Source organism: Ruegeria sp. CDSA033, assembly GCF_059612305.1.
This window is the reverse complement of record NZ_JBXWQI010000002.1, coordinates 278781-335598: the sequence shown is the minus strand read 5'-3', so window position 1 is coordinate 335598 and position 56818 is coordinate 278781. Positions and strand designations below refer to the sequence as shown.

At 56.0% G+C, this 56818-nt stretch carries 55 protein-coding genes (2 of these 55 only partly in view); 39 read left to right on the top strand and 16 right to left on the bottom strand.

Annotation, left to right across the window (positions count from 1 at the left end):
- The 3 genes from dnaE to AC2FLA_RS04950 all read left to right on the top strand — a co-directional run.
- Positions 1–629: the end of a DNA polymerase III subunit alpha gene (gene dnaE, locus AC2FLA_RS04960; protein WP_496720932.1), read on the top strand. The gene continues 2872 nt to the left of window position 1, outside the view; the window shows 629 of its 3501 coding nt (coding positions 2873–3501); the start codon falls outside the window, past its left edge; it ends in the stop codon at positions 627–629.
- Positions 630–714: 85 nt separating this feature from the next.
- The gene (locus AC2FLA_RS04955) at positions 715–933 is read left to right on the top strand and encodes a YMGG-like glycine zipper-containing protein (protein WP_058275719.1); all 219 of its coding nucleotides are present in this window, start codon (positions 715–717) and stop codon (positions 931–933) included.
- A gap of 5 nt (positions 934–938) precedes the next feature.
- Positions 939–1307, top strand: coding sequence for a hypothetical protein (locus tag AC2FLA_RS04950; protein ID WP_496720930.1), 369 nt, complete (start codon positions 939–941; stop codon positions 1305–1307).
- Between the two features lie 4 nt (positions 1308–1311).
- Here the strand turns inward: AC2FLA_RS04950 and AC2FLA_RS04945 are convergent, their stop codons facing one another.
- Positions 1312–1506 carry a SlyX family protein gene (locus AC2FLA_RS04945; protein WP_108859244.1) on the bottom strand — a complete coding sequence of 65 codons (195 nt, stop codon included), beginning with the start codon at positions 1504–1506 and terminating at the stop codon, positions 1312–1314.
- 131 nt (positions 1507–1637) lie between these two features.
- Between AC2FLA_RS04945 and hisS the strand changes: the two genes are divergently transcribed.
- The 3 genes from hisS to hisG are packed head-to-tail and all read left to right on the top strand — an operon-like array spanning position 1638 to position 4903.
- Positions 1638–3125, top strand: coding sequence for a histidine--tRNA ligase (gene hisS, locus AC2FLA_RS04940; RefSeq protein ID WP_109312444.1), 1488 nt, complete (start codon positions 1638–1640; stop codon positions 3123–3125).
- A gap of 3 nt (positions 3126–3128) precedes the next feature.
- Positions 3129–4217, top strand: a complete 1089-nt coding sequence (locus tag AC2FLA_RS04935; RefSeq protein ID WP_496720927.1) for an ATP phosphoribosyltransferase regulatory subunit — start codon at positions 3129–3131, stop codon at positions 4215–4217.
- The gene (hisG, locus tag AC2FLA_RS04930; protein WP_496720926.1) at positions 4214–4903 is read left to right on the top strand and encodes an ATP phosphoribosyltransferase; all 690 of its coding nucleotides are present in this window, start codon (positions 4214–4216) and stop codon (positions 4901–4903) included. Before AC2FLA_RS04935 ends, hisG begins: the two co-directional genes overlap by 4 nt.
- Here the strand turns inward: hisG and AC2FLA_RS04925 are convergent, their stop codons facing one another.
- Positions 4904–5335 carry a DUF1489 family protein gene (locus AC2FLA_RS04925; protein ID WP_496720924.1) on the bottom strand — a complete coding sequence of 144 codons (432 nt, stop codon included), beginning with the start codon at positions 5333–5335 and terminating at the stop codon, positions 4904–4906.
- 128 nt (positions 5336–5463) lie between these two features.
- On the opposite strand from AC2FLA_RS04925, the gene AC2FLA_RS04920 reads away from it, so the two are divergent.
- Positions 5464–7746 carry an adenosylcobalamin-dependent ribonucleoside-diphosphate reductase gene (locus AC2FLA_RS04920; protein ID WP_496720922.1) on the top strand — a complete coding sequence of 761 codons (2283 nt, stop codon included), beginning with the start codon at positions 5464–5466 and terminating at the stop codon, positions 7744–7746.
- Between the two features lie 325 nt (positions 7747–8071).
- Here the strand turns inward: AC2FLA_RS04920 and AC2FLA_RS04915 are convergent, their stop codons facing one another.
- The 3 genes from AC2FLA_RS04915 to AC2FLA_RS04905 are packed head-to-tail and all read right to left on the bottom strand — an operon-like array spanning position 8072 to position 9863.
- Complete coding sequence (locus tag AC2FLA_RS04915) at positions 8072–8881, bottom strand: ImmA/IrrE family metallo-endopeptidase (RefSeq protein ID WP_496720920.1); 810 nt, start codon at positions 8879–8881, stop codon at positions 8072–8074.
- Positions 8878–9297 (bottom strand): hypothetical protein, encoded by a 420-nt coding sequence (locus AC2FLA_RS04910; RefSeq protein ID WP_496720919.1) that lies wholly within the window; start codon positions 9295–9297, stop codon positions 8878–8880. Before AC2FLA_RS04910 ends, AC2FLA_RS04915 begins: the two co-directional genes overlap by 4 nt.
- Entirely contained in the window at positions 9294–9863 is a 570-nt protein-coding gene (locus AC2FLA_RS04905; RefSeq protein WP_496720918.1) for a hypothetical protein, read from the bottom strand. The genes AC2FLA_RS04910 and AC2FLA_RS04905 overlap by 4 nt, the downstream gene beginning before the upstream one ends.
- 46 nt (positions 9864–9909) lie before the next feature.
- Here AC2FLA_RS04905 and AC2FLA_RS04900 point away from each other — a divergent pair, with 46 nt between their 5' ends.
- From AC2FLA_RS04900 to AC2FLA_RS04885, 4 genes are all read left to right on the top strand, one after another.
- Positions 9910–10947, top strand: a complete 1038-nt coding sequence (locus AC2FLA_RS04900; RefSeq protein ID WP_496720916.1) for a multiubiquitin domain-containing protein — start codon at positions 9910–9912, stop codon at positions 10945–10947.
- Entirely contained in the window at positions 10947–12338 is a 1392-nt protein-coding gene (locus tag AC2FLA_RS04895; protein ID WP_496720914.1) for a HesA/MoeB/ThiF family protein, read from the top strand. The genes AC2FLA_RS04900 and AC2FLA_RS04895 overlap by 1 nt, the downstream gene beginning before the upstream one ends.
- 1 nt (position 12339) lies before the next feature.
- Positions 12340–12714 (top strand): ubiquitination-like system serine protease family protein, encoded by a 375-nt coding sequence (locus AC2FLA_RS04890; RefSeq protein ID WP_496720912.1) that lies wholly within the window; start codon positions 12340–12342, stop codon positions 12712–12714.
- 532 nt (positions 12715–13246) lie between these two features.
- The gene (locus tag AC2FLA_RS04885) at positions 13247–14773 is read left to right on the top strand and encodes an anti-phage dCTP deaminase (protein WP_496720910.1); all 1527 of its coding nucleotides are present in this window, start codon (positions 13247–13249) and stop codon (positions 14771–14773) included.
- Positions 14774–14984: 211 nt separating this feature from the next.
- Here AC2FLA_RS04885 and AC2FLA_RS04880 read toward each other — a convergent pair whose 3' ends face one another.
- Both AC2FLA_RS04880 and AC2FLA_RS04875 read right to left on the bottom strand, forming a co-directional pair.
- Positions 14985–15728 (bottom strand): hypothetical protein, encoded by a 744-nt coding sequence (locus AC2FLA_RS04880; RefSeq protein ID WP_496720908.1) that lies wholly within the window; start codon positions 15726–15728, stop codon positions 14985–14987.
- A 270-nt stretch (positions 15729–15998) separates the two neighbouring features.
- On the bottom strand, positions 15999–16994 hold the full coding sequence (locus AC2FLA_RS04875; protein ID WP_496720906.1) for an HNH endonuclease signature motif containing protein: 996 nt from the start codon (positions 16992–16994) through the stop codon (positions 15999–16001).
- 351 nt (positions 16995–17345) lie between these two features.
- Here AC2FLA_RS04875 and AC2FLA_RS04870 point away from each other — a divergent pair, with 351 nt between their 5' ends.
- Positions 17346–17615, top strand: a complete 270-nt coding sequence (locus AC2FLA_RS04870; protein WP_496720904.1) for a glutaredoxin family protein — start codon at positions 17346–17348, stop codon at positions 17613–17615.
- Between the two features lie 45 nt (positions 17616–17660).
- Here AC2FLA_RS04870 and AC2FLA_RS04865 read toward each other — a convergent pair whose 3' ends face one another.
- Complete coding sequence (locus AC2FLA_RS04865; protein ID WP_496720902.1) at positions 17661–17963, bottom strand: hypothetical protein; 303 nt, start codon at positions 17961–17963, stop codon at positions 17661–17663.
- A 35-nt stretch (positions 17964–17998) separates the two neighbouring features.
- Positions 17999–18394 (bottom strand): hypothetical protein, encoded by a 396-nt coding sequence (locus AC2FLA_RS04860; RefSeq protein ID WP_496720900.1) that lies wholly within the window; start codon positions 18392–18394, stop codon positions 17999–18001.
- Between the two features lie 86 nt (positions 18395–18480).
- Here AC2FLA_RS04860 and AC2FLA_RS04855 point away from each other — a divergent pair, with 86 nt between their 5' ends.
- The 7 genes from AC2FLA_RS04855 (at position 18481) to AC2FLA_RS04825 (ending at position 25804) form a co-directional block, all read left to right on the top strand.
- Positions 18481–18702: a helix-turn-helix transcriptional regulator gene (locus tag AC2FLA_RS04855; protein ID WP_496720898.1), complete on the top strand. Its 222-nt coding sequence runs from the start codon at positions 18481–18483 to the stop codon at positions 18700–18702.
- Positions 18703–19118: 416 nt separating this feature from the next.
- Positions 19119–19346, top strand: a complete 228-nt coding sequence (locus AC2FLA_RS04850) for a hypothetical protein (RefSeq protein ID WP_496720896.1) — start codon at positions 19119–19121, stop codon at positions 19344–19346.
- 235 nt (positions 19347–19581) lie between these two features.
- Positions 19582–20259, top strand: a complete 678-nt coding sequence (locus AC2FLA_RS04845) for a hypothetical protein (RefSeq protein ID WP_496720895.1) — start codon at positions 19582–19584, stop codon at positions 20257–20259.
- Positions 20256–22409, top strand: a complete 2154-nt coding sequence (locus AC2FLA_RS04840) for a TnsB C-terminal domain-containing protein (protein WP_496720893.1) — start codon at positions 20256–20258, stop codon at positions 22407–22409. Before AC2FLA_RS04845 ends, AC2FLA_RS04840 begins: the two co-directional genes overlap by 4 nt.
- On the top strand, positions 22406–23383 hold the full coding sequence (locus AC2FLA_RS04835) for a TniB family NTP-binding protein (RefSeq protein ID WP_496720891.1): 978 nt from the start codon (positions 22406–22408) through the stop codon (positions 23381–23383). Before AC2FLA_RS04840 ends, AC2FLA_RS04835 begins: the two co-directional genes overlap by 4 nt.
- On the top strand, positions 23383–25248 hold the full coding sequence (locus tag AC2FLA_RS04830; RefSeq protein WP_074738228.1) for a TniQ family protein: 1866 nt from the start codon (positions 23383–23385) through the stop codon (positions 25246–25248). The genes AC2FLA_RS04835 and AC2FLA_RS04830 overlap by 1 nt, the downstream gene beginning before the upstream one ends.
- Before the next feature lie 10 nt (positions 25249–25258).
- Entirely contained in the window at positions 25259–25804 is a 546-nt protein-coding gene (locus AC2FLA_RS04825; RefSeq protein WP_074738230.1) for an RNA 2'-phosphotransferase, read from the top strand.
- A 219-nt stretch (positions 25805–26023) separates the two neighbouring features.
- Here AC2FLA_RS04825 and AC2FLA_RS04820 read toward each other — a convergent pair whose 3' ends face one another.
- The gene (locus AC2FLA_RS04820) at positions 26024–26251 is read right to left on the bottom strand and encodes a type II toxin-antitoxin system Phd/YefM family antitoxin (protein ID WP_074738232.1); all 228 of its coding nucleotides are present in this window, start codon (positions 26249–26251) and stop codon (positions 26024–26026) included.
- A gap of 439 nt (positions 26252–26690) precedes the next feature.
- Here AC2FLA_RS04820 and AC2FLA_RS04815 point away from each other — a divergent pair, with 439 nt between their 5' ends.
- The 3 genes from AC2FLA_RS04815 to AC2FLA_RS04805 all read left to right on the top strand — a co-directional run bounded on the left by AC2FLA_RS04815 (position 26691) and on the right by AC2FLA_RS04805 (position 29829).
- Positions 26691–27662, top strand: a complete 972-nt coding sequence (locus AC2FLA_RS04815) for an ABC transporter substrate-binding protein (RefSeq protein WP_074738234.1) — start codon at positions 26691–26693, stop codon at positions 27660–27662.
- A 67-nt stretch (positions 27663–27729) separates the two neighbouring features.
- The gene (locus tag AC2FLA_RS04810) at positions 27730–28758 is read left to right on the top strand and encodes an ABC transporter permease (protein WP_074738236.1); all 1029 of its coding nucleotides are present in this window, start codon (positions 27730–27732) and stop codon (positions 28756–28758) included.
- A gap of 12 nt (positions 28759–28770) precedes the next feature.
- Complete coding sequence (locus tag AC2FLA_RS04805; RefSeq protein WP_074738238.1) at positions 28771–29829, top strand: quaternary amine ABC transporter ATP-binding protein; 1059 nt, start codon at positions 28771–28773, stop codon at positions 29827–29829.
- Between the two features lie 33 nt (positions 29830–29862).
- On the opposite strand, the gene AC2FLA_RS04800 is transcribed toward AC2FLA_RS04805, so the two are convergent.
- Positions 29863–30786, bottom strand: a complete 924-nt coding sequence (locus AC2FLA_RS04800; protein ID WP_496720889.1) for a LysR substrate-binding domain-containing protein — start codon at positions 30784–30786, stop codon at positions 29863–29865.
- A 237-nt stretch (positions 30787–31023) separates the two neighbouring features.
- On the opposite strand from AC2FLA_RS04800, the gene AC2FLA_RS04795 reads away from it, so the two are divergent.
- From AC2FLA_RS04795 to rpsD, 9 genes are all read left to right on the top strand, one after another.
- Positions 31024–32628 carry a fatty acid--CoA ligase gene (locus AC2FLA_RS04795; protein ID WP_074738308.1) on the top strand — a complete coding sequence of 535 codons (1605 nt, stop codon included), beginning with the start codon at positions 31024–31026 and terminating at the stop codon, positions 32626–32628.
- Complete coding sequence (locus AC2FLA_RS04790) at positions 32625–33311, top strand: dimethylsulfonioproprionate lyase family protein (protein ID WP_074738242.1); 687 nt, start codon at positions 32625–32627, stop codon at positions 33309–33311. The genes AC2FLA_RS04795 and AC2FLA_RS04790 overlap by 4 nt, the downstream gene beginning before the upstream one ends.
- Positions 33312–33322: 11 nt before the next feature.
- Positions 33323–35443: a 3-hydroxyacyl-CoA dehydrogenase NAD-binding domain-containing protein gene (locus tag AC2FLA_RS04785; protein ID WP_496720886.1), complete on the top strand. Its 2121-nt coding sequence runs from the start codon at positions 33323–33325 to the stop codon at positions 35441–35443.
- The gene (locus AC2FLA_RS04780; protein WP_496720884.1) at positions 35440–36624 is read left to right on the top strand and encodes an acetyl-CoA C-acyltransferase; all 1185 of its coding nucleotides are present in this window, start codon (positions 35440–35442) and stop codon (positions 36622–36624) included. Before AC2FLA_RS04785 ends, AC2FLA_RS04780 begins: the two co-directional genes overlap by 4 nt.
- A gap of 129 nt (positions 36625–36753) precedes the next feature.
- The gene (locus AC2FLA_RS04775) at positions 36754–37773 is read left to right on the top strand and encodes an AraC family transcriptional regulator (protein WP_496703840.1); all 1020 of its coding nucleotides are present in this window, start codon (positions 36754–36756) and stop codon (positions 37771–37773) included.
- 194 nt (positions 37774–37967) lie between these two features.
- A complete protein-coding gene (locus AC2FLA_RS04770; RefSeq protein WP_496703839.1) occupies positions 37968–39146 on the top strand; it encodes an acyl-CoA dehydrogenase family protein in 1179 nt (392 codons plus the stop codon).
- A gap of 616 nt (positions 39147–39762) precedes the next feature.
- Positions 39763–40458 (top strand): hypothetical protein, encoded by a 696-nt coding sequence (locus tag AC2FLA_RS04765; RefSeq protein WP_496720882.1) that lies wholly within the window; start codon positions 39763–39765, stop codon positions 40456–40458.
- A 415-nt stretch (positions 40459–40873) separates the two neighbouring features.
- Complete coding sequence (locus AC2FLA_RS04760; protein WP_496720881.1) at positions 40874–41374, top strand: hypothetical protein; 501 nt, start codon at positions 40874–40876, stop codon at positions 41372–41374.
- A 200-nt stretch (positions 41375–41574) separates the two neighbouring features.
- Positions 41575–42195: a 30S ribosomal protein S4 gene (gene rpsD / locus AC2FLA_RS04755; RefSeq protein ID WP_282151804.1), complete on the top strand. Its 621-nt coding sequence runs from the start codon at positions 41575–41577 to the stop codon at positions 42193–42195.
- 278 nt (positions 42196–42473) lie between these two features.
- On the opposite strand, the gene AC2FLA_RS04750 is transcribed toward rpsD, so the two are convergent.
- Positions 42474–42935 (bottom strand): Lrp/AsnC family transcriptional regulator, encoded by a 462-nt coding sequence (locus tag AC2FLA_RS04750; RefSeq protein ID WP_108859492.1) that lies wholly within the window; start codon positions 42933–42935, stop codon positions 42474–42476.
- Between the two features lie 103 nt (positions 42936–43038).
- On the opposite strand from AC2FLA_RS04750, the gene AC2FLA_RS04745 reads away from it, so the two are divergent.
- The 4 genes from AC2FLA_RS04745 (at position 43039) to AC2FLA_RS04730 (ending at position 47354) form a co-directional block, all read left to right on the top strand.
- On the top strand, positions 43039–44454 hold the full coding sequence (locus tag AC2FLA_RS04745; protein WP_496720878.1) for an aminotransferase class V-fold PLP-dependent enzyme: 1416 nt from the start codon (positions 43039–43041) through the stop codon (positions 44452–44454).
- Positions 44455–44518: 64 nt separating this feature from the next.
- Positions 44519–45604: a histidinol-phosphate transaminase gene (gene hisC / locus AC2FLA_RS04740; protein ID WP_496720876.1), complete on the top strand. Its 1086-nt coding sequence runs from the start codon at positions 44519–44521 to the stop codon at positions 45602–45604.
- The gene (locus AC2FLA_RS04735) at positions 45601–46521 is read left to right on the top strand and encodes a prephenate/arogenate dehydrogenase family protein (protein ID WP_496720874.1); all 921 of its coding nucleotides are present in this window, start codon (positions 45601–45603) and stop codon (positions 46519–46521) included. The genes hisC and AC2FLA_RS04735 overlap by 4 nt, the downstream gene beginning before the upstream one ends.
- 191 nt (positions 46522–46712) lie before the next feature.
- On the top strand, positions 46713–47354 hold the full coding sequence (locus AC2FLA_RS04730; RefSeq protein WP_496720872.1) for an extensin-like domain-containing protein: 642 nt from the start codon (positions 46713–46715) through the stop codon (positions 47352–47354).
- Here AC2FLA_RS04730 and AC2FLA_RS04725 read toward each other — a convergent pair.
- Entirely contained in the window at positions 47351–48352 is a 1002-nt protein-coding gene (locus AC2FLA_RS04725; RefSeq protein ID WP_496720870.1) for a DUF2125 domain-containing protein, read from the bottom strand. The two genes, AC2FLA_RS04730 and AC2FLA_RS04725, sit on opposite strands and share 4 nt — an antisense overlap.
- 67 nt (positions 48353–48419) lie before the next feature.
- On the opposite strand from AC2FLA_RS04725, the gene AC2FLA_RS04720 reads away from it, so the two are divergent.
- From AC2FLA_RS04720 to AC2FLA_RS04710, 3 genes are all read left to right on the top strand, one after another.
- Positions 48420–48950: a gamma-glutamylcyclotransferase gene (locus AC2FLA_RS04720; RefSeq protein ID WP_496720868.1), complete on the top strand. Its 531-nt coding sequence runs from the start codon at positions 48420–48422 to the stop codon at positions 48948–48950.
- A gap of 68 nt (positions 48951–49018) precedes the next feature.
- Complete coding sequence (locus tag AC2FLA_RS04715) at positions 49019–50197, top strand: biopolymer transporter ExbB (RefSeq protein WP_496720866.1); 1179 nt, start codon at positions 49019–49021, stop codon at positions 50195–50197.
- 3 nt (positions 50198–50200) lie between these two features.
- Positions 50201–51901: a peptidoglycan -binding protein gene (locus tag AC2FLA_RS04710; protein ID WP_496720864.1), complete on the top strand. Its 1701-nt coding sequence runs from the start codon at positions 50201–50203 to the stop codon at positions 51899–51901.
- Between the two features lie 25 nt (positions 51902–51926).
- On the opposite strand, the gene AC2FLA_RS04705 is transcribed toward AC2FLA_RS04710, so the two are convergent.
- The 3 genes from AC2FLA_RS04705 to gloB form a co-directional block, all read right to left on the bottom strand.
- A complete protein-coding gene (locus tag AC2FLA_RS04705) occupies positions 51927–52814 on the bottom strand; it encodes a YHYH protein (RefSeq protein WP_496720862.1) in 888 nt (295 codons plus the stop codon).
- A 138-nt stretch (positions 52815–52952) separates the two neighbouring features.
- Positions 52953–55277 carry an ATP-dependent Clp protease ATP-binding subunit ClpA gene (clpA, locus tag AC2FLA_RS04700; protein ID WP_282151795.1) on the bottom strand — a complete coding sequence of 775 codons (2325 nt, stop codon included), beginning with the start codon at positions 55275–55277 and terminating at the stop codon, positions 52953–52955.
- 172 nt (positions 55278–55449) lie between these two features.
- Entirely contained in the window at positions 55450–56217 is a 768-nt protein-coding gene (gene gloB / locus AC2FLA_RS04695) for a hydroxyacylglutathione hydrolase (RefSeq protein WP_496720859.1), read from the bottom strand.
- A 61-nt stretch (positions 56218–56278) separates the two neighbouring features.
- Between gloB and AC2FLA_RS04690 the strand changes: the two genes are divergently transcribed.
- Positions 56279–56818, top strand: partial view of a class I SAM-dependent methyltransferase gene (locus AC2FLA_RS04690; RefSeq protein WP_109313357.1) — the 5' portion only. 195 nt of this gene lie beyond the right edge of the window; 540 of the gene's 735 nt are visible here — the first part of the coding sequence; its start codon is at positions 56279–56281; its stop codon lies beyond the right edge, outside the window.

The window sequence follows — 56818 nt, the reverse complement described above, 5'->3', positions numbered from 1 at the left end:
GCGAAGAATTCAAAGCCATCGGTTTTTACCTGTCGGGCCATCCGTTGGACGACTATATGCCCGCGCTGAAGCGAAAGCAGGTTCTCACGCTGGATGAGGTGACCGAAAAAGCACGCTCTGGCCCCTTTATCGCCAAAATGGCTGGTGTTGTTGCCGGACGGCAAGAGCGTAAATCCGCGCGTGGAAACCGGTTCGCCTTTGCGCAATTGTCTGATCCGACGGGCGCGTACGAGGTCACTCTGTTTTCAGAAACGCTCGAAAAGTCACGCGAGTATCTGGAAACCGGAGCGCAGGTGGTGCTGACCGCGGAAGCGACGATGGAAGCTGACCAGCTCAAGCTGCTGGGGCGCTCGGTCGGCCCTGCGGATTCCGTGGTGGCAGAAGCCGGGGCGACGGGGCTGCGTATCTTTGTTGACGAAGCGCAAGCGGTGCCAACCGTGGCAAAAGTTCTTGAGGATGCCGCAACTGCCACCAAAGGCGCGGCGCGCGGTCCGATCCAATTGCTGTTGCTCGACCCAAGTCTGCCGGGTGATGTCGAAATGGATCTGGGCGTTGAGTTTCCGATCAACCCGCAGATCAAAGGCGCGATAAAATCGCTGGAAGGTATTTTGTCCGTCGAAGAGATCTGACCTCTCTTTGTTGCCAGACAGTTAGCACCCCGCTAGGCTAACCTGACAGAGATGTCTTTGGGTCATGCCGCAGGAGGGTGTTGATATGACAATTGCAGGTCTCAATTTCAGAAGAGTTTTATTCGGGGCGGCGGCATCGCTGGCCTTGGTTGCAGCCTCGGTCGCTTCGGCGGACGACAAGAAGAAAAAGAAGACCCTTGAGGGCGCGCTGATCGGCGCAGGTGTTGGTGCGATTGTCGGTGACGGAAAAGGCGCAGCGATCGGCGGTGTGGCCGGAGCTATTATTGGACATAACTGGAAGTGATGGTGATGCGTTTTTTCAAACTCAAAATGTCAGTTTGTGCCGCAATCCTGGCGGCTCCGTGTGTGGCTGCGGCCGATGAGGCGGCTGAGCAGATGGTTCAGGATGCATTGCCTGTCATGCACTATACTTGCGCCTCGATTGCAGAAGAAGCGGATGGCGACGAAGCCTTTGTTGTGACTGTTGTTGGAAAGATGACTGCCTTATCTCTCCACAATCGCCAGATCAATATCGAAGATCATGCAGCCACGGATGAGGAAAAAGCCCAACTGCGTGAGGCCTTCATAGCCGCGCTGTCAGAAGGATGCGCCGCGGATAAGGATGCCCTTTTGGGTGGCGTGGTCGACAACGCGGTGAAAACGTCGCTGGGGCTCTAAGTCATCAATAGTGCGGCGGGCGTTCGTCGCCCAAAACGATCCCGCCCGAGCCTTCCTGCGACCGTTCGCCTTCGCGGCGCATCAGCATTTCGACACGGCGTGTCAAACGATCAATCTCGTCCTGTTGGCGGGTGACGACCGAGTTGAGGTCTTCGACCGTACGGGCAAGATGGGCGATCTGCTCTTCCAGATGCTGCATGGGGGACTCCTGTGTCTTAGGCCGGTCATAGCGACCCGGACAGCGCATGGCCAGCGAAAGCGCGCCTTGCCCCGATGCAGGCCATGGGATAGACCGCGCGCGGAACAAGGCAACTCCCAAGGACGTCCCACATGGCCAAGCCCAAGAAACAGCCCCGCCCCAAGGCCGTAACGCCAAAAGGGTTCCGCGACTATTTCGGCCAGGAAGTCACGCAGCGAACCGAGATGCTGCGGGCAATTGCGGACGTCTATCATCGCTACGGGTTTGACGCACTGGAAAGCAGCGCGGTTGAAACCGTCGAGGCGTTGGGCAAATTCCTGCCCGACGTAGACCGCCCGAACGAAGGCGTCTTTGCGTGGCAGGAAGTCGACGAGAATGACAAGGGCGACTGGATGGCCCTGCGCTATGACCTGACCGCGCCTTTGGCCCGGGTTTACGCGCAGCACCGCAACGATTTGCCGACGCCTTATCGTCGTTATGCGATGGGACCAGTCTGGCGGAATGAAAAGCCGGGGCCGGGGCGCTATCGCCAGTTTTATCAATGCGATGCGGATACGGTGGGCACGGCCTCGATGGCCGCTGACGCCGAGATTTGCGCGATGCTGTCGGACACGCTTGAGACCGTCGGCATTCCGCGCGGCGATTATCTTGTGCGGGTCAACAACCGCAAAGTTCTGAACGGCGTGCTTGAGGCGATGGGGCTTGGCGAAGACGTCGCTGCTCGCGACAACGTTCTTCGCACCATCGACAAGTTCGACAAAGTCGGCGAGCAGGGCGTGCGAGAGCTGCTGACCAAAGGCCGTCTGGACGCCTCTGGCGCGTTTATCGACGGTGTTGGTCTTAGCGAGGATCAGGCTGAGCCGGTGATCGCGTTTCTGACCTCCAAGGCCGCCGAAACCGCCGGAACGCTGGCCAACCTGCGCGCCGCTGTAGGCGACAGCAAGATCGGCGCGGATGGGATCGCCGAGTTGGAACAAATCGGAACCCTGTTGGATGCGGGCGGGTACGGCGCGGACCGGATCGAGATTGACCCTTCGGTCGTGCGCGGTCTGGGTTACTATACCGGGCCGGTTTATGAGGCCGAGCTGACCTTTGAGATTTTCGATGAGAAAGGCCGCAAGCGGCAATTCGGATCGGTTTCGGGTGGTGGTCGCTATGACGATCTGGTCAAACGCTTCACCGGGCAGGAAGTTCCGGCGACCGGCGTCTCCATCGGTGTCGACCGTCTGCTCGCTGCCCTGCGCGAAAAAGGCAGGATAGCCGCGCAGGCTACGGGTCCTGTAGTCGTGACCGTTATGGATCGCGACCGGATGGCCGATTATCAGGCGATGGTGGCAGAACTGCGCAACGCAGGTATCCGGGCAGAGGTTTATCTGGGTAATCCCAAGAACTTCGGCAATCAGCTGAAATATGCGGATAAACGGAACTCTCCGATTGCAGTGATCGAGGGCGGTGACGAAAAGGCCAATGGGATCGTGCAGATCAAGGACCTGATCCTTGGCGCGAAGATTGCCGAAAGCGCCACGCTCGAGGAATGGAAAGAACGCCCCAGCCAGTTCGAAGTGTCACGTGGTGATCTGGTCGCCAAAGTGCGCGAAATTCTGGACAGTCAGGACTGACCGATGCCCAATCGTTCCCAGATACAGGCCCGCGCCGCGATGATGCGTGTCCGGTTTGAAGCCGCCGGGGCACAGGTTGTGGATACGCCCCTGCTGCAACCGGCTGAAACGTTGCTGGACCTTTATGGCGAAGACATCCGCGCGCGTGCTTACGTGACTTCGGATGCGTTGCGAGGTGAGCAGATGCTGCGCCCCGATTTCACCCTTCCGGTCGTGCAGATGCACATGACCGAAGGGGCTGAACCCGCACGCTATACCTATTCTGGTGAAGTTTTTCGTCGGCAAGAGCATGACCCGGATCGGTCCAACGAGTACATTCAGGTCGGTTATGAAGTTTTTGACCGCAATGATCCCGCCGGGGCCGATGCCGAGGTGTTTTCTCTGTTTGCCCTGCAATTGCGGGGGCTGCCCCTGCGCGCGGCAACCGGTGACATCGGCATCCTGACGGCGGCTGTTCAGGGGCTGCGCACCACGGATCGGCGCAAGGCCGCGCTGATGCGCCACCTGTGGCGTCCACGTCGGTTCCGCGTCCTGCTCGATCGGTTCGCCGGGCGAAAGCCCGAGCCGGAACACCGCACAATGCTTTTGGAGGCCGCAGACCCGATGGGGTTTGACGTTCCTATGATCGGCAAACGCCGCGCTGCCGAGATCGAGGCACGCATCGACGCGCTGCGTGAAAATCGCGACACGCCACCGATTTCTGACAACGAGCTTGCAGGCCTGGAATCTCTGCTGACCGTTCGGGAAACCATGCCCTTTGCTTTGGAGCAGTTGCGGGATGTGGCCGTTGACCTGCCTCAGATCACCCCGGCGCTGGACAGGCTTGAGGCAAGAATTGCCGCCCTGCAGGCGCGTGGTGTTGACGTGAGTCGGTTGGATTTCGAGGCTGCCTATGGGCGTACGTCGATGGAGTATTACGACGGGTTTGTCTTTGGGTTTTATGCCGAAGGTCGCCCCGATTTGCCTCCGATTGCCACCGGCGGGCGTTACGATGCGCTGACGCGACAACTGGGCAACGGGGCCGAGATACCGGCTGTGGGCGGTGTGTTGCGCCCGGACTTGATGCTGGAAATCGAGGAGGCCGCGCAATGAGCCTGAAACTGGGCGTGCCCTCGAAGGGCCGATTGATGGAGAAGACCTTCTCGTGGTTCGAAAAGCGCGGCATCACCCTGTCGCGCAGCGGATCAGACCGGGAATATGCCGGTAAGGTTGAAGGGATCGACGGGGTCTCGCTGATCCTGCTGTCCGCCGGGGAAATCCCCCGCGAACTGGCAGCGGGGCGCATTCATCTGGGCGTTACCGGAACCGATCTGGTACATGAGAAGCTGCCACGCTGGGAGCAACAGATTGAAGAGATCTCGCCGCTTGGTTTCGGCAAAGCAGATCTGATCATTGCGACCCCAGCCTGTTGGGTCGATGTCGAAACCCTGGACGATCTCGATGCTGCCGCGGCAGCGTTTCGCAAAACCCACGGGCACCGGTTGCGGATTGCGACCAAATACCACCGATTGGTGCGCGAGTTTCTGACGGACGCTGGGGTTGCTGATTACACTCTGGTCGACAGCCAGGGCGCAACCGAAGGCACCGTGATGAACGAAACCGCCGAGGCGATTGCTGATATCACCTCGACAGGTGAGACATTGCGCGCAAACCACCTAAAAATCCTGTCGGACGGCCTGATCCTGCAATCACAGGCCACGCTGTGGCGTAGCCGGGTTGCCAGCTATGGTGTGGGTGAAAAAGAGGTTCTTTCCGAATTGCTTGACCGGCTGAGCTGATTACAGCACGCCGATGTCCGACAACGCGCGATTCAGATCGTCGGGCAGGGAATCATCCTCGGCCCGTCCTTTGGGAAGATCGGCAGGCGTATCTTCGGATTTAAGGTATCGCCACCCTTGGAACGGGCGTTTCAGAGCGTTCTGTGTGCGGTGCACCTCAGGGTCCAGCACGATGGCGCAGCGGCGTATACCGTCCTCGCCGCGCACTTCGTCCAGCCGCAGGATCTTCTGGCGGCACTGTACGACACCCTTGATCACCCAATAGATTGATCCGCCGTTCAGAATCTCGGCCTCGCGCTTGGGCCACATGCGGGTGACGTGGCGCGGCAAGCCGTCTTCATAAAGCGGTTTGCGGCTATCCTGCCATTCCATCAGCGTGTCGACGCTTTCCGATCCGACGGAGAGTTTTATGAGGTTTATGTACTTATCCACAGCTTTCCCACAGAGTCGTCCCAAGACCGTCTATACATTGTAGCTCAAGAAAGCCTGTCATCAAGGTGTTGTGGTTAAGGTGTGATCTGGGATAATCTGGATACCTCTTTCAGAACAGGGAATCACCAATGAGCCGCTTTGCCGCCCCCATCGCCGAGCAGATCTGGGACATGAAATATCGTTTCAAACAGGCCGATGGCACTCCCATTGACCAAACGGTTGAGGACAGCTGGCGGCGTATAGCTCGCGATCTTGCGCAGGTCGAAAAAGACCCGGCGCATTGGGAGCAGAAGTTCTTCGAAGCGCTGGAAGATTTCAAATACCTGCCTGCTGGCCGTATCACCGCTGGCGCAGGCACTGCGCGACGTGTGACGCTGTTTAACTGCTTTGTCATGGGCACGGTGCCGGACAGCATGGGCGGTATCTTCGATATGCTGAAAGAGGCCGCGCTGACCATGCAGCAGGGTGGGGGGATCGGATACGATTTCTCGACCATCCGTCCTCGTGGCGCGGATGTGCATGGTGTAGCAGCTGATGCCTCGGGTCCGCTGAGCTTCATGGATGTATGGGATGCCATGTGTCGGACGATCATGTCCGCCGGCTCGCGCCGTGGCGCGATGATGGCGACCATGCGCTGTGATCACCCGGATATCGAACAGTTCATCACGGCCAAGTCCGACCCTGCACGCCTGCGCATGTTCAACATGTCTGTGCTTGTCACCGATCCCTTTATGGAAGCTGTCAAAGCCGATGGCCCGTGGGAGCTGGTGTTCGATGACAAGGTCTACCACACCGTTCAGGCGCGTGATCTGTGGAACAAGATCATGCAGGCCACCTATGACTATGCCGAACCGGGTGTGATTTTCATCGACCGGATCAACAAAGCCAACAACCTCAGCTATGCCGAAACCATCGCGGCGACAAACCCGTGTGGCGAGCAGCCGTTGCCGCCTTATGGCGCGTGCCTGCTGGGTTCGATCAATCTGGCCCGTCTTGTGGCAGAGCCGTTCGAAGATGCGGCCCATTTGAATGAGGCTGCTCTGCAAGAGCTGGTCGCGACAGCCGTTCGCATGATGGACAATGTTGTGGACGCGTCGAAGTTCCCGCTGCCCGAACAGGCCGCCGAAGCGCAGGCCAAACGCCGTATCGGACTGGGTGTGACCGGACTGGCCGATGCTCTGCTGATGCTGGGTCTGCGCTATGGCTCGGACGAGGGCGCGCGTCAGACCGAACGCTGGTTGAAAGCGATTGCGCGCGCCGCGTATCTGGCGTCGGTGGACTTGGCGAAGGAAAAAGGGGCGTTCCCCTTGTTTGATGCCGAGAAATACCTGGAAAGCGGCACGATGCAGCAGATGGACGATGATGTTCGCGATGCGATCCGCGAACATGGTATCCGTAACGCTTTGCTGACGTCGATTGCGCCGACCGGTACGATTTCTCTCTATGCGGGGAATGTGTCGTCCGGGATCGAGCCTGTCTTTGCCTATGCCTATACGCGGAAGGTCCTACAAAAGGATGGCTCGCGCACTGAAGAAGAGGTCGTGGACTACGCCGTGCAGATGTGGCGCGACAAGTTTGGCGACAAAGAGCTGCCAGACTATTTCGTCAACGCGCAGACGCTGTCCCCCTCCGATCACGTCAAGATGCAAGCGGCGGCGCAGAAATGGATCGACAGCTCGATCTCGAAGACGATCAACTGCCCCGAGGACATCGGCTTTGATGCTTTCAAGGATGTCTACATGCAGGCCTGGGATCAGGGATGTAAAGGATGCACGACTTATCGCCCGAACGACGTAACAGGATCCGTCCTGACAGTGTCAGAAAGCGAAGACAAAGCGCCGGGTGAAAGTGCAAGCGCACCGCATGAAATTGATGGTGGCGACGTGATCTACATGTCCGAACCGCTGGATCGCCCACAGTCTCTGGAAGGTTCGACCTACAAACTGAAGTGGCCCGACAGCGAACACGCGATCTATCTGACGATCAATGACATTGTCATTGGTGGCCGTCGCCGTCCGTTCGAAGTGTTCATCAACTCGAAGAACATGGAGCATTACGCCTGGACGCTGGCGCTGACCCGCATGATCTCGGCCGTATTCCGCCGGGGGGGGGATGTGTCTTTTGTGGTGGAAGAACTAAAAGCGGTATTCGACCCGCGCGGTGGTGCTTGGGTTCAGGGCAAGTATATCCCATCGATCCTGGCCGCAATTGGTGGCGTGATCGAACAGCACATGATCAATATCGGCTTTCTTGAGGGCGAGGGCATGGCGCTCAAATCCGACCCTCAGGCGCAGGTTGTCAACATGGACGCGCCACGCGGCAAAGCCTGCCCATCCTGCGGCCAGTACGACATGGTGATGATCGAGGGCTGCATGACCTGCCGTAGCTGCGGTCATTCAAAATGTGGCTGACGTAGTGAAATCCAGCGTCGTGTGTGTGGTGTGTCACGCGTCATGACCTAAACGTTTCAATAGGTCATTTTTGGCAGATTACGTGGGAAAACGGCCTCGGATTTCTTCCGAGGCCGTTCGCAAGTCTGACAGAGACGGACGATTGAGATGGCGCTGGGCTGACGACATTATCAGGCTTTGATACAAGGGGCGGGAAGCGGAAGTTCGCCGCAGATGCAAAAGGAGCGGGAACGACTCTCGAAAGCAGACATCGAAGCACGGTTTTCGCACTCTTCTAGCGAACTGCTTCGCAATGCTCTTGCTACGAGTTCATTTGAAATCAGGTTTACCAACCCCGAGATGCGAACACGTCCTCAAACATGTCAGAGGTCTGAGGAACAATGAATGTCATCACCTCAGCATCGGGCTGACCTCCACGGGACCTCGAGATGACAGAATGGGCATAAACGTTATGCTGATCTGCACTGTACCGGCCAAAAAATGCACTTGCTGGAACCAAAGTGCGATCTGCGCGCGGCATGGTTTTCCCAAATAGCAACTCCATAACTCCACTATCCGGATCGTGCTCACGCCTTGGTACCCATTCGTCCGGCCAATCCTTCGAGCCGCGATACCATTTACGTCCACTGGGCCCGAAACAGATCAGCATCGATTCAGATATATCCATATCGATATAACGCAGGGCCGAGGCTTTGCGGCTCGCCTGAAATTCCTCTGCCAATGCGTCAATTGACTTGAACGACGGCTTTTTGAACTCTCGCATCAGCGGCCGATACAGATAGGCGGGCATCATGAAGTCCGCAGCATAACGATCTGCTTCCCGCTCCTTATGCGCCCCCTTGCCATTTACCCCACCGATATCCTGTTTCGAGCAACTCAGGATCTGGTTTCTGTGGCGTTGCCAGTGCCCGATCTCGTGCGAGAGCGAAAACCGCGCACGGCGGTCGCCAGAGCTGTCATCAATCGTGATAATAGCGCGATCGCCAAGCCCGGTAATCTTCGCTTCGCAAGAGGACAGGCGTTTATACTTGACCTTCGCCCCCATCGTCCACGCCAGAGCTTCCAGATCGATTTGACGCGGTTTCGACACCCCGTAGCCAATCAAATACTGCTCTGCATGCGAAAGCCGCCTCACGTCTCTGCCTCTCCGTCAAAAGAAAACCCGAGCTCTTCAAGATCGTCCAACAGATCAAAAACGTCACCATCAGACATAGCCCCACTTTGCGCGTTTCTTGCAGCTTGGGTCATTTGTGGAAGTTCTTTAGCCGCACGCTCAACAAGCGCACGCGCTTCTGCTGCCGACCGCGGACGGCCGCTGCGCGCTGATAGTTTATCTGCGTCCACTTCTTCGCGTGCACGCAGAAGTGACTTTTGTCCGGCCTTCATCCGCGCGCTATCGACAAGACTGTCAAAGGCTTTGACGGCATCTTCGGGTGCGATACCCTCCCGTTCAAGTTCGGCGTCCAACTCTTCGTCCGACATGTTCAGGATTGTATCGACAACATTGTCAGCAAGATCGAAAAGCTCATCTCTCTTGGACTTTTTTGTCATGACACACTCCTTTCTCTCTTAAATCTGTCCATCATGCGCCCAATGCGCCGATGAATGGTCGCAAGCTCCTGTTTAGACACGCCTGCGGTTTCACAAAGGTCCGCGCCCCGCAGGCCATCAAACCCACCCAGCAAAACCAGCTGGGTTTTTTCACAGCCATTGCAGGCCTCAAGGAGGAAGTCCTGGAACGCACGTTCCGTTTCTTCATCAATAATGGTTTCTTCCCCATTCAGGTGGTCTGGGCTTGATCTGTGTTCAGTGAGTAGGTCGTATTTGGCATGCTGTACCTCCAACATATTTGCGTCGCGCCGACGCGCGCGCATCTCTATTTGATTATTGGCAAGGGAACGCATTGCACCTGCCAAAAACGTAAAAACGTCCAAGTCTGATTTACAACTGCGCTTTTCTTCGAACACCTTCATGAGGGCCTCTTGGATCAGGTCCTCAGGTTCCAGGTCTTTGGTAAAGGCCGCATATTTCTTTGCAACAAGCGTCAGGCGTTTTTTGTCTCGGGGAGACAAAGCCAAATACTCATCATAAAGCTCTTCCGGCTCTTTATATGTCACAGGCTCATGTGCCCCCAATTTCGTGCCCTCCAATCAAAGCAGCAGCATGAATAAAGGCGCTTCAATCGACGTGATTCAGACAGATTCAAATATTTTTTTCAGGTGTCCGAAACCTCATCTACCACAAGCCTTTGTGGGTGCGAACAGTAAAGACCACGACATCTACAAAGGAGACCATGTCATGTCCGCACAAAATGACTTTATTGATCTTGAGAGCTGCGCGCTTGAAGATCGCCATGAGCCTACCGCTACACGCTTTCGCGTTCGGATCGATGATGAACGCTACAACATCGAAGATCCCAAACCAACTGGTCGCCAACTTCTGGCCCTGGCCGACAAACGCCCAGCCGATGAGTATCTCATCTTCTTGATCCTGCGCGGTGGTGGATTTGAAGAAATCCAGCTTGATGAAACTATCGATCTTAACCGTCGCGGGACCGAGCGGTTTCTGACCTTTGAGAGCTCCGCCTCCTTCCGTCTGGAGATCGACGGTCAGCGAATTGAATGGGGCACAAAGCTGATCACTGGCCTGAAGCTCAAGGAACTCGCCGGCGTTGATCCAGCCACATATGCTCTCTGGCAGGAAGTTCGTGGCGGTGAAGATCTTCCGGTCGACAACGATCAGATCATCGATCTGAGTGATGATGGTCTGGAACGCTTCTTTACGGTCATCGAACAAACAACAGCTGGTGACGCTTTGTCCGGCGGGGTCCTTCCCCGCCGCGACAAATGCTACCTTTCATCAAGTCTGGCATCGTTTGCTGAAATGAATGACCGTGGCCAAACCGGTGTCATTTTGAAAAACTACCCCTTGCCTGCGGGCAAGTTTGACGCAGACAGCGTCGACATATTGATCCTGATGCCGGGCGGGTACCCCGACACGGCACCGGACATGTTTTACTGCAGTCCCTGGTTGAGATTGAAAGCGAACGGCGCATTCCCAAAATGTGCTGACGTTCCTCATGTTTTCGGTGGAACCAATTGGCAGCGCTGGTCGCGTCACAACTCGCAATGGCGTGCTGGCAAGGATGGTATCTGGACGATGATCAAGCGCGTCGAACGTGCGATCGCGGAGGCCGCGTGATGGATTTTGACGTCATCGTACCGCATCGTCTTCTCGACACGATTCAAAGCACAGCCTTTGACGGACAAAGGGAGGCAGGGGCCTGGACACTCTTCAAAGTTGCCCATGTTGATTTTGATCCTGTGACGGGCCGTGCCACGCGCCGCTATATCCTGAACAAGGTCGTGGCCCTCACGCAAACCGATATCGTCTCCTCGTCAGAAAAGCATCTGACGGTCAAGACGGGCTCTTTCGTCAAAGTTCTGGGTCAGGCACAGCGCGATGAGATGGTGCCCGGGTTCTTGCATGGCCATCCAAGTGGATATGCCGCCTTCTCGAACCGGGACGATCAAAACGAAGCTGCGCTCAGCCGCGCGCATCGCAACAAAAGCGGACCTGAGAGTGTATTCATCAGCTTGCTGGCCTTGCCATCAGGTCGGTTGCTTGCGCGTGTTTGGACTGACCCCGATACATCTTATCCCGCAACCGTCACCATCACAGGGCACAGGCTCCACAAGTGCCTCGTTGATGAGGAGAATATCCCGGAGATGCAGGCATTGGACCGCCAAACCCGGGTTTTTGGCCCTGGGTTTAATAGCCAGCTCAAGTCGCTCAGGGTGTTGATTGTCGGTGCTGGTGGTACGGGCTCACCTCTTTCGGTCATGTTGGCCCGCTCCGGTGTTCAGTCGCCGGTCATCCTGGACCCAGATGTGATTGAGGAGACCAACCTTCATCGCCTTTATGGTGCGACGGTTAATGATATCGGATCGCCCAAGGCGACGGTCCTCGCAGCGCATCTCAACGGTTTTGGTCTGGAAACAAATGCTCTTGGCATCCAAGGCAACCTTTTGGACGTTGCGCACCGTGATCTCCTCAAAAGCGCAGACGTGATCTTCTGCTGCACAGACGATCATGCAAGCCGGCTGTTGCTCAATCGCTTTGCCTATTTCTATGAGATCCCCGTTATTGATATCGGGCTCGCCATCGAACGGGGTGAGGTGGATGTCAAAGACATGACCGGTCGGGTCACGCGGTTGGGGCCGGGCAGCCCATGCTTGTTATGCCGCAATATCGTCGATCCACGGCGGGCGAGAGAGGAAGAGCTGCGCACGAAGGATCCCGAGGCTTACGCTCGCCAGGTGAAGGAGGGATACATCCTTGGTGGTGGTGATCCGGAGCCGGCCTTCATCTCTATGACCACATCAGTCGCGACCCTGGCGATGGAAGAACTCCTTCAGTTGATGACCGGTTTCAGAGGCGACGGTGGCGTTGTCACCCAACGATTGCGCCGGTTTCAGGTGCCAGAAGATCGCCGAACTGGCGCCAAAACAGATCCGGATTGCCCGATCTGCAGCGAGACCGATTGCTGGGGTCTTGGCGATATGACTCCGTTTCTTGATCGGGTGTCATAATATGTTGAAAAAGATTTTACGCAGGGCACTGATTGCGTGCCGGTTGGTTGACAAACCAGAGTTTGAAATCCGTCATGTCGACGTACAACCCGCCCTCGCGGACATGGACCCCGCATCTCTGTATGTGGTCGGCCCAAAGCAAAACCCGAAATGGGCCGTTCTGTCCTGTCCTGGAGCCTGTGGGCATGTCATGCGCCTGCCGATGACGAGACAGCACACACCGCGTTGGACCATCACCTATGATTGGATTGGTCGGGCGTCCTTGTCGCCTTCAATCCATCAAAGGAATGCCTGCAAAGCACATTACTGGTTCAAGAAGGGTGACGTGGTCTGGTGCCGCGATAGTGAGTGCGGCGGGTCATCATGTCGCTTCTAGCATGGAGAGCTAACGATGCACGAGCTCAAGACGAGTGTGCGGTTCTAGGAATCAAATCTGCGACCATTATACCATTAGCACTGCTGGTTTGGGCCTGCGTACACGACCTCCGACGCGCGAACAAAGCAAGCGTTCTTGCGTTCTGTCGAAGTGGGGCAATCCAGATCGCCCCATCAACTCAGGATTCGAACGTATTAGACAAGCACACAAGACTGAGCGCCGTATCGGTGCTGGGCAGCACTTTTTCGGTGAGGTCTTTCAGAAGAGGTTGGCAAACCGCCACAACAATTAAGACTTTGTCTCAACTTGTTGGCTTTGCTCATGATTATCTTGCCATTGTTGAGTGCGCTCAAAGTCGGCTTGTGACGCCTCGGACGTGTGTTCGTACTCTTTAAGCGTTTGCTCAAAAGAGCTTGAGAAATCGAACTGCGGGGCCTGTTCTCGATTCTGCATGGTCTCTCCCTGTCAAGATATAGTAGACACAGTTGCATAGGCACACTAGCGTGTCACGCGGTCATTTGCAGGGTATTGTATGGAAAAAGTTGTAGACGCGGAACTAGTAGTTGGTCTCGTGGGTCGTTTGGGCGCGGACATGCCAACGGTGATAAGACGTATCCAGGACACGTTGCACAGCCTTCACTACAAGCACCACCACATCAAACTGACAGACTTTGTGAAAGACCCCAGCTTTAGATTCGAGCTGACCGAAACACCTGTGGAAAAACGCTACCAGTCATATATCAAGTCATGCAATGAGGTTAGAAAGCTCAGTGGAAGAGACGATTTTTTTGTTTCCTATGCTATCGAACGTATTCGTGCGGTGCGACGAAACGAGAATACTGAAGGGAACGCAGCGCTCCCACTCAGGCGGACCGCTTACATAGTCGACCAGATCAAACGCCCTGAAGAAGTGGCTGCGTTGCGTTCGATATATGGACAACAATTTATACTAGTTTCCTGTCACTCCCCAGCAGATCTACTGAAGCAGACTTTGGCGCAGAAAATTGCGGACGGGCATTCAGATTCCCCTAAATCGAACAAATGGCAGGCAGCAGCGATTGAGCTTGTTACTATAGACGACAATGAGTCTTCTGCACCGCAGGGTCAGCGCGTCAGTGATGTGTTTCCTTTAGCAGATGTTGTTGTAGATACTTCCGATAGCGACCAGCTAGAAAAGCTCCTCAAGCGGTTTTTCTTCGCCTTGTTTGGAAACTTTGCAATTTCACCGACGAAGGCTGAGTTCTTCCTCAACCTAGCATATCAGGCATCTCTCACTTCCTGTGATACAGCACGTCAAGTTGGCGCTGCCATTGCAAGAGACAGTGACGTAATTTCAACAGGGTACAATGAGGCACCTAAACCGCATGGTGGCACCTATTGGCCGGAGGATGGCGAAGACGGCCGCGATGTGGCTCTAGGAAAAGATCCTAACACTATACGCAAACGTCAGATGTTGGTGGATGTCGTGCAGAGACTGGCAAGATCTGGAGAACTTAAACGAAACTTTGAAGACGACACCGCAATAGCCGAAGCTTTCATAGACAAGAAGGACTCACCGCTTGAGAAGGCGCAGATTTTAGACACGCTTGAATACGGTCGCGCTGTTCATGCAGAGATGGCTGCAATCTCTACAGCAGCCCGTCTGGGGCTTAGTTTGGCTGGATCCAGCTTGTTTTGTACTACCTTCCCTTGCCACAATTGCGCCAAGCATATCGTAGCGACTGGTGTTAAGGAGGTGTCTTATCTGGAGCCCTTTGCAAAGAGTTTTGCAGATGACCTGTACCCAGACTCCATCGAAATCGATCGAAAGAAGCCAGACTCTGACAAAGTGGTTTTCAAGCAGTTCGTCGGCATCACTCCACAAAGATTCAAGAACCTATTTTCTAAGTCCAAGCTGAAAAACAAATCAGGTCACGTAAGATCGTGGGATGCACATAAAGCTCAGCCCATAATTGAAAAATTAGACCAAGGTCACACATCGCGGGAAGCTTTGTTTCAAAAGTCTATTGAAAAAACAGTCCGGCCAGAAGGAAGACATTTGCTTGGTGGGCACGACTGAACAGAACGTCCATACTGTAGCCATGAGAAATTTGATCTGATTTGCGAAATTTGAACGCCCGCTATTACATAGCGGTGGCGAGGCATTCCTAGTATCACGCAGCGCCCGGAATGGGCCGACCCGTAGGGACAACACTTTCGCTTTTTCTTGCCTAACTGCGAGACCACTTTGAGCCCCAGGCACCGACAGTGGATCAGTTATTCTACGAGGGCTAGGTTTTTTGCTCGCCATTCCGCCACAATCGGAATGTGGAGCCCGGTGGGGTTGAGGCAGAGGCGTGTCGGTGTGCGTCCGCTGTGGACTCGCCTTCAAGAAGCAATTTGATGAGGTAGGTCTGCACAAACTGCGCGGAAACACCTCCGTGCACTGCATTGAATGGTGCCACCAAGCTTTTGCAAATCGAACTTGCCGAGAACGGTCTAGCGAATCCATTGCGTCCCAAATAGCAGCACAGAAATGCAAAATCCCAAGGTTTGGATTCGTGCTGCTCAAATATTTCTATAAGCCGCGTGACTGGGATGTTGCCGGTGGCTCCACTAAGGGCGGCATCCTTCGAGCCGTGACCCAGAATAACTATATGCTCATAGGCATCCAACTGATGCGTGTCGCAAATTAGGGCTAGCTCTGTCTCGGTTCTGATCTTCAGAAAACGGACATAGGTGTCATCTCCAAACAGGAGACGACAGTATTGCAGGATCGTCTTCGCCAGCGGGTCAAGGAGTGTCCCTTCAGAGTGGAAATCTCCAAACGCCAGAATTGCCACACCAACTCGATGGTGCATGAACTTGCTGGACACAAATTCACTGGGATCTCCATTTGGCAAACGAACGCTCCGCTTGCGGTCCTGCCTGTCGACTACCTCTGCATGGTAGAACGCCTTTGTTTGATCGCTAACCGCTTCCAAGCGGTTTCGGCAAACGTAAACCCAGTCTCCGACGTGAATATTTGTCGCCATAAGCTTCTCCTTGGAAAACAGTGAGTGGAGGTCGCACTATCTGTAATTGTAGACTTTGCGTTGGCGGAAAGGCACCAGGTCTTCCGTAAACGAATGAGAAGTTTCACTCCGCATCGCGATCAACTTTTTCTTAGGCCGATGCATCCGTCAGCGAACGGCCGGTTTGGGGAAATCTGCAATGCAGAAAGGCACCACCTACGAATGGCCGGTATGGGCCGACCCAGCACTCGAATTAAGCCGACAGATACACCAAAGCGCATGTTGCGCTCTTCACGTATAGTCGTCGATGCTGTCCTCTAAACTCTCGCCGGTCAGCTCGCAGAAGGTCTTTAGAGCACCTTGTAGCGTGAAATATTGATGTTCGCTGCGGTGAACGAATAGCCCGCCGCGGATCGTGATCATGGCAACAGCCCAGTCCTTGATCGCGTCAGCTTCCGCAGCACGGGTAAGAACGATCAGCCCATCTTCGATGAGCGCGCACTGAACGACCAAGCTCTGGTAAATGTCGTTCCGGGCGAAAACCTGTCCGAACCGGAGGTTCTGGGCGTATCGCTCCAAACCATCTTCTGACACCGCCTCTGGGCATCCTGGAAACTCGGTCGGAACCCTCCACTTCACTTGGATCGCTGAAGGCGTCAGGCTTTCGTACTCTTCTGGCTCCGGCTCAAAGTCGGCTCGCTCACGGGTGCCGTAGAGCCACTCGCCGATTGCACCGCCGCTCGGAACCGATCCACTCTTCGCCCATGCCTCGAAGCGGGACTTGGTTCTGGCACTCTCTTCCTTGGTCACGGTCCGCATCCATGAGACGTCGGGAAAGGATGTCTCGTTTATGGGCTTGGACGGATCTTCGAGAAACGCTTCTATCGACCCATAAGCCAGCTCAATGCGGCGGGCGGTGGTTTCGTTCAGGAGTGCGTTTTCCAGCCTAGTGAGCCAGCGCAGGTTCTCGGGCCTGTTATTCGCCCGATTGGTGTCGATGTGATCGACGACATGCTGATCGGTGGGAGGGGGACCGTTAAACGCGCTGCAAACGATGCGATGGATCGGCACACCGGCCAGAAGATGGTAGCCGGTCGTGAGGTTCTGGCGCCCGAAGGTCCATGCCTTGTCGAGCGGACGAGCGCGTTTCCGGAACTCGTTTAGTCGATAGACCGCGCCATTGTCACGGACGCGATATCGCTCGCCGCGATACTCGACCTCGACTTCGGCTTCGTAGATTTCCAAAAGTTGGTCATGCTCGCCCACAGGCGTTTTCGAGGATGGCATCTTGCTCTCCGGTGCAAGGTTTTCTCGGCCTTCCCCGGAATGGTCCGGTGCCGGTTATTGTTGGCAGACGTGAAATAGTACGTCGAGCGCTGCCTTATGCTCTCGACGCATTCTGAGACTGTCGAACGTGTGAGGCTAAAGTCAAGAAAAACGATGAACAGCGCGCCCGAGCTATGCTCGTTAGTCGGCAGGAACTTCATTGACGATATTGCGAGTTACAACCGCGGAAGCTGGGCCGGTTGGTGAATGTCACCTTTAGGGCCACTTGCCCCAACGATAAAGTTACCGATTTCGCCTTGCGCTTCGGACAGCAAAGTCCGACATCGACAAGAGATAAGAGGAGTCGTTCAAGTGCCCAAGGCTGTTCTGTATCGCATGGACCTACCGAACTATACATGTGGTTATGGGACGGCAGCCCGCGATCTACTGCGGCAACAGAACTTTGAGATCGAAGAACACATCTTGCGGACACGGCGGGAAACCGATGCGTTCAAAGACAAACACCACGTTGCTACAACTCCTCTCATCTTCATTGATGGGGTAAAGGTCGGTGGCTTCACCGATCTGAAGAAACATCTCAAAGCTAAAAAGCCGAAATCTAAGAGCTTCTGGAAACGTTGATCTGATATGATCAATGCCCGCAAAGCACCGTAGTCTACCCGGCGATCATCGGTCCTCAGTCGACCTGTTGATACGCTCAAACTCCTCAGGTGGTAGGAGTACATGTCGCTGACCATCCTCTCTCACGATGAAAACCGGCTCTCGCTCCGCGACCCTCAAGATCGCTTCCAGGTTTGCCTGAAGTTGCGTGATCGTGATGTCATCCTTACTACTATGCCAGAATTGAGCGACCGCATCGCAAATGACGTCCTTGGCGTAGTCCTCCACTGACACCTCTGAGCGGCGCGCCAAGGACTGCAGTTCGGCGAAAACTACGTCTGGAATGTCGGGAAGTTCGAGATCTGCCATATCACGTCCCTCGCATCACACAGGTTTTTGCACGTCTATGCGATGCCAAAGCGATGCCGTTCGGAATTTGGCAAACGGCGACCGGTTGTCGGATCGAACAACTTCCCGGTTTCGGTATACATAGTTCTAGCTTGTTCGTTGATTTCTTCGACGCTTCCAGGGAGCGGGTTTGACCCGTCTTCCTTGCGTAACTTTGCGGGCTCTCCACGCACCGGTACCTCAAACAGAGTTCCATCTCTGCGGATCGCCCAACCAAAAAATGAAAGCTGCGCATTCAGTCTGGAAAGCGCGAGGTGGCGTCTGAACTTTGAACCGAGACCGGCGCCGGGCATGCTGTTGATTGCGGTTAGGCGGGATTTGGCAATCCTGCGCATCTCCGCAAATTGTTCTGAGTCGGCTTCGATCTTACCGTCAGGGTACGCATCAAACATGTGAACATCCTCAGAATAAAACCTTCCTCACAAAATGATACGATAGGTCCGTAGACGATTAAACATCTTTCTTGCCGTTTGAGAGGATGAGAAATCGGTTCACAGCAGTTGATTTCGGGAACAACCTGAGATCAGCCCGCAAGGCGCAAGGCTACTCGCAGGAGAGCTTTGCACATGCAGTGGATCTGGACCGTACATATATTGGTGGAATTGAGCGCGGGGAGAGAAATCCCGGTCTCAAAACCGTCATCAGAATAGCCGACGCTCTGAATCTTGATGTCGCGGACCTCTTCCGGCTGAAGGATTAAGCCGCGCCTTCCCGGAACCGACATATCTACACCGGCTTCCAAGCGTAAATCTGCTGCTACTATAATCCTCTTTCTCGGCACGTCTCGTGGTCTCGGAAGCAGCGCAGCGAGGCAGTCCCTTGTGATGGTTGTTGACGCTCACAACGCTTCGAGGGCGCGACCGCCGCAAGACATTTCCCTCCCCCAGAAACGTCCGTTTCACCCACTAAGTTAACTGTAGAATTGATCATTAACTCTTGGGGGTAGCAATGTAAGTTAATAATCAAAACTAACCTTGAAAATCATGTATTTACGGGGTGTTTGGGGCCGGATTGGCTCTTGATTGTCCGACGGAGATGCCCCTAGAATCGGGGGGGTGTTGGAACGTTCGTTTCAGCACCCGCGTAAACGCCAGTCCCGGACGGAGGCCACGAGCCATGGATGCCAACAAAATGCGCCAGCAGATTGTGAAACTGCATCTCGGGATGGCTCAGACCACAATCACCGAGCTTGCCGAAAGCATCGGGTATAGTCGTTCGGCGGTGTCGAACGTGCTTGCCGGGCGCAGGCGGTCGGCGGAGATCGAGGCAGCCGTAGCTGAGCGTACAGGTTTTCGTGTCGAAGACCTCTGGTCGGCGGCAGGCTCTGGAAAGAAGGGGAGGTGAATTGATGATCTAGAAAACAGAAAAGCCCCGAGAGCGGACTCTCAAGGGCCTTCACGTCGATTGGTACCCGACAAGCAGAAGGTCTCTCGAATCCCCTCAAAAGTCAAGTCTGGCGGCCGGGTCTTTTGACCCGATGGGTCGTACTCGGCCGCTTTCCACAATCCGACAAGAGGAAATTGTGTGGTTCACTCTGATCATATTGGTCAGGGAATGATCCCGCACAACATCAGAACACATGGAAAAAGAATTCTTCAAAGTCCCGCTGGACAGCCGTTCAACTTGTAATCTGTCTGAGCGTTCGCGCTGCCGTACATATGTCGAAACAGGCGGGTTCCGCCCGTATGGGGGTGACAGCCAGAAAGTCGTATTTGACAGTCTGGGTGAATTTGACACCTTCACTACGACATCAGCGCTCTATCCTGTGGCGGACATGGTCGAGCAGCCGCCTGCCATCGCGTATGTCGATGCCGATGGTCGTAAGCGTAGCAAAAGAGTGGATCAACTTTATACCCTGACTGACGGGAGCAGGTTTGCCGTCGAAGTCAAGCCAGCAGAACGTGCCAGGGCTCAGGACCTTGAGGTGCAGCTGAGCTATGTGGCGGCCGCAATGCCGGATGACTTCGCTGATAATCTGATCTTGATCACTGAGGAGAGTTACGACCAGTGGGAGGCCCTGAATGCGCGGCGCCTGTTTGCATATCGGCGTGAGGATGATCCGGAAGCAGCTGCGATAATTGCAGGGCTTGCCGCCGAGATCGATCTGCCGGTCACGATCCGGGAGCTGATTTTAAGAGCCGATATTGGCGGCAGGGCCTGGCCGGAAATCTTCAAAGCGATCTATGCCGGTGTCCTGCGTCCAATACAGGACGGGGTTATCGACCTGGACATGCTGGTCGAGGGAGGCGTGCAATGACTGACATCATTCGTCTCGAGCCCTATTCGCAGGTTCAGCAAGGTGGCATCCCGGGTCTTCTCGTGGAGCAAGGGCCGTTAGGTGTCATCATCAGTCGTTGGAGTGAAGGAGAAATTGTCTTTGATGAGCTAACCTATGATGAGATCAACAAAGGTCTGAAGACCGGTCATATCACCATTCGTGATGGCTATCACAGTGAAGAGGCCGTCCTGCAGCGCGTGCAGTTTGCCGATCAGATTGTCACCCATCTGCCTGCAAAACAGCGCTCAACGGTCTTCTTCCGCCAGGCCTGGTGTGATCTCTTTCTGGATGCTGAAGCACGCGGAGAGATTGGCCGCTACTGGAAAGATGTGGAGATCTGGATTCGGAGTGTGGCGCCGGAAATCACGGTGCAGATTCCACAGCCTGATAAGGATGCCGGGAAGCGCAAATATGGAGGAAAGAAGCGGTCAAGCAACGAGATTGACCCGCCAGGTTCTTCGGCCTTGCTGCGTTGGGTGCGTGCCTATCAAGCCGGAAACCGCTCTATTCTCACGCTCATTGATAAACGCTATCTGGCGGGGCGGACGAAGGTCAAATTTGGTCCGGAGAGCGCTGCCCTGCTTCGCAAATGCGCGGATCGATATGCAAGTTTCAAGCGCCCGTCGAAGAAGAGTGTCATTCGCCAGACCAAACGGGCCTTCCGACTGGCGAATGCGTATCGAGTCGATCGCGGCCTGCCGCCTTTGGCCATTCCCGCAGAAAGTACAATCTACAGGGAGATATGTCGTCTTGAGCCCTATCATGTGATGTGCCAGCGCCAGGGGCTGGAAGCGGCCAACCGACATTTTGCAATCATCGGCGAGGGTCTGAACGTCCTGCGTCCCGGAGAGCGGCTGGAAATTGATGAGTGGAAGGTCGATCTGATCACCTTCTTCGCCGAGGCCGGTGTCTTCGGTCATCTGACCGAGGAGCAGATCAAAGCGCTGCCGAAAGGGCGGCGCTGGATTTATGTAGTGATTGATGTGCGAACGCGGCTGATCCTTTCGGTGAAGGTCTGCGCGTCGCCAAACACTGAAGATGCGATTGCAGCACTGGACTTGGCAACCCGGGATAAGGGGGATCTGGCCCGTCTCTTTGGCTGCGCGCTTCCAGACTGGCCGGGTACCGGTTTTGAAACTGTTGCTTCGGATCAGGGCGCGGCCTTTGCGAACTTTGACTTCCGGGGCGCGGTAACCGACCTACGGGGAACGGTTATGTTCCCGCCAGCGGGCGTGCCCAAGCTTCGCGGACATATCGAGCGCTGCTTCAGGACCTTCGGTGTAGAGTTGATGGAATGTCTGAGTGCGCGCACCTATTCGAACATCGTCGAAAAAGGTGACTTCATACCTGAAGACTATGCTGCACTTGCTGATGACGAGTTGACCCGGATCCTGGTTCGCTTTGTTGTCGATGTTTACAACAACAAGCCGCACGGAGGCATCGGAGGTCAGACACCGCTGAATTGCTGGCGGGAGTTGTGTTCAACCGTTGGCAAGCCCCGCCCTCCGAGCCGGGTTGAGCGCCTCGGCGCCTTCGGTCGGAAATATACCCGGAGCATTTCCGGGCGCGGGGTTCGGTTTGCGGGCATCTTCTACACCTGTGAGATGGTCCGGCACCATTTCCTGTCCAATCCCGATCTCGAGGTTGAGATCCGGGTGGATCATCAGGACCTTGGTCTGATTGAGGTCAAACTCGATGGTGTCTGGGTTGTCGCCCGCCCCCTGGCAAAAGGGTTTGATGGTCTGTCGCTGGATCTGTGGACCGAGGCCTGCAGCAATCTGCGCCGCCGTTTTGAGGCGGAGGCAGAACTGACGCAAGATATCATTGATCAGGCATTCGCAGACTTCTCGGAGGAGGATCGCGCTGCCTCTCAACGGCTCGGGCTCTCAGCGCTTGCTCCGACAAAAGCCGATGTTGAGCGCAATCGGGAGCATCTCTGGCTTGGACTGGAGGTCGTGGCGGGCATTACCCCCTCGGTTTCCAGGAAAAAACGAGGTCTCCTTGATGGTGTGATTGCCAGGGCGGAGGTGGCGCCACGACAGCTGCCGGAGAACACTCCCGGGGAGGACGACGCGGAGAAGACCATGCCGGTCTCGCGTCCGCGCTGGCGCATGGAGGACGGGCAATGACGCATTTGTCCCGTGAGGAGGTCAGCCACATCGTGGCTGACCTTGAACACCGCTTTATCGCCCATGATCCTTACCTGGAACTCCGGGATCAGATCGATGATATTCTCTACCGACGCAAAGCGCATACAGCTGCTGGCAGGGTGACGGCGCAGCGCGGCATTGTTGTCATTGGCAATGCTGGTGCCGGTAAGAGTTTTGGCATCGAGCACCTTCTGCAGAAGCATCCGCATGTGGCTTATGGAAAGCCATATCTACAGGCGTTGACTGTGCGTCTGGCGTCAGAAGCTACGATCAAAGGTGTTGGTCTCGATACGCTCAAAGGATATGGATATGAGAGCAAAGGATCGCGAACAGGGCATTCGATCTGGCGGCAGGTGATGCATCAGGCGCGCTCCCATAAAACGCTGTTCTTACACTTTGACGAGGCGCAGCATATCCTTCGGACCAAGTCGAAGTCTGAATTTGACCAGGTGATGCTGGTCTGGAAATCGTGCCTGGAATACGCTGAGTGGCCGGTCAGCCTAATCCTCAGTGGCACCTGCGAACTGCTGGATCTGATCAACCGGGATGAACAGCTCAGCCGAAGGTTTGAGCCCGTGCATTTTGCGCCCATGAGCTATGCCGCCCATGGGCATGAGGTGATCGGCGTGCTGGGTGCCTATCTCGATGCGGCAAAACTGTCGCGCGGCAAGACGCTTGAGACATCGGCATTCGCGCGACGACTGCTACATGCGGCCCGCTACGAGTTCGGGTCGAAAATTGGGCTGATCATATCGGCTATCAAATTGGCATTGCGCAATGGGAACCAAACCCTTGAACAAAGTCACTTCGCGGGGGCCTATCGGAAACAGAAGCGCTGCGTTGATGCATTGAACCCATTCATTGCTGAGAATTTCCGCTCCATTAAGACGGGCCAGCTTCTCAGCGGTGCAGAGCTGGAGATAGCGCCAGCAATCAAGAGGGGGGCTGCATAATGCAAGTGTTGCCGATCCTTGTTCCTTTGATGCCGGGGGAGACCCCGGCATCATTCGCATCCCGGCTTGCCTGGGCGAATGGTCTTTCCTTTGCCTCGGAGTTCTGCACCGATCAGGGCTTTACGCTTCAGGCTATCGCAGACGGCGATGAACGGGCCCTTTCGATCCTTGCCCGTCTCGGCGGAGTGGAACTTGCTCAACTGATGCGTGGTGTTGTTTGCAAAGTGTCTACCGGGCAGTACCGGCTGGCCGGGCAGCTTATCGAGAAACGCTGGATCACGCGCAGGCGTCTGCGGTTCTGTCCGGAGTGTGTCGCGGACGACATCAGCGCAGACACTGGCGGTGGCGCGGCCCAGAAATGCGCCTGGCATGTGCCCTCGATCGGGACATGCCTTCACCACCAGGTCAGGTTGTATGACGACGACAGCTATTCGCACAGCCGTGGTCCCCATGATTTTGCCGGGCGAATCCGCGATCTCAATCTGGGCACAGATCAGTTGAGAGAGCTGGTTGCAGCTCAGGTCTCAACAGGTCTGGAAGACTATCTCACCCGCCGGTTGGCGGGTGAACAACAGGGCACATGGCTCGATAATATCGGGTTCGGCGCGGTTGCACTTGGCGCTGAGATCTTCGGAGTTGTTGATCTGTTTGGTATCGATGCAAAGCTGAAGCATTTATCCGATAATGAGAAGCGTCGTGCAGGTGCGCGGGGTTTTGAGTTCCTGTCCGAAGGCGAGAAAGGGCTGTTTCGCCTGCTGAGGCGTCTGCATCGTGAGGCCGGTTCTCCCATATCACTTTCGCGTAGAAACTACGGCTGCCTGTTCAGCTGGCTTGAGCAGTCTCATGCAGAGCAATACGAGCCGTTGCGAGATCTTGTCAGAAAGTTCTTCGTCGAAACTTATCCCATTGGAAAAGGCGAGCTGGTGCTTGGCAAACCCTGTGCAACCCGTCGTGTCCACAGTGTTGAAACCTTGCGGCGGGATCTGGGGTTGGGGCGTCGTCAGACAATTGAACTGCTTGGTGCAAACGGGTTTCTAAGACCGGATCCTCAGGCAGGTAATTCTGCGAAAGGTGTTGTGCGCGATGCACAGGCATTGGCGCCGCTGGTCAAAAGCTTTACCAGGGCGATCTGTCAGGTAGCGGCTCAGAAAAAGATCAATGCTCCCAGGGCGCAGTTTGGTGCTCTGGTTGCAGGCGGGATCATCAGACCCATCGCGGGCTCCCCTGTCGGGCGACCATACTACGATGAAGGGCAACTCGATGCGTTTCTCGCCAGTATCGCCCCATGCGCAACGGTGGCAAAAGCGGATGGGCTCGTCGGTATTCAGTCCGTCTGTCGTAAAGCTGTTGCTGGTGCAGTCGATGTGGTGCGACTGATCCAGAATGGCGAACTGAAGACTGTTGTCAGGGATATCGAACAAGACGGGTATTTGTCTGTGCTTCTGGACCCGGCAGAGGTCGCTGAGGCATTGCGTTTGATCAGACCGGACGGATACCTGCGATCAACTCTGGCGGAGTTCTTTGGGATCAATGCATCTGCGGTCCGATATCTGGTGGACAAAAGATATCTGGAGCTGGTTCGGGCGCGTCACCCGATTTCCCGAAAGTCGGTCCAGGTAGTGCCCTATGGCGCCGTCGATCAATTTCTCCAACGGTATATTCCCGGAAAGCACTATGCTGAGTTTCGTGGGGGCAGCACCCGGAAAGTCAGCGACCAGCTCATAAAGGAGCGGGTTCCGTTTATCCAAATGCCGGAAGAGTGTAGTGGGCGCATATTCAGGCGGAGTGAGGTGACCTCCGGCGTAGAAGAGCTGGCCAATCGCCTGCCGTTCTCGCATGATGAAATTGCCTGGCCGGAGTTGTGAAGGTGTTGAGATGAGTAGAGAAAGCAAGTTCCTGAGTCTGGTGCTTCGGCACAAACCTGAAGAGATCGGTCTTCAGCTTGATAAGCACGGGTGGGTCCGTGTTGATGATTTGCTGCGGAAGCTGAAGAGAGCCAACCGCAAGCTAAGCCGCGACGAACTCACTCAGCTTGTCGAAAGCAACGATAAGAAACGCTTCACCCTGTCTGATGATGGTCAGCGCATTAGAGCAGCCCAAGGCCATTCAGTTGATGTGGATCTGGGGCTGGAGTCGCAATGCCCGCCTGATGAACTGTACCATGGCACCGCCAGCGCCAATTTGGACGCAATATTTTCCGACGGGTTGAACCCCGGACGCCGTAAGCAGGTCCACCTTTCATTGGACCCTGATACAGCCGAGCGCGTCGGCCAGCGACACGGAAAACCAGTTGTATTACGTGTCGAGGCGCAACGCATGTATGAGGACGGTTTTGAGTTCTTTCGTGCCGACAACGGTGTCTGGCTCACAGACAAAGTGCCCGCGACCTATCTGGGGTTCGGTATGATCGCTGAACGGTAACAGAGCACATGATTACTGGAAAACTGGTCGGACTGGTTGCATTCGAGTGGAGCTGAAGATGCCGGCTTTCACTTTGTGTCGTTGAAGCAGATCCTCCGAGACCAGCGACTTTCAATTAGTTGCAGGCAGGTGGTTCCCTGAAAAAATCGATAGACTTTTTCTCATCTCCATGTGCGTTCTAATTTGATCGCCGTTTGGTCAGCCGACTTTACGCTGGCCTCACCGATCTTCCCACGCCTTCAACTCATCCGAAGATAACGGTTCAAGAAAATCTGGCGTGGCTCCAACCTTTCCCTCCAACACGCCGAGCTTGAAATCATATTGTGGAATTGCAACCAGCCTCACAGCAGGCTTTGTTCCTATTGTTATCACAACGTCCTCTCCGGCTAGCGCTGCGTCGATGAGTTCCGGCAACTGGTTCTTCGCCTTTTGTATTGTGAATAGCATGGCAACTCCCCTTATTCGCTAACTTTGCCAATCTTGTAGGCAGTTTCAACCACACTCAGTTTTGTCCTTGTTTCTCAGATATCCAACATCGGTTCATCCCGAACCAGCCATTGGTTATCCGCGTAGCGAATTTTGACTCAGAGCACAGAACGGACGTCCCCGGGTTTGATCACTCCTACTGCCGACTCCTGAGAAGAGGCAATAATACACACGCATAAGCCACCTATGGATTTACATCTAAGAAGCTTACGTTGGAACGGAGGTCACTAAATTCGAGCCTGGCTTCAACTCTCCACCTGTAAACAATTGTACATGATCCAAAATTCTTTTCAGTTTTTTGCTATTAGGCCTGTCGGTACAAGTCATCACTACAAACAAGGCGAATTTTGGCTTGGAGCGTTTCTCTGCCCCTGTTTCGCCGATGACAAGGAGGAAAGAAATGTTCAAGATTTCAGCCGGTCTCGGGTGCGTATTTGCTGCGGCAATCACCGCTTCGGCGGCCCAGGCAAACGAATGCGGTGAAGTATCACTGATGCAGGCCGATTGGGGGTCAGCGCAAATTGTGACCGCGGTCTCGAAGTTTCTGATGGAGCAAGGCTATGGTTGCGAAGTGACCACGGTTCCGCTCTCGGGCAACCCTGCGCTGGCATCCGTATCCGAGACCGGAGAGCCCGATATTCTGACTGAACTCTGGACAAACGGCGCGCCGGCTTACCAAGGGCTGGTTGACTCAGGTGCGATCATTCCGGTGACCGAAGTTCTGTCAGATGGCGGTGTCGAAGGGTTCTTTGTTCCGAACTACCTTGTGGAGGCGCATCCGGAACTGGCAACAATCGAAGGCATCGCAGCCAACCCCGAACTCGTCGGAAATCGCTTTCACAACTGCCCCGAGGGATGGACCTGTCTGAATGTCAGTACCAACCTGCTGAAGGCAGGTGGGTTGATTGATGCAGGCATTGATAACTTTATACATGGATCAGGCGAAACCCTTGCGGCTTCGATCGCGGCCGCCTACGAAAACAAAGAGCCGTGGTTCGGCTTCTATTGGGCACCGACATCGGTATTGGGCAAATACCCGATGACCCTGGTCGAAATGGGCCCCCATGACCCTGAAAAGCATGCCTGCAACATCACGGCGGAATGCGAGACGCCAGCAATGAGCGCCTTCCCCCGCAGCGAAGTGGTTACAGTTCTTTCCAAGGAATTCATGGCCGAAAACGCAGAAATCTCTGAACTGATGACAAATCTGTCCTTCACCAACGCACAGATGGGCGAAACGCTGGCATGGGTCGAGGACAACAATGCCTCCTACGATGAAGGTGCTGTGCACTTTCTGACGACCTACAAGGATGTCTGGGGGGCGTGGCTTAACGATGCTGCGCGCGACAAACTTTCCGCATTGCTGCAGTAAACTGCACGAACAGGGGCATCCTCAGTGATGCCCCTAACGCACTGAAGAAGATCGGAAAGTGGGATAAATGGCCTTCTATGACAAGTTATTCAGCGCATTGGGTTTGAGCGAATGGTGTGGCACGCCAGACGATAAAGCGCCTCTTTCGCTGGCGGACCTTGCGGCGCAAGCAGGAGGAGAAGAGGCCTCTGGGCCGCTCATTCCAATTCCCTCGTTTGATAATCTGCACGAAAGCTGCAACCGCATATGGCAGTCGCGCGATGTAACCAACGGGATCGAAGAAGGGTTTCTGGCAGCCAAACCGGTCCTGAAAACCGTTCTGGACCCGATCACACAGCCATTGAGCTGGATATTGGATGGCGCACTTTGGCTGTTTGAAGCGACGCCATGGTTCATCATGGTCCCGCTTCTGGTGGCGATTTCCTGGTACGCGTCGCGTTCGCGCCCTGTGACGATCTTCGTCGCCGTCTCGATTATGCTGCTGGCCGTCGTAGACCACTACGATGTGGCGATGCAGACTCTGTCGATCATCTTTGTGTGTACGACGATATCGGTGCTGTTCGGTGTACCCATTGGCATTGCCATGTCGAAATCTGACCGATTGCAAAAAAGCGTGGTTCCGTTACTCGACCTGCTGCAGACCCTGCCGACCTTCGTGTACCTGATCCCTCTGATTTTCTTGTTCTCAGTCACGGAATCCAAACTCTACGGGATTGCAATCATCCTTTACGCGATTGTCCCTGTGATCCGCCTGACCGATCTGGGCATCCGGCTTGTCGACAGGGACGTGATTGAGGCGGCCAATGCCTTTGGCATGACAGATCGCCAGAAACTGTTGCGGGTGCAACTCCCTTTGGCGTTGCCCAATATCATGGCCGGAATAAACCAGACCATCATGATGAGCCTTGCCATGGTCGTGATCGCCTCTCTTGTTTCGGCACCCGGTCTGGGCGTGAACGTGTTGCGCGGTATCCGGAACCTTGAACTGGGTGTGGGCATCGTCGCTGGCATCGGCATCGTGCTGCTCGCAGTGATCCTTGATCGCGTGTCCAAAGCAGCTCTCACACGGGTCGATAAAACCCAAGTCAAACACTAAGGAGCCTGTTCGATGACACAACCAATGGTCAGCCTGTCCGGGCTCTATAAAATCTTTGGCACCCGCGACAAGGACGTGTTGCAGCATGTCAAAGGAGGCATGGGCAAGGAAGAATTGTTGGCACGGCACGGGCACGTATTGGGTCTCAACAACATCAACGTCGATATGCAGGCGGGCGAAATCACAGTTGTCATGGGCCTGTCAGGCTCGGGCAAATCCACGCTGATCCGCCACCTGAACCGATTGATCGAACCCACTGCGGGCGAGATCATCGTGCAGGGTGAGGATGTGATGCAACTGTCCGAGGACGGGTTGCGCCATGCTCGACAGGAAAAGATGTCGATGGTGTTCCAGAAGTTCGCGTTATTGCCGCACAAAACCGTGCTGAAGAACGCAGGCATGCCGCTCTCGGTGCGCGGCGAGGACGAGGCGACTTGCGACCGTGAAGCCGCCAAGTGGCTGGATCGCGTGGGTCTGAGCGGGTTCGAGAACCATTATCCAGCGCAATTGTCCGGTGGGATGCAACAGCGTGTGGGCATTGCCCGGGCGCTGACCGCGAACACACCGATCATGCTGATGGACGAGGCTTTCTCGGCTCTTGACCCACTGATCCGAACCGACATGCAGGACCTGCTGCTCGAGCTGCAAAAAGAGCTGCACAAGACCATCATCTTCATCACTCACGATCTAGATGAGGCGTTGAAGCTGGCCGATCACCTTGTGATCCTTAAAGACGGCTTTGTCGTGCAGCAGGGCGAGCCGCAGCATATTCTGTTGAACCCCAACGATCCTTACATCGAAGACTTCGTGAGCGACATCAACCGAGCACGGGTTCTGCGGGTCCGCTCGATCATGACCCCGCTGGACGGTGGCCAAGTGCCAGAAGATGCCCATGGCGAAGTGGACGTGAACGACACGCTCGAAAGCATGATCGCGCGGTCCGGCGGGGATACGTCACACGCCTATGTCGTCAAGGATGGGGAGAAGACAGTCGGCTCACTGGATATGACTGAACTGGTTCGCGCACTCGTCCCTCGCGTCGCATCCGAAGCAGGCGCACGTCAGTCCTGACGCGCGCTGACGACAAAGCTGGAATTCATCAGATCAGGCCCGAAATAGCCGCATGGTTGGGTCGGCTTCGATCTGTTCGAACAACCAGTCAACAAACGTATCGAGCTTTGGGTTGGGTGCACGTTCTTTTTGCGTCGCCAGATACCAGCTGCCTGGCTCGGGCACCGAAATATCAAACGGTTTGACCAGGCGCTCCCTTTCAAGGTCACGCGTGCAAAACGGTGCTCTTGCGACGCTGATACCGTGATTTTTTAGAACAGCTTCACGGACCAGCGGGTAATTGTCGAAAACAGAGCCAAATTTCATCGTTTCGCGATCTAAGCCCGCCGCATCCAACCAGCAGTCCCAGTCATCCGGCTCATTCCATGTGTTTGGGACACTCAGCAACAGGAAATTTCTTAGCTCTTCCAGCGGCATTCCACCGCTTGCGGCTTTCAAGGCCTCCGGAGCACATACCGGGTAGATATTCGTTTCGAACAAGGGGCTATAGTCAAACCGTTTGTCAAATGGTGGCGCGTTGAACACGCCCACATCGAACCGGTGCATGTCATAATCACCGTCTTCAAAGGTAGAGACGATGCGCACGCGTGTGTCCGGATTATCCTGAAGAAAGTCTGCCAATCTGGGCTGTAACCACATTGTATTGAAACTTGCGTAGGACTGAACGAGCAACACGTCCGGTTCCTCAGGTGTCTGGATGCGCCGAGTGGCTTTGATGATTCCCTGAATGTGTTCGCGTATTGGCGGGTAATATTGCTCGCCAGCCGGTGTTAGCTCGACCGAACGGCTTGTGCGTTCCAGTAGTTTAACACCGATTGTTGTTTCTAATGCTTTGACCTGGTGGCTGACTGCCGCATGCGTCACACAAATCTCGTCAGCGGCCTTTCGGAAACTCTTGTGACGCGCCACCGCCTCAAAAGCGCGCAGTGAAACCAGCGTGGGCATGTGAGTGGTCATTGCTGCATCTCCTCGATGAAATCAATTCTGCTTACCCTCAAGCAGAGTTATCCGACGACGGGCGCGAATATAGCAGGGTATTGATACTCTTTTTCATAACCTGTCAGGGGGTAGCACGCAATTCGCGGTGCGATGTGATCGGTTAGAATTTCTTGATGAAAGGAAATTTCTTTCAATTCTTCAACTGGGTGAGAAATGCCAGATTAGCAGATAGAGATGTTATGGGATTCCACCTTCATGCCACCACTTTCACCTTCGCCAAATGCATATGGCTATCCGTTGCTGATTAAACACTTGCTGGCCGGATCCCAGCTCGCGTCAGCCAGCCAAGAGATCGTCAGCGGCACCGAAATGCGACTGAGCTACGCGGACTTGGGCAAACGCGTGCGCCAACTTGCCAATTCTTTAAAGGCGAGCGGGATACATGAGGGCATGCGCGTCGGTGTCATGGATTGGGATACGCACCGTTATCTTGAGTGTTTTTTCGCGATCCCGATGATGGGCGCGTCCCTTTTCACGATCAACGTGCGTCTGTCTCCTGCTCAGGTTCTTTATACGATCAACCATGGGCAACCGGATCTGATCATCGTGCACCGCGATTTCATGCCGCTCATTGAGGGTATCAAATCGGGCTTTGATCGGGACATCATCATCGTGCCGATTGGAGACGGAGAAGGGTATGAAGAGTGGATAGGCGAGGCCCCAGGCTGCTTTGACTTCCCGGACTTCGATGAAAACCAAACGGCAACCCTGTTTTATACGACCGGGACCACCGGCAATCCCAAGGGGGTGAGCTATTCACACCGGCAGTTGGTCCTTCACACATTGGGCTTGATCGCAGGTTTCGGCGCATGGCCCGGGAATGCCGGATTTCATCGCGGCGACGTCTACATGCCGCTGACGCCCTTGTTTCACGTCCACGGCTGGGGATTTCCATATGCCGCAACGATGCTGGGGCTGCGTCAGGTCTATCCCGGTCGATATGACCCTGACACAATCTTGCGATTGATTGCAGACGAAAACGTCACCTTTTCACACTGCGTGCCCACGGTTCTGTCAATGGTGCTCGACCATCCGGGCTGCCCACAAATTGACCTGGACAGATGGAAAGTGATCATTGGCGGGGCCGCTTTGCCGCGAGGCCTGCAGGACCGCGCCGCGGCGGCAGGCATATCCTTGCATGCGGCCTATGGGATGTCCGAAACCTGTCCGTTTCTGACGGTGGCCGATTTGTCCAGCAATGACCCCGAGATGCAGGCGCAAACCGGCTTTCCCGGCCCTCTTGTCGACCTTCGTGTTGTGACACCGGATATGCAGGACGTCCCACATGACGGCGAAACAACCGGCGAAGTTGTTGCTCGGGCTCCCTGGTTGACACAAGGCTATCTGGATAATGCGCAAGCCTCGGATGAGCTTTGGGACGGTGGGTATCTGCATACCGGGGATGTTGGGTATATCCGCGAGAATGGATCGTTGCAGATTACTGACCGCCTCAAGGATGTGATTAAGACCGGCGGCGAATGGATATCCTCACTGGCCCTGGAAAACATAGCATCGTTTTGCAGCGGCGTTGAGGACGTCGCAGCAATCGGGCTGCCGCACGCGAAATGGGGCGAAAGGCCAGTGTTGGTCGCTCAAGCCGCAAAGGATGCCGACCCGGATATTGTGCGCTTGAGAGTCATGGAAGAAATCCAGTCGCGGGTTGACGCAGGCGAGATCTCAAAATGGGCAGTTCCAGACGAGATAATCTTTGTCGCCCGCCTACCTAAAACCAGCGTCGGCAAGCTCGACAAGAAACTCGTGCGGAAAGATATTTCAACGCGCTCGGACTTTAAATCATGACAGACAAACAACGCCGTATTCAGGCGCTTATTCAATCCATTGTCACCTATCTGCAGGCTCACAGAGCTGCCACGCGCGGCGTTGATCTGACGTTGGACAAGCTGGCAGCCATGGACCTGAAGGGTGAGAGGCTCATTGATTTACCTCCCCAAGGAACCCGGCACGATGAGGTTCTGAAGAACGCCATCGCCGGGATTGTCGCCCCCGAATTGCAAGAAATCGCACGTTGTCTGAAAGCTGCCAAAGAGGATCTGGCCTGGCGCGAAGACAACGCCCAATTCTATCCACCTGATGCCGATTTGGGCGAAGGATATGCAAAGTGTAACCTGCATACTTTGCTGATTGGGCCGGACGCATGTGGGCATCATCATCCCGATTTCAGCCTTGGCATTTTCATGTTGGGTCCACGGACGCTGTATCGGGACCACAACCACGATGCGCCAGAGCTTTATCTGAACCTGTCCGAGAAATCTGGTTGGCGGTTTGGCACTCGCGATTGGCAGGATTATCCGGCTGGATCACTTATATGGAACGCAGCTGGCGAGCCCCATGCCACCCGGGTCTATGACCAGCCGTTCATCTCGGTCTTTGTCTGGCTCGAGAACGTGAATTCACCCTGCAATGTAATCCACTTCGACGATTGGGCAGAGATCGAACAAGATCTTGCCAAACAGTCCAATTGAGGTTTCCAAACATGATTTCCATTAAACACACCGAGGGTGTCGCTTTCATTGAGCTGAATGCCCCGCCAGTGAACGCTCTTGGCCTGAAGATGCGGCAGGCGCTTTCCTCGGCCATCCACGAGTTGGACGCCGATGAACAGGTCAAAGCTATCGTTCTATGCTCGGCTCTGCCGCTCTTTTGCGGCGGCGCTGACATCGCTGAGTTTCGTACAGGGGCAGTCTGGGACAAGCCGGACCTGCCAGACCTGTGTGTAACGATTGAAACCAGCAAGAAACCTATTATCGCCGCGATAGCAGGTCCCGCTATGGGTGGCGCGCTGGAGATTGCGCTTGCCTGTGATTACCGTGTCGCCACGCCGGATGCGGTGATGGGCCTACCTGAGATCAAACTGGGGCTGCTGCCTGGTGCCGGCGGCACCCAGCGACTACCCCGGATTGCCGGGCTGGAAGCGGCAACGCAAATGATCCTCTTGGGTGATCCCGTGAAAGGCGAATATGCCCTGTCTTGCGGGCTGGTCGACGCACTGTTTGAAAACAACCAGGATTTTCGCGCGCATGTTTTGGGTTTTGCCACCCGTGTCAGCCATGAGGGCGATCCAAAACGCAGTTGTGCGGATATGACCGTCACACACCCTGATCCGAAGGGATATCTGACGGGTTTCCGAGACCAGATAGCGCACACGTCCAAAAACCTTGTCGCCCCTGAACGATGTTTGGTGTCCATCGAGACCGCGTGCGAAATGCCGCTGGCCGAGGGGTTGGCACAAGAGAAGGCGGGTTTCGCTGAACTGCTCGACACACCTCAATCGCGCGCGGGGCGGCATCTGTTCTTTGCAGAGCGTGAATGCACCAAGGTTCCCGGCGTTACCCGTGCTGACCAACCACGTAGCATTTCATCGGTCGCCGTGATCGGTGCCGGAACAATGGGGCGCGGCATTGCCATCGCCTTTCTGCAGGCGGGGTATCCGGTCACGCTTCTGGAAACCACACAAACTGCGCTGGAACAGGGGCTGGATCAGGTCAGGGAGCATTTCCAACGCGCGGCCCAAAAAGGGCGGCTTAGTGCCAATCGGGCAGAGGCAATCGCCGCCAACGCCACTGGGACGCTTAGCTATGCAGACCTTGCGAAGGCCGACCTGATCATTGAAGCGGCGTTTGAAAGCATGAATGTCAAACGCCAGATTTTCGAAGCGTTGGGCCAGCACGCTAAACCCGGCGCGATACTGGCCTCAAACACATCGACGTTGGATCTTGATGAAATAGCTGCGGTCACGTCCCGTCCGGAGGATGTGATTGGTCTCCATTTCTTCAGCCCGGCGAACGTCATGCGCTTGCTAGAGGTGGTGCGGGGCGCCAAGACCGCTCCCGATGTCATTGCAACGGCAATCATGGTCGCAAAGAAGATCCGAAAGCTCCCTGTCACGGTTGGCGTGTGCTACGGCTTTGTTGGAAACCGGATGCTGGAACCATACTTCCGCGAAGGATCCCGTCTGCTTCTAGAGGGGGCGACACCGAAACAGGTGGATAACGTCCTTGAAGGCTTCGGCATGGCCATGGGCATTCATGCGATGGCAGATCTGGCCGGAGTCGATGTGGGCGCACGCGTGCGTCAGGAACGGCGTAGTGAAATCGCGCATGACCCGACATACCAGGTTGTGCAGGACAGGTTGTTTGAACTAGGCCGACTGGGTCAGAAAACCGGGCGTGGAAGCTATGTCTACGAGGGACGGACACGGGTCGAAGACCCTGAGATGGTTCAAATCAGTTCCGAGCTGTCGGACCTGCATGGCGTGAAACGCAGGGACATCGACGATCAGGAAATCCTTGAGCGATGTCTCTATCCCCTGATCAACGAGGGCTTTTTGATCCTTGAAGAGGGCATTGCAACGCGCCCGGGTGATTGCGACCTGATCTGGGTCAATGGCTATGGCTTTCCAAACTGGCGCGGCGGCCCAATGCAATATGCCGACGAGATTGGATTAAGCCAGATTTTGGAACGCATGACCCACTATCAGCAGTCGCTTGGCACCTATGGCGAGATGTGGTTCACGCCTGCGCCTTTGCTGGAACAACTTGCAACCTCGGGTGTGACACTTGCCGCACATTTTGATGCCAAAAAGGAAAAATCATGAGAGAAGCCGTTATCGTCTCAACCGCACGAACCCCTATTGGGGTGGCCTTCAAAGGTGCGCTGAACAACATCAAATCCCCCACCATGATGGGGCACGCCATTCAGCACGCGGTTGAACGTGCAGGCGTGGACCCCGGTTCGATCGAAGATGTCGTCATCGGATCGGTCTTGACAGCGGGAACCGCAGGCATGAATGTCGCTCGTTTGTCGACGCTGGCGGCGGGTCTTCCCAATACGGTGGCAGGACAGACGATCGACAGGCAATGCTCCTCCGGGTTGATGGCCATCGCGACGGCTGCAAAGCAGGTCATTGTGGATGGTCAGAATGTCGCCGTGGCAGGCGGGCAGGAAAATATTTCCGCCATTCAGAATGCCTATCTGAAATGGGCGGGCGATGAGAAAGATCCAAACGTTATCGCGAGGTCCGAGCATGCCTACATGCCGATGCTGATGACGGCGGAAAATGTGGCCCGGACCTATGGTATCAGCCGCGAAGTGCAGGATGAATACGCCGCACTTTCGCAAGGTCGGACCGCCCGGGCTCAGGCCGCTGGCGCCTTTGATGACGAGATCGTCCCGATCACAGCGATTAAGCGGGTCAAGAACCGCGAAACCGGAGAGGAAACCCTGGAAGAGGTGACCTTGTCAAAAGACGAAGGCAACCGGCCGGGCACGACGGCCGAAACTCTTGACCAGTTGAACCCGGTTGTCGAAGGCGGCGTGATCACTGCCGGAAACGCAAGCCAGCTTTCTGACGGGGCCTCGGCTTGTGTGCTCATGGAAGGCAAAATGGCTGAGCAGCGGGGCCTCACACCGCTGGGTATTTATCGCGGCATGGCTGTTGCAGGAAACGCACCGGAAGAGATGGGTGTCGGCCCGATCTATGCCATTCCAAAGCTGCTGAAGAATGCAGGTCTTCGCATCGAAAAAATCGGCCTTTGGGAGCTTAACGAAGCCTTTGCCTGCCAGGTTCTCTATTGCCGCGACCATCTTGGGATCGATCCCGAAATCTACAACGTGAACGGCGGTGCGATATCGATTGGCCACCCCTACGGCATGACAGGTGCGAGACAAGTCGGGCACGCTCTGATTGAGGGGAGGCGTCGTGGCGTAAAATACGTGGTGACCTCCATGTGTGTTGGCGGAGGCATGGGTGCCGCAGCACTGTTCGAAGTCGCCTGACCCCACTGAAATTAGTTCAAGCAGAGCGTTATCTGGTTCGGACATTGACATTCTGTCATCTGCGAAGGTCGCCATCTGCATGTGCTGTGTTTCATGTCGACCGGAATTGGTGATACCTCCTGAGGCGTTATGACCAATGTCACACCAACGATCCTCTCCACCGTTTCCAGCCAGTTTGTCGATGACTGGCTGGTGGCGCTGCACGCCCTGTGCCCAGAGGCGCAGATGGCGTCGCTGCTTGGCCGGTCCGGTCTGAACGCGGATACGCGCTCGCCGAATGGTCGCGTCACGCTGGATCAGATCGTTTGCCTCTATCAACTTGCCGCAGTTGAGACCGGTGATGAGATGATGGGGCTTTGGAGCAGACCCGTCCGGCCAAGGGCTCTACAACACCTTCTGACGACTGTCAGAGAGGCCACGTCTCTGTCATCGGCTCTTTACCGGTTTTCGACCTTCTGGAACTTGCTGTTGGATGATTATCAGTTTGTTCTGGATGACGCTGAAGGCGCATTGGTGCTCACCCTGAAACCACAAGGCGACGTGCCGCTTCAGCGGTTTGGGCATATGCTGATCCTCAAACTTGCCCACGGGCTCATGTCTTGGCTGGCAGGGCATGAGGTTCCGGTTAAGGCTGTCGGTTTCGCGTTTGACCGCCCGGACTTTGATCAGGATTACGCGATCATCTTTCCTGCACCGCTGCGGTTTGGCCAGCCCGCCACCGCAATCTCGTTCGATCCGAATGCACTGGGTCCCGTGCAGACGCGCAGCACCGCTGACCTTGACCGGTTTTTGCAAAACGCGCCCCGGGACTGGATCTTCACCTCTTCGCGCGAGCACACCCAATCGCTTCGGGTGCGCACCTATCTGGGTCAAACGGGATGGGACGCGGCGACCCTGACCCAGACAGCATCCGCAATGCACATGACCCCGCGCACCCTGATCCGCAGGTTACAAGCGGATGGGACCTCGTTTCAGGCGATCAAGGATGCCCTGCGGCGCGACATCGCGATCCGCGACCTGCAGGCGGGACGCAAAAGCGTCGAGGCCATCGCACATGATGTCGGCTTTTCTTCAGCTGCCAATTTTCACCGGGCCTTTCAACGCTGGACCGGCAGCACCCCCAGTTCGTATCGCAGGACGAATATCTGAGACGCACTTTTTGTCACTTTTGGACAATACCCTGTCACCACGCGAGATAGAGCGAAGAAGTTTCTCCTGCTAAATCTTGCGCAATACATGGCGTTCTCACCTGGTTCTCCTCTAGAAGCTTGACCCGCTGCCTGCTCAGCAGGTTCTGAAGTGTGGCGTCATGTGAAAATAGCCGCTCACAAAAGGACCGACCAATGTCAGACAAACTCGCCACCATACTCCAAGCCGCACGCGACCACGCCGAGCAGGTCATCCTGCCCAATGTGGACGCCTGGAACGCCGCGAAGACATGGCCCCGTGATGCGTCGGACAAAGCCGGGGCCGCTGGCCTGACGGGGCTCTACGCCCCCGAAGAGTTTGGCGGCCAAGGCTTGCCCCTTTCAGAAGGCATTCAGGTCTACGAACAACTGGGACTGGGCGATGGTGCCTATGCCTTTGCCCTGTCGATGCATAACATCTGCACCTTCGCGGGCTGCGGTTATGGCACAGATGCCTTCAAGGAAAAATGGGCACGGGATCTGACCTCTGGCCGCAAGCTGGCGAACTTTGCACTGACCGAACCGCAATCGGGGTCGGACGCAACAAACATGTATTCGCGGGCTGTGATCAATGATGACGGCACTTGGACGATCAGCGGTGCGAAGGCATGGGTCAGCTTGGCGACCGAGGCTGACATCTATTTCACCGTGGTCAAAACCAGTGACACACCCGGCCACAAGGATATGGCGATGATTGCCATCCCGGCCGACACTCCGGGCCTCAGCTTTGGTCCGCTCTACGATACCCCGTCCTACAACTTCCTGCCTCTGGCCGAGATGTACATGGACAAGGTCGTGGTGAGCGAAGACAACATCATCCTGCCAATCGGTCAGGGCTTGCAAGGCTCGCTCATGGCGATCGATATCGCCCGTGTGTCGATTGCGTCAGGATGCTGTGGATTGATGCAAGCTGCCTTGGATACGGCTCTGTCCTATTCCAAGAACCGCAAGATGTTTGGCGGCAAGAACCTCGATCTGGACGGGATCCAGTGGATGCTGGGCGAGGTTGCAACCGATCTTGAAGCCTCCAAGCTGCTTTATCGCAAAGCGGCAGAATCCCTTGGCACACCCGAAGGCCCTCTGATGGCCGCTCATGCCAAACGGTTTGTGCCAGATGCCGCCGTGAAGGCTGCGAACACCTGCACGCAAGTGTTGGGCGGCATGGGGCTGTTGCAGCCTTATGGACTGGATCGTTTGTCCCGTCTTGCACAAATGCTGCGGATTGTGGACGGGACGACAGAAATCAGCCGCGTGGTCATCGGGCGGGCCCTACAAAAACGAGCAGCGACATTGTCTGATCTGCCAGTACCGAAAGGATTTGGTGAGGCCGGCTGAACATCCCACCCACCGGTGAAGCGGAGCCGACCTGAAAATCTCCTCAGAGATCGGTAAAATCGAAACACCGGCCGCGCATATGCGGCCGGTTACTCGAGATTGCATACCTTGGTGCCACTGCAGCGAATTCACCCTTTGTCCGCGCAGCTGACTTTTAGTAATGTTTTGTCGAACGGCGGCTCGCCGGATCATTGATAAGGCGCTTCTATTCAGATTGTCGGTTCGGTCTCTTGAGCAACCGAGTGGGGATTTGCCTTTAAAGGGGTGCGACGAGGCAATCGGTCGCTCCATGAAAAGAAGGTAGTTCATTACGAATTTTTTGGTCAGTATACCGTGCCGCTGTGATATGAGTGATTTGAATTAAAAAGGTTTATCATGTGTGGATAGGTAATGTCAGATGGAGCGCCACACGTCGGTTTCAAATTGGTCTGACCAAAGAAGTGCCAAGCCTGTGTTGAGAAGGTTTGGCATTTTTTTGAAAGCCCAACAGCACGCAGGCCAAGGACGAACGGGACGTAGTGTATTGAAGGTCGTAGTTCATCAAGGTTTCCATAAAACGGGCACAACAACGCTGCAAAAGACGCTCTCGAAAAATCGGGAATACCTGAAAGATCGCGTGAATGTTCTTTTGCCTGATGACTTGCAAGAAGCCAGCCTGGCTGCACGGCGGTATGCGGTCGCCCCCAAGGATCGCACCCTTCGCAATTTCGGAGCAATCGTTCGCGAGGCGCTGAAGCCTTTTGCGGGCCAAGGTGGCAAACCCCTGCTGATCAGCAATGAAGAATTCGCTGGTTTGATCCCCGGTCGCAAAGGGGTTTGGTCATATGAGCAAACGCACGTTCTTTCCAAAGCTCTGTTGGATGAGGTTTCGCGCCTGACTGATGCCGGGGATCGCATTATCTTTCTGTTTACGACCAGAAACGCGGCCGATTGGATCAGAAGTACGTATTGGCAAAACCTTCGCAGCCACAGAATCCGCGAGGATCTGTCACAATACGGGAGGGCGTTGCAACAGGGTGCAGATCTTGAGGCGGTGGTGTGCCGGGTGAAAGAAGCGGTTTCACCGCGTGCCGAGGTCGAATCTGTCAACGTTTCCGGGCTGGGCGATCACGATTATCCGCTCATCAAGGCACTTTCCATTCTGAATGTGAGATCCGACAGGCTCATCACAAGTGAAAATCGGAACGTACAGCCAGCCGGAGGCGCAGACTATTTTCTGGACCTGAACCGGTCGAATTTGAGCGATGCAGAGGTAGCGGCCGCGAAACGCGTGTACTTGGAAAAGCTGAAGCGGTCGAATGGCATCCATTGATGAGTTGAAGCAGGGGCAGGCCCAAATTGGTACCGCTGCCCAATTTAGTTGCTGTAATGCAACGATCGGACGGCTCAAATCGGATGCCCAGACTGGATTGGATGAACCGGAATATCATGGTTTCCAAAACACCGCTTGGAATTGATGGTACATGAAGAGCGAATACCCTAGGATTAATTTGAATTTAAAAACAAAAGTTTGAGTAGAGAATCGCTTTGAGAATTCTTGAGACTGGTGCGTCGCTATTTGACAAAAACAATCTAAGGTTGAATTATTTTCACTTTTAGTATCAGTTTGACTTGACACACCGGAAACATTTACGTGATTGCTGCACTTCGGTCTCTTTTCCGCCAGATTCTGTCCTGATAAGTAGGTGTAGTAAGCAGTGATTTGTTGAAAGGTACAGGCGGATACAATGACAGCCGGGGACAGCGGTCGCATATCCATTTCGTGGACGCAGACAGAGTTAAACGGACTTGAGGCGGCGCCTCAGTCTTTTTTGAAAGTAGGAGCCGCATGGTCGTGGCGTGGGCAGGCTCTTTCATTGGCCAGTCCGGCCGAGCAGGGCCTTGTGTTGTCGGGTCAGGCCGAAGCATTCGCATCAAAAGTGCTAAGCAACATAGCGCCGTCGCCGAATCTGGCAGACGGAGCACTGGGTCGTATCGTTCTGACCAATGGCGCACAAAAGTACACGGCGCTATTGTTTTCGGTTGCCGGAGACACACACCCGACGCTGGTTTTCGAAAACGGGTATCCCGCGCGCGATCAGGAATTCTGGGTCAGTGCGTATACCGAGTTTGAAAGTGAAAGCAATTCCAGCCTCCCGGACCAAACCGTTGTCGCTTTCCCGACGCGGTCGCCGATGGATAAGAGTTGGGAAAACGCAGTTGCGGGCGTCCGAAGCGTAGCAGACTAAAGTTCCAATCAGGCTGCCTGCATTCGCACATAGCAAAAAAACCATAGCCGTGTTGACTCCGCCAGTTCTGCGGATATAAGCGCGGCTTCATTGGTGTTGGTGGGCCCCGTAAGGGGATTCCTGTCATGGGGGAAACCTCAAGAGGACAACGCCCTTCATAGTGGCCTGTACGGGCCTCGACCTAAAGAAGGAGATCAGCCGTGACCAAACGCACGTCTGCCAAGTACAAAATTGACCGCCGGATGGGTGAAAACATCTGGGGTCGTCCGAAATCCCCGGTCAACCGTCGCGAATATGGCCCCGGTCAGCACGGCCAGCGCCGCAAGGGCAAACTGTCGGACTTCGGTCTGCAGCTGCGCGCCAAGCAGAAGCTGAAGGGCTACTATGGCGACCTGACCGAGAAGCAGTTCCGCCGCATCTACGCCGAAGCCGTGCGTGTGAACGGCGACACCGGTGAAAACCTGATCGGTCTGCTGGAGCGTCGTCTGGACGCTGTTGTCTACCGCGCCAAGTTCGTTGCAACCGTCTTTGCTGCACGTCAGTTCGTGAACCACGGCCACGTCAAAGTGAACGGCCAGCGGGTCAACATCCCCAGCTACCGTGTCAAAGAGGGCGACGTGATCGAAGTACGCGACAAGTCCAAGCAACTGGCTGTAGTTCTGGAAGCCGCTGCTCTGGCCGAGCGTGACGTGCCTGACTACATCGACGCCGACCACTCGAAAATGACCGCGACCTTCGTTCGCGCGCCGGGCCTGGGCGATGTGCCTTACCCGGTCGTCATGGAACCGAACCTGGTCGTCGAATTCTACGCGAAGAACTAATTTTCGCCGACATCCAGAATTCCAGGGCCGCGCAGTTTGCGCGGCCCTTTTTTGTTTGGTCATGTGATGACGCGTATTGGGTTTGAAGGCTGATCCAGCAAGTTGCATCTCGGGCTTTCAAAAATATCCACGGAAGTGCCCCAACGGAACGCCTGTATTGAGTGGGAATGCAAAAGTTAACGCTCGGGTTGCGCAAGCTGTATTTTGAACTGAATGCGTGTCAACCTATGAGCAGCCTTGCAGCCAGATCACTGATCAAGCCCGCCGAAGGCGCTGAGTCAAATTGGCAGCGGCCTGCTTTCGGCGATGGCCTCCATCGCAAAGTACGAGGTCACACTGTCCAGTTCGACCTTGTCGATCAATCGCTGATACACCTTGTCATATGACGTCATATCTTGTGTGACGACTTTCAACTGATAGTCATAGTCGCCACCAATGCGGTGAAAATCCACCACCTCGGGGATGGTCAGGACATGGCTTCGAAAGGCTTGCAGCCATTCCGCCGAATGGTGCCGGGTGCGCAGCATAACAAAGACCACAAGGCTCAGCCCCAGTTTTTCGCGGGCAATCCGCGCGGTCGAACCGGTAATGACGCCATTTTCGTTCAACGCCTTCAGCCGCCGCCAACACGCATTTTGCGACAATCCGACTCGGTCTGCCAACTCACGCTGGGACAGTGTTGCGTCTGTTTGAAGTTCGCGAAGGATGCGCTTGTCAATTTGATCTAGTTTTTCGGCCATATCGAAGCATATGACACGAAATTTAAGAAATCTACCAAAAGAAAGGTGAAGTTTCTGCATCCTCATTCAATCATATTTGGTAGTGCAATACGGAGAACTAATCATGACCTTGTCCAAATTTCGCGCAGACCTCCAATCCACCACTCGCAATTCAACCCTGCGCGATGGGCTGATCGGAGAGAATGTTCTGATCCCCGGTCTGAATGGCGACGTGCCGCTGGTTTACGCGGACTACGTCGCTTCCGGTCGTGCGCTGCAGCAGGTAGAGGATTTTGTCGCCCATGAGGTGCTGCCTTTTTATGCCAACAGCCATACCGAGGCCTCCTATTGCGGGTCTTACATGACCCGTCTGCGCCGCGAAGCGCGCGCGGAAATAGCCCGCATTGTTGGAGCAAAGGAAGACGACGCGGTGATCTTTACCGGGTCCGGCGCCACTGCGGGTCTTAACCGGCTGGTCAGTTTGATGGGAATTGAGGGGGCTGACCGGCCGGTTGTTCTGATCGGGCCGTATGAGCATCATTCGAACATCCTCCCTTGGCGGGAAAGCAAAGCGCAGGTCATCGAAATTCCCGAAGCGCCCGAAGGCGGCGTTGATCTCGGTGCACTTGAACGGACATTGGTGGACAATGCAGATTCCGATCTGATTGTCGGTTCTTTTTCCGCCGCCTCTAACGTAACCGGTATCATTACAGACCCGGACCCGATCACGCGGCTGCTCAAGTCTCATGGCGCTGTTTCGATCTGGGATTACGCTGGTGGTGGACCATATTTGCCGATGGACATGGGGCCAGAAGATGCGCGCAAGGACGCCATCGTAGTATCCCCGCACAAATTCCCGGGCGGCCCGGGCGCGTCCGGTGTGCTGATCGTCAATCAGAACGCAGTTCGCCGCACTTGCCCAAGTTGGCCTGGTGGCGGCACTGTCAGCTTTGTGTCGCCCTGGCGCCATGACTACAGCGAGGATTTGGCCACGCGAGAAGAAGCCGGAACACCCAATGTGATCGGAGATATTCGCGCCGCGCTGGCCTTCATCGTTAAGGATGTCGTCGGCACGGATGAAATTGCTGAACGCGAAGCCCGGTACAATGAAATGGCATTGAAAGGGTGGGGCGACAATCCGAACCTGACTTTGCTAGGTACTGAAAACCCGCATCGTTTGCCGATCTATTCTTTCCTTGTGCGGGACAACTCTGGCCAGCCGGTGCATCAGCAGCTGTTTACCCGGATGCTCAGCGACATCTACGGCATTCAGGCGCGCGGTGGTTGCGCGTGTGCCGGGCCATATGCGCATCGCTTGCTGGAAATCGACCGTGAAACGTCCGCTGAATTGCATGCCGCATTGTCCGCAGGGGAAGAGATGAAGAAACCCGGATGGGTCCGCCTGAATTTCTCGTATCTTATGAGCGAAGAGACGGTTCAGTTCATCATCGACAGCGTCAATGACCTGTCCCACAGGACAGAAGAATTCGCCCCTTATTACAACGCCGACCCGGCGACGGCCCGCTTCAAAGCGGCGTGACGGAATTGCCGCTTTTCTCAACGCTTTGAGACGGGTATGAGAGGCTCCAACAACGGAGCCTCTCATGAACAAGATCACCCCGCAACCCGGCATTATGGACATCGCGCTCTATCAGGGCGGCCAGTCTCATGTGGCGGGGGTAGAGCATGTGATCAAGCTCAGCTCCAACGAAAACCCGTTCGGTCCCAGCCCCAAGGCAATCGAGGCCGTACGCGATAGTGCGGCGACACTGCATCGGTATCCCAGTACCGATCACGCAAGCCTGCGCTCAGCGATTGGTGAACGGCACGGGTTGGACCCTGCGCGGCTTATCTGCGGCGTTGGCAGTGACGAAGTGCTGCAATTCATTGCGCAGGCCTATGCCGGACCGGGTGATGAGGTCATCTATACCGAGCACGGGTTTTCAATGTACCCGATCATCGCCCGCATGGCTGGAGCAACCCCAGTGATGGTGGCCGAGCGCAATCGCCATGTGGACGTAGACAACATTTTGGCCGCCGTGAACGACCAGACCCGGATAGTTTTCGTGACCAACCCGGGAAACCCGACCTCGACCATGATCCCCGAGGCTGAATTGCTGCGTCTGGCCGAGGCATTGCCCAAGACCTGCCTGATGGTGATCGACGGGGCCTATGCCGAGTTTGTCGACGGGTTCGACGGTGGTGCATCGCTGGTAGACCGATTTGACAACGTGATTATGACGCGCACCTTTTCCAAGGTGTACGGTCTGGGTGGGATGCGTGTCGGCTGGGGCTATGCAGCGCAGTCAATCGTCGACGTTCTGAACCGCGTGCGCCAGCCGTTCAACCTGTCCTTGACCGCATTGGTTGCCGCAGAGGCAGCGGTGAATGACATAGAATTCCTGTCCTATTGTCAGGCTGAAAATGCGCGCCTGCGGGTGTGGCTGTCGGAAGAACTGGCCAAGATCGGAGTTCCTTCGGATGCATCCTGCACCAACTTCATCCTCGCCCGCTTTGCCGATCGGGCCGAGGCCGAGGCTTGTGACGACTATCTCAAAACGCAGGGTTTGATCGTGCGCCGTGTGGCGGGCTACAACCTGCCAAATGCCCTGCGGATCACCGTAGGCGATGAAGAAGCCTGCTGCCGCGTTGTTGCGGCCATCACCGCGTTCAAAGGGGGCGTCGCATGAGCCAAGTTTACGACCGTGTGGCCTTGATCGGGCTTGGCCTGATCGCCTCGTCCATGTTCTGGGCGATCAAACGCGCCGGGCTTGCTGGCGAAGTGACCGGTTATGCCCGGTCCGAGGCGACACGTGACACGGCCCGGCGCATCGGCCTATGTGATCGCGTCTGCGATACTGCGCAAGAAGCGGTCGAGGGCGCAGATCTGGTCGTTCTCTGTGTTCCTGTCGGCGCGATGGGCGCTGTTGCAAAAGATATTGCAGCTGTCCTGAAACCCGGGGTGACGGTGACAGATGTCGGCTCGGTCAAGCGTCATGTCATTCAGGCCGTTGGGCCGGAAATCCCGGATGGTGTGCATTTCATCCCCGCGCACCCGCTGGCAGGGACGGAGCATTCTGGCCCGGAATCGGGTTTTGCAGAACTCTTTGACAACCGCTGGTGTCTTTTGGTCCCGGTTGAAGGCTCGGACCCGGATGCGATTGCCCGTTTGCGGGCACTCTGGGAAGGCATGGGGTCAAACGTCGATGAGATGGACGCGGATCACCATGATCTGGTTCTGGCTGTCACATCACACGCGCCGCACCTGATCGCCTATACGATGGTGGGCGTTGCGGATGATCTGCGCCGGGTCACCGATACCGAGGTCATCAAGTATTCCGCTGCTGGATTCCGAGACTTCACCCGCATCGCGGCCTCTGACCCGACCATGTGGCGGGACGTGTTCCTGACCAACAAGGATGCGACGCTGGAGATCCTTGGCCGGTTTACCGAAGAACTGTTTGCATTGCAGCGTGCGATCAGAACAGGTGACGGCGAGCAGCTTTTCGACTATTTCACGCGTACACGCGCCATCCGCCGCGGCATCATTGATGCAGGCCAGGATACGGATGCGCCTGATTTCGGACGGGGGAAAACGAACCCATGACGCAGGGCTGGAGAACCATTCTGACCGGATTTGCAGCGCTTTGCGCAATGTCAACTCAGGCTGGTTCGCTGGAACGTTCTTTAATACCGATATCGCGACCTCAGGCTACACTTGCCGTCCTTAGCAGCGCAGTACCTCAGCTGCCTCCGGCAACCATACGTCCAGAATTGCGGCCGGCATCCCCGCAGGTTTTGGCAGCCGCGGCACGGCCTGCAGAGCTGCCTCTGCTTGGCCCGGACACGTCGCTGATGCCTTACCTGCGGCCCAAAGCACTGGAGCAGGAGGCGCTATTCAAGAAGCGCAAACTGCGTAAAGGATCGGTGTGCGGCGACATTGATATTCAGGGTAAGTCAGTCGGGACGGTACCGGGCAGGATCAAGGCTTGCGGGATCAAGGACGCTGTTCAGATCACCTCGGTCTCAGGCGTGACGCTTAGCCGTCCCTCCACGATGGATTGTGGAACGGCAATTGCGCTGAATAAGTGGGTTGAGAAAACGGTCAAACCGACGTTCAAGCGACGCGGGCCGGTGGTTCAATTGCAGGTTGCCGCACACTACGCGTGCCGGACGCGCAACAACCGCAAGGGCGCCCGCATTTCCGAGCATGGAAAAGGCCGCGCGATTGATATCTCGGCCTTCAAGATGGCCGATGGAGAGGTTGTGACCGTCCTGAATGGCTGGCGCAAGAACCCATCGCAAAAACAACTGGTCAAGATCTGGCGCGATGCATGCGGGCCGTTTGGCACCGTATTGGGGCCAAACGCCGACCGATATCACCGGGATCATTTCCATCTGGATACCGCCCGCCATCGTCGCGGGCCATACTGTCGTTAACGCAGGATCAGGCGGGGCGCTGGCCCTAGCGGCAACGGCCCAAGCGCCACGAAACCGTCGCGGAAGTTAAGCTGCAGATCCAGCGCATTTGGGTTTCCACCCAGCCCGGCCATAAAGTTTAGTGCCCGCGTCACAGGATCAACGGCCTGATCGGGCAGGGCGCCTGCGGCATTGGCCATGGCAATCATGTCGCGCCAGTTTTCAGCTTTGACCGCAATTTCGCCCGTTGGGATGCCTTGGTGGTCGATATCAAGCTCGCCTGCCGCAAACAGACGCAAAGCGCCCCATTTCATCTCGGCGAGGTTCAGGTCAATCATTACCGGTTGCGGTCTGCCCTGTTCCAATGCCGTGCGATCCCACGGCTTGTTGAACGTGGCGGTCATGTCCAGTTCGAGCGTCTCAAACGCCTGCGGCAATGTGGTGGCCGACCGCATCAATTCTCGCAGGCCGTCACCCGGGGTGAACCCGTCAATACGGGCACCGATGGCATAGGTCACCGGAATAGAAGTCTGTTCCATGACCAGCGTCAGCGTATCACCTCCGGCCAGGGCTTCGGCACCGTCGGTGATCAGCCATGAACTAGCGGTCAACGCCATTTTTTCCAGTACCAACGCCACACCGGGTTGCAACTGCAGCTCGGCTTGCAGATTGCTGGCTTCGATGGTCGCCGTCTGATCAAAATAGGACAGGCGCTGGGGCGTGTCGGCAAAGCGCAGCACCTGGCGTCCGGGCCAGATCGCAGGACTTTGGAATTCGATCCAATCCGCACTCCACGCGGTGCCGTTGACCGGGTCTGCCAGCGCCGGACTGTTCAGGCGCGTAACGTGGCGCAACGGATACCCCGCTGTTGAAACGTCGGAAAAGTCGGCCTGCCAACCTTGTTCTTGCTGTTTGTCGAACCAGGCGGTGATTGCATTGCGCAATCCGAATCCGGCGACGAACCAATAGGCGCTCCAGATAACCGTTAAGAAAATGACTACTCGTATTAGACCGCGCATGGCAGTTGGCCCTTTTTCCCGCGTTGAATTTGATGTTTATAGGCCCAAACGGGCAAGGACCAGAGCTATGACGATGTGGGTTTTCGGATATGGATCGCTGCTGTGGAATCCGGGCTTTCCGGTGGCCCGAAGCGAACACGCCACGCTGCATGGGTATGCGCGGTCCTTTTGCATGAGTTCGATCCACCACCGCGGGACCGAGGAACATCCGGGTCTGGTGCTGGCGTTGGACGAACAGACCGACGCCAATTGCACAGGCTTGGCGCTTGCGGTCGAAGCTGGCCATGAAGAACGCACCCTTCAAGAGCTGCGCGAACGCGAGCTGATCTCTTCGGCTTATGTCGAGAAAAACCTTGATGTGCATCTGAACACTGGCGAGGTTATCACTGCCGTAACTTATGTGATCGACGCAGAACATGTCCAATACTGTGGTGGCATGCCGTTAGAGGAGCAGGCGCAGATAATTGCACATGCGATTGGCGGGCGCGGACCGAATACGGAATATCTGTATAATACTGCGGAACATCTGGCCGAGATTGACCTGCGCGATCCCGATCTTGAGTGGTTAGCGCAACGGGTGCGCAGCATCACAGCATAAACCCTTGGCGTCACCGGCGGATTTTGGCTAGATTCAGCCAGAGCAGGCAAAAACCGGGAAACACGCGCATGGCGCAGGCACATCAGGGCGCGAGACCCCATTTCTCGCATCCCATCCGTCAGATTGTGATGATGTTGGTCGCAATTGGCCTGGCGGGCTTGGGCGTCTTCATGGCGCTGCCTTATGTGCTGCCGGTGTTTCAGGCCAACCCGTACCTGAACGGCTTTATCATCCTGGTTTTCATAATCGGCGTTTTCGCCTGTTTCTTTCAGGTGACACAGCTGATTGGGTCGGTTCGTTGGATTGAGGCATTTGTTGGTGGCGTTGTCCGCGAAGACGCGCGCACGCCGCAATTGCTGGCTCCTCTGGCCTCACTGCTGCGCGAACGCGGTGCACGATCGCAGATCAGCTCCAGTTCGACCCGGTCGATTCTGGATTCGGTCGCGGAACGCGTCGAGGAAGAGCGTGAGATCACGCGCTATATTACCAATGTTCTGATTTACCTAGGTCTCTTGGGCACGTTTTTTGGACTGGCGACCACCGTCCCAGCCATTGTCGACACGATCCGCAGCCTGAACCCGCAAGAGGGCGAAGAAGGGCTGGCCGTGTTCAACCGCCTGATGGTGGGGCTTGAAGCCCAGCTACAAGGAATGGGCGTGGCATTTGGGTCGTCCCTTTTGGGCCTTGCCGGGTCTCTGATCGTCGGTCTGCTGGAACTGTTCGCAGGTCACGGCCAGAACCGGTTCTACCGCGAGCTTGAAGAATGGTTGTCCTCAATCACTCGCGTTGGCTTTGCTGCCGCAGAAGAAGGCGGGGCCGAGATTGCGGTTCTGACCCCAGTTCTGGACGCGATGTCCGAACAGATGGATGCGCTGCAGGACCTGTTTTCGGGGCAAGAGGCTGATCGTGCGGCCGTGTCGGTCAAACTGGGCCAACTGATCGACGCGATCGGTGAGATGAACGTGCGACAGTCTGAATCCGAAGGGGTGACAGCCGCATTGGAACGTGTGGCCCTTGGGCAAGACGCCCTGCTGGATCACATGCGTGATCAGGGAACGGGGGATGGCATCGACGCCGAAAGCCGGATGCGACTGCGGTCGATGGATGTTCAGCTATTGCGCATCCTCGAAGAAATCTCGGCCGGTCGTCAGGAAAGCATGAGCGAATTGCGCAAGGATATCGAATTGCTTGTCAAAGCCCTGACATTGCCCCGGGGCGCGGTGCGCACTACTCCGGAAGGACAGTAATCCATGGCTCTGTCCCGTCGCACAGGTCAACGTTTTCAGGGCTCGGTTTGGCCGGGTTTTGTTGACGCGATCACCGGGTTGCTGATGGTGCTGACCTTCGTTCTGACCATCTTTATGGTGGTGCAGTTCGTGTTGCGCGAAACCATTTCCGGGCAAGAGGACGAACTGACCGCTCTGTCAGATGAAGTCGCAGCGCTGGCCGGGGCATTGGGATTGGAGGAGCGTGAGAATAGCCGCCTGGAGGCCCGTCTTGGCGCGTTGAACACGACCCTGTCGCAAACCGAGGATACGCTGGCGCGGGCCGAAGTGGACCTAGCGCTGTCGCAGGCGCGTATCACGGATTTTGAGGCGCAGGTCGCCGCACTTCTGACGGATCAGGAGCGGGCCCGCGGCGCAATTGCAACACTGGAATCCCAGCGCGCCAAGTTGCTGGAGGACCAAGAGACGCTGAACCTCGCGCTGGCGCAAAGCCGATCTGAAATCGACGAACAGGCCGAAGCCGCCCGGCTGGCAGCCGCCCAACGCGAGGCGCTGGAGGCGTTGGTTGCGGATCTTGAACAAAGCGACGCGGCGCAATCCACCCGGATCAGTGAACTGGAAGAACAGATCAGCGCGGAAGAGGCCGCCAAGCTGGCCGAAGCTGCCGCTGCCGAGAACCTGCGCAACCGTCTGCAGGATGCAGATGCCGAGTTGACGGCAATGACACTGGCATTGGAAGCGCAGCGCAAAGAAGCGGAGGATACACTGACCCTGCTTGCCGCAGCACAAGCCGCCAGGGCCGAGCTTGAGCGCCAGTTTGGTGCGTTGGATGCGGACGAGTTGCAGGCGCAACTACAAGCCGCCTTGGCTGCGCAGACCGAGGCGCAGGCCGAGGCGCAATCGCAGCGCTCGTTGGCCGAAGAGCGTGCAAACCTATTGGCTGTGGCCCGTGAAGCGATCTCGGCGGAGAAAACGATTTCCGCAAAAGCGCAGCGAGAGACGGCGTTGTTGAATCAACAGATGTCTGCGCTGCGCCAACAACTTGGCGGGTTGCAGGCGTTGTTGGACGACTATGAAGAACGCAACGCCGCTTCGGACATTCGAATTCAGACCCTGGGTCAGGACCTGAATGCAGCTTTGGCCCGTGCGGCCTCGGAAGAACGCCGCCGGCGTCTGCTGGAAGAGGCTGAGCGTGTCCGGCTTGAAGCCGAGGCAGAAGCTCTGTCTGGGCAAAATCAGGAATTGGCGGCGCAGGCAGAAGACCTGCAGCGCTATCGGTCAGAGTTCTTTGGAAGATTGCGCGACGTGCTTGGGGATGAGGAGGGCGTTCGGATCGAAGGCGACCGTTTTGTTTTCTCGTCCGAGGTCCTGTTTGACACGGGTTCGGCCGTTTTGTCACCAGCCGGGCAGCAGGACATCGCCAAAGTGGCCAATATCCTGCGCAGTGTGGCGGCTGAAATTCCCGAAGGCCTGAACTGGGTGATCCGCGTCGATGGTCACACCGATAACGTGCCACTTGCCGGGTCCGGGCGTTATCGCGACAATTGGGAACTTAGTCAGGGCCGCGCCTTGTCCGTGGTGCGCTACATGGTCGATGCGCTGGACATCCCGCCGAGCCGGTTGGCCGCAAACGGTTTTGGTGAGTTCCAGCCCGTAAACCCGGCAGACACCCCGGAGGCCCGGGCGCAAAACCGCCGGATCGAGCTGAAACTCACCGAAAGGTAACCGAGACACTCGTTAAGAACCCGGGTCAGCGACGACCAAACCGAAAGCTGCTATCGGGCTTGCCTGCAAAGCAGCGCGGGATGACTGGGTAACTTTCAGTCAGGAAATAGGCATACGTTCCAGATGGATATTCAGGCGAAATCGTAAAGGCTCCGTTACATTCATCCAGATTTCCAGCGCCTGCTACATAAGCGTAGTCCTCATTGAACGTGCCATCATGCTTTCCGTAGGGCGCGCTTCCTCCGGGCCGGTTGCCGCTTTTCAATCTGTACGACGACTTCATTTGCGTCACTTTCCCATCCACAATGCCGGTCATTGCGTAAATCGGGAAGCCGTCAGCGGCATATCCGATCAGCGGTGAATGTCGGTTGGGTGTATAGTTCAGCAGCTCAATAAAGCCCGTAGGGATGCCGTGGTAATGATATTTTCCATTGGGTTGCACATGGGCATAGTTTTCGTCGAACCCCAAAGTAACCGCGCCCCCAAGCGCATTGTAGGACCAGCCTGAGCCGGGATTGCCTTGCCAGAACTCCGCGGCCAACGGGTCGAACACGACGCCGTTCAGAGACACACCAAAGTTCCATCCCATTTCAAGCGGGGTGGTGGATCGATTGGATTTCGGGTTCGTCGGTACTTTCAAGTTGACGCGTTGCTCGGAAATGCTGTGCGGATTGCCTTGGTTCGGAAAGCGCCCGACAAGGTGATCGGGGATCCCGTTGGCTGAGACGCGTATACTTTTGCGGGTCTCAGAGAATTCAGAGTGGCTGTTGCCCGGATCAACCGTTGCGGCCTGCAGGCGCAACGGTCGTGTTTCCGTTTCGTCATGATCCCGAAATCTATGCTGAGCGGTTGCTATGGCGGCAACGGCGGAAAGGGCGAATGCTACGCTCCAAACGGCGACGGTTTTGGTCATCAAAATCCCCTTTGCAATTCATCAGTGATAATGAAACGCGCAGGTTTGGCTGTTCCGTCGAAAAAGTTTGTGGCCGAAAGGAAATCGCCCGGCTGCTGAACAACCGGGCGATTAGATTCGTTACGCGAATGCGGCGTCTTAATCCGCCGTCAAAAGCGGAGGTTTGTCGCCCGGAATTCTTGGCTGATCGGGGCCAAGGATATCCAGATTCAAATCGCCTTTCTTGACAGACACGCGGACCAAACCACCCTTGGCCAGCTTGCCGAACAGCAACTCCTCGGCCAGTGGTTTCTTGATGTGTTCCTGAATGACGCGACCCAGAGGACGGGCACCCATCTTGTCGTCATACCCTTTTTCCGCCAGCCACGCGGCGGCTTTGGGGGTCAGATCGATGGTCACATTGCGATCCAGCAATTGCGCCTCAAGCTGCAGAACGAACTTCTCGACCACCTGTAGGATGACCTCTTTCGGTAGTGGCGCGAATGAGATCACAGCGTCCAGGCGGTTGCGGAATTCGGGCGTGAACATACGCTCGATTGCGGCCGTATCCTCGCCCTCGCGTCGGTCACGGGCAAAGCCGATGGCGGCCTTGGCCTGTTCTTGTGCACCCGCGTTAGAGGTCATGATCAGCACCACGTTGCGGAAGTTCACCGTACGTCCGTTGTGATCGGTCAACTCACCGTGGTCCATCACCTGCAACAGGATGTTGAACACGTCCGGATGGGCCTTTTCGATCTCATCCAGCAGCAGCACGCAATGCGGATGCTGGTCGACGCCATCGGTTAGTAAACCGCCCTGATCAAAGCCTACATAGCCCGGAGGCGCGCCGATCAGACGGCTGACGGCGTGCTTCTCCATGTACTCGGACATGTCAAAGCGCAGTAGTTCCACACCCAGCGTATCCGCCAGCTGTTTCGCAACTTCGGTTTTGCCCACACCGGTCGGGCCAGCGAACAGATAGTTGCCGATGGGCTTTTCAGGTTCACGCAGACCGGCACGCGCCAGTTTGATCGCACTGGACAGTGCCTCGATTGCGAGATCCTGGCCGAATACAACACGTTTCAACGAGGCCTCGAGGTCTTTCAGCACCTCGGCATCGTCTTTGGTGACGTTCTTAGGTGGGATGCGGGCGATCTTGGCGACGACCGCCTCGATTTCCTTGACCCCGATGGTCTTGCGCCGTTTGCTCTCAGCCACCAGATGCTGCGCCGCACCGGCCTCATCGATTACATCGATGGCCTTGTCGGGCAGTTTGCGGTCGTTAATGTAGCGGGCCGAAAGCTCCACCGCGGTCTTGATCGCATCGGCGGTGTATTTGATCTCGTGATGTTCTTCGAAATAAGGTTTCAGACCGCGCAGAATTTTCACGCTGTCTTCGACTGAAGGCTCGCTTACGTCGATCTTCTGGAACCGGCGGCTCAGCGCGCGGTCTTTTTCAAAATGCTGACGGAATTCCTTGTATGTGGTCGAGCCCATGGTGCGCAGTTTGCCGCCCTGCAGGGCAGGTTTCAGCAAGTTCGACGCATCCATCGCACCGCCCGAGGTGGCACCGGCACCGATCACAGTGTGAATCTCGTCAATGAACAGCACCGCGTCGGGGTGGTCCTCCAACTCGGTCACAACCGCCTTCAGGCGTTCCTCGAAGTCGCCGCGATAGCGGGTACCTGCCAGCAGAGCACCCATGTCGAGAGAATAAATTGTGGTCTCAGACAGCACATCTGGCGCTTCGCCGCCAACAATCTTGCGTGCCAGGCCTTCAGCGATGGCGGTCTTGCCCACGCCCGGATCACCCACCAATAGTGGGTTGTTCTTGCGGCGGCGGCACAGGACCTGAATGCAACGCTCAACCTCATCAGCTCGGCCGATCAGCGGGTCGACATCGCCTGCGCGCGATTTAGCGTTCAGGTCAATGCAGTATTTCCCAAGCGCGCTTTCCTTCTGTTCGCCTTCGGTGACGCCAGGCTGAGCCTCTTCCTCGACCTGATCCGCGCCGGATACCGAGCGGTTTTCGCCGTAGGCAGGGTCTTTGGCCACGCCGTGCGCGATGAAGTTTACCGCGTCATAGCGCGTCATGTCCTGCTCTTGCAGGAAATAGGCCGCATTGCTTTCACGTTCGGCGAAGATGGCGACCAGAACGTTTGCGCCGGTCACTTCGGTCCGGCCCGAACTTTGGACGTGGATCGCCGCGCGTTGTATGACGCGCTGGAAAGCGGCGGTTGGCACGGCCTCGGAACCGTCGATATCCGTGACCAGATTGGACAGGTCTTCGTCAATGAATTCGACCAGAGTGCTGCGCAGTTCTTCCAGATCGACGCTGCAGGCTTTCATGACGCGGATGGCGTCAGGTTCTTCCAGTAACGCCAGAAGCAGATGCTCTAGCGTTGCAAATTCATGACGCCGTTCATTCGCAGCCGCCAAGGCCGCGTGGATGGCTTGTTCTAATGTGCTCGAGAATGAAGGCACGCGGGTGCTCCTCTGTCTTGGGTCGAAAGGGGCAGGCTTCGGCCGGAACCCCATCCCAACCATGTCCTCATACTATTAGAGTTTGGTTGATCGTGGCCCGGCTTCAAGGGTTTTCTTGCTCTTGACAGTCACATTTCACGTGACCGTGGCCGTGAGGAAGGCAATTTGGGTACTAGAAGCTGTCTTTTCTAGTCCGAATTTCAGCAAAAACTTCTGCGGGGTCCGAATTTTGCATACCCAAATGCGCCTGAATCGCCGGGTCAGCGGCCCGCAAGAACGGGTTTGTGGCCTTTTCCAGCGCCATCGTCGAAGGAACCGTGGGTTCTCCGGCAGCGCGCGCGCGGTTGATATCATCAGCGCGTTTTTGCAGCGCAGCATTGGTTGGATCGACGGTTTCCGCGAATTTTGCGTTTGATTGCGTGTATTCGTGGCCTGAGCATACGATTGTCTCATCGGGAAGGGCGGCCAACTTGCTGAGCGAGGCCCACATCTGTGGCGCCGTGCCTTCGAACAAGCGCCCGCACCCCAAAGCCATGAGGCTGTCTGCAGTGAAAACAACTGCGCTGTCCGGCATGTAATAGGCGACATGGCCAACAGTATGGCCGGACACATCCAGCACCCGAATCTGCTCGTTTCCGAATTCAAATGTATCGCCGTCGCTGACCTGCTGATCCAGCGGGGGCAGCCGGTGCGCATCGGCGGCCGCGCCAACAACTTTGGCCGGATGTCTTTCCAAAATGGCAGACAGGCCATCCACATGGTCCCAATGATGATGGGTTAGAAGAACATGGGATAATGTCCAGCCGCGCTTGTCCAACTCGGCCAGAATGGGTCCGGCTTCGGGCGCGTCGACCAGTGCGGTATTGCCGCTTGCGGCGTCATGCGCCAGAAATGCGTAATTGTCGCTGAGACATGGGATGGTAACGACCTCAAGAGGCATGGCCTTTTGCCCTTTCGTTGCTAGACTGCGCCCAGCTAAGCCGATTGACCGGGTGTCTGCAATGCATCTTGATGTGCAGGATTTGAGGAACTTCTACTATCGCAGCACTCTGGGTCGTGCCGCGCAAGCGGCGATCCGTGGGCGACTGATCGAGCAATGGCCCGAGGCCAAGGGGCAAACGGTTGCAGGATTCGGCTTCGCGGTTCCATTGCTGCGTCCTTATCTTGCGGACGCCCGCCGCGTGATCGGTTTGATGCCAGGCCCGCAAGGCGTCATGCCCTGGCCCGCCGGAATGCCCAATGTGTCGGTTCTGACCGAAGAAACCCTGTGGCCGATTGAAACAGGTCATGTCGACAAGCTGATTGTGATGCACGGGCTTGAAACCTCGCAGCGGCCCAGCCAATTGCTAAATGAGTGCTGGCGCGTGTTGGGGCCAGGGGGGCGCGCATTCTTTGTTGTGCCCAACCGGGCTGGTTTGTGGTCTCGGACAGATAAGACCCCGTTTGGCTTTGGCCGACCGTACACAGCCTCGCAGCTGGAAAGTCAGCTCAAGGCGCATCACTTCATCCCGGAAAGCCATTGCTCGGCTCTGTATCTGCCG

What these genes read in the sequence shown, in the direction of transcription:
- AC2FLA_RS04935 (WP_496720927.1), top strand. Translation starts at nt 3,129, where the DNA reads ATGCCCAATCGTTCCCAGATACAGGCCCGCGCCGCGATGATGCGTGTC.
- hisS (WP_109312444.1), top strand. Translation starts at nt 1,638, where the DNA reads ATGGCCAAGCCCAAGAAACAGCCCCGCCCCAAGGCCGTAACGCCAAAA.
- AC2FLA_RS04850 (WP_496720896.1), top strand. Translation starts at nt 19,119, where the DNA reads ATGGATGCCAACAAAATGCGCCAGCAGATTGTGAAACTGCATCTCGGG.
- hisG (WP_496720926.1), top strand. Translation starts at nt 4,214, where the DNA reads ATGAGCCTGAAACTGGGCGTGCCCTCGAAGGGCCGATTGATGGAGAAG.
- AC2FLA_RS04795 (WP_074738308.1), top strand. Translation starts at nt 31,024, where the DNA reads ATGCCACCACTTTCACCTTCGCCAAATGCATATGGCTATCCGTTGCTG.
- AC2FLA_RS04820 (WP_074738232.1), bottom strand. Translation starts at nt 26,251, where the DNA reads ATGCTATTCACAATACAAAAGGCGAAGAACCAGTTGCCGGAACTCATC.
- AC2FLA_RS04900 (WP_496720916.1), top strand. Translation starts at nt 9,910, where the DNA reads ATGAATAAAGGCGCTTCAATCGACGTGATTCAGACAGATTCAAATATT.
- AC2FLA_RS04710 (WP_496720864.1), top strand. Translation starts at nt 50,201, where the DNA reads ATGGCTCTGTCCCGTCGCACAGGTCAACGTTTTCAGGGCTCGGTTTGG.
- AC2FLA_RS04745 (WP_496720878.1), top strand. Translation starts at nt 43,039, where the DNA reads ATGACCTTGTCCAAATTTCGCGCAGACCTCCAATCCACCACTCGCAAT.
- AC2FLA_RS04785 (WP_496720886.1), top strand. Translation starts at nt 33,323, where the DNA reads ATGATTTCCATTAAACACACCGAGGGTGTCGCTTTCATTGAGCTGAAT.
- AC2FLA_RS04735 (WP_496720874.1), top strand. Translation starts at nt 45,601, where the DNA reads ATGAGCCAAGTTTACGACCGTGTGGCCTTGATCGGGCTTGGCCTGATC.
- AC2FLA_RS04885 (WP_496720910.1), top strand. Translation starts at nt 13,247, where the DNA reads ATGGAAAAAGTTGTAGACGCGGAACTAGTAGTTGGTCTCGTGGGTCGT.
- hisC (WP_496720876.1), top strand. Translation starts at nt 44,519, where the DNA reads ATGAACAAGATCACCCCGCAACCCGGCATTATGGACATCGCGCTCTAT.
- AC2FLA_RS04830 (WP_074738228.1), top strand. Translation starts at nt 23,383, where the DNA reads ATGCAAGTGTTGCCGATCCTTGTTCCTTTGATGCCGGGGGAGACCCCG.
- AC2FLA_RS04825 (WP_074738230.1), top strand. Translation starts at nt 25,259, where the DNA reads ATGAGTAGAGAAAGCAAGTTCCTGAGTCTGGTGCTTCGGCACAAACCT.
- AC2FLA_RS04880 (WP_496720908.1), bottom strand. Translation starts at nt 15,728, where the DNA reads ATGGCGACAAATATTCACGTCGGAGACTGGGTTTACGTTTGCCGAAAC.
- AC2FLA_RS04955 (WP_058275719.1), top strand. Translation starts at nt 715, where the DNA reads ATGACAATTGCAGGTCTCAATTTCAGAAGAGTTTTATTCGGGGCGGCG.
- AC2FLA_RS04855 (WP_496720898.1), top strand. Translation starts at nt 18,481, where the DNA reads ATGAGAAATCGGTTCACAGCAGTTGATTTCGGGAACAACCTGAGATCA.
- AC2FLA_RS04835 (WP_496720891.1), top strand. Translation starts at nt 22,406, where the DNA reads ATGACGCATTTGTCCCGTGAGGAGGTCAGCCACATCGTGGCTGACCTT.
- AC2FLA_RS04790 (WP_074738242.1), top strand. Translation starts at nt 32,625, where the DNA reads ATGACAGACAAACAACGCCGTATTCAGGCGCTTATTCAATCCATTGTC.
- AC2FLA_RS04815 (WP_074738234.1), top strand. Translation starts at nt 26,691, where the DNA reads ATGTTCAAGATTTCAGCCGGTCTCGGGTGCGTATTTGCTGCGGCAATC.
- AC2FLA_RS04860 (WP_496720900.1), bottom strand. Translation starts at nt 18,394, where the DNA reads ATGTTTGATGCGTACCCTGACGGTAAGATCGAAGCCGACTCAGAACAA.
- AC2FLA_RS04760 (WP_496720881.1), top strand. Translation starts at nt 40,874, where the DNA reads ATGACAGCCGGGGACAGCGGTCGCATATCCATTTCGTGGACGCAGACA.
- AC2FLA_RS04805 (WP_074738238.1), top strand. Translation starts at nt 28,771, where the DNA reads ATGACACAACCAATGGTCAGCCTGTCCGGGCTCTATAAAATCTTTGGC.
- AC2FLA_RS04725 (WP_496720870.1), bottom strand. Translation starts at nt 48,352, where the DNA reads ATGCGCGGTCTAATACGAGTAGTCATTTTCTTAACGGTTATCTGGAGC.
- AC2FLA_RS04780 (WP_496720884.1), top strand. Translation starts at nt 35,440, where the DNA reads ATGAGAGAAGCCGTTATCGTCTCAACCGCACGAACCCCTATTGGGGTG.
- AC2FLA_RS04770 (WP_496703839.1), top strand. Translation starts at nt 37,968, where the DNA reads ATGTCAGACAAACTCGCCACCATACTCCAAGCCGCACGCGACCACGCC.
- AC2FLA_RS04910 (WP_496720919.1), bottom strand. Translation starts at nt 9,297, where the DNA reads ATGACAAAAAAGTCCAAGAGAGATGAGCTTTTCGATCTTGCTGACAAT.
- AC2FLA_RS04945 (WP_108859244.1), bottom strand. Translation starts at nt 1,506, where the DNA reads ATGCAGCATCTGGAAGAGCAGATCGCCCATCTTGCCCGTACGGTCGAA.
- AC2FLA_RS04720 (WP_496720868.1), top strand. Translation starts at nt 48,420, where the DNA reads ATGACGATGTGGGTTTTCGGATATGGATCGCTGCTGTGGAATCCGGGC.
- AC2FLA_RS04895 (WP_496720914.1), top strand. Translation starts at nt 10,947, where the DNA reads ATGGATTTTGACGTCATCGTACCGCATCGTCTTCTCGACACGATTCAA.
- AC2FLA_RS04800 (WP_496720889.1), bottom strand. Translation starts at nt 30,786, where the DNA reads ATGACCACTCACATGCCCACGCTGGTTTCACTGCGCGCTTTTGAGGCG.
- AC2FLA_RS04920 (WP_496720922.1), top strand. Translation starts at nt 5,464, where the DNA reads ATGAGCCGCTTTGCCGCCCCCATCGCCGAGCAGATCTGGGACATGAAA.
- AC2FLA_RS04840 (WP_496720893.1), top strand. Translation starts at nt 20,256, where the DNA reads ATGACTGACATCATTCGTCTCGAGCCCTATTCGCAGGTTCAGCAAGGT.
- AC2FLA_RS04810 (WP_074738236.1), top strand. Translation starts at nt 27,730, where the DNA reads ATGGCCTTCTATGACAAGTTATTCAGCGCATTGGGTTTGAGCGAATGG.
- AC2FLA_RS04890 (WP_496720912.1), top strand. Translation starts at nt 12,340, where the DNA reads ATGTTGAAAAAGATTTTACGCAGGGCACTGATTGCGTGCCGGTTGGTT.
- AC2FLA_RS04845 (WP_496720895.1), top strand. Translation starts at nt 19,582, where the DNA reads ATGGAAAAAGAATTCTTCAAAGTCCCGCTGGACAGCCGTTCAACTTGT.
- AC2FLA_RS04705 (WP_496720862.1), bottom strand. Translation starts at nt 52,814, where the DNA reads ATGACCAAAACCGTCGCCGTTTGGAGCGTAGCATTCGCCCTTTCCGCC.
- AC2FLA_RS04715 (WP_496720866.1), top strand. Translation starts at nt 49,019, where the DNA reads ATGGCGCAGGCACATCAGGGCGCGAGACCCCATTTCTCGCATCCCATC.
- AC2FLA_RS04875 (WP_496720906.1), bottom strand. Translation starts at nt 16,994, where the DNA reads ATGCCATCCTCGAAAACGCCTGTGGGCGAGCATGACCAACTTTTGGAA.
- gloB (WP_496720859.1), bottom strand. Translation starts at nt 56,217, where the DNA reads ATGCCTCTTGAGGTCGTTACCATCCCATGTCTCAGCGACAATTACGCA.
- AC2FLA_RS04865 (WP_496720902.1), bottom strand. Translation starts at nt 17,963, where the DNA reads ATGGCAGATCTCGAACTTCCCGACATTCCAGACGTAGTTTTCGCCGAA.
- AC2FLA_RS04750 (WP_108859492.1), bottom strand. Translation starts at nt 42,935, where the DNA reads ATGGCCGAAAAACTAGATCAAATTGACAAGCGCATCCTTCGCGAACTT.
- AC2FLA_RS04950 (WP_496720930.1), top strand. Translation starts at nt 939, where the DNA reads ATGCGTTTTTTCAAACTCAAAATGTCAGTTTGTGCCGCAATCCTGGCG.
- AC2FLA_RS04775 (WP_496703840.1), top strand. Translation starts at nt 36,754, where the DNA reads ATGACCAATGTCACACCAACGATCCTCTCCACCGTTTCCAGCCAGTTT.